The sequence below is a fragment of the Dietzia sp. 111N12-1 genome (assembly GCF_001658045.1).
Taxonomy (GTDB): domain Bacteria; phylum Actinomycetota; class Actinomycetes; order Mycobacteriales; family Mycobacteriaceae; genus Dietzia; species Dietzia kunjamensis.
This window is the reverse complement of sequence record NZ_LSSV01000028.1, coordinates 1-57671: the sequence shown is the minus strand read 5'-3', so window position 1 is coordinate 57671 and position 57671 is coordinate 1. Positions and strand designations below refer to the sequence as shown.

52 protein-coding genes and 4 pseudogenes (1 of these 56 running past the window's edge) are annotated in these 57671 nt (G+C 65.3%); 46 read left to right on the top strand and 10 right to left on the bottom strand.

The window, feature by feature from the left end; genetic code table 11:
* From AYO52_RS07275 to AYO52_RS07195, 17 genes are all read left to right on the top strand, one after another.
* A protein-coding gene (locus tag AYO52_RS07275) for a hypothetical protein (RefSeq protein WP_156523556.1) crosses the window boundary here: on the top strand, positions 1 to 472 show its 3' portion. 269 nt of this gene lie to the left of the window's left edge; only the last 472 of its 741 coding nucleotides appear in the window; its start codon lies beyond the left edge, outside the window; the stop codon is at positions 470 to 472.
* Between the two features lie 176 nt (positions 473 to 648).
* Positions 649 to 2148: a cutinase family protein gene (locus tag AYO52_RS07270; protein ID WP_067715257.1), complete on the top strand. Its 1500-nt coding sequence runs from the start codon at positions 649 to 651 to the stop codon at positions 2146 to 2148.
* A gap of 119 nt (positions 2149 to 2267) precedes the next feature.
* Positions 2268 to 2822, top strand: coding sequence for a DUF6668 family protein (locus tag AYO52_RS07265; protein ID WP_067715254.1), 555 nt, complete (start codon positions 2268 to 2270; stop codon positions 2820 to 2822).
* A gap of 42 nt (positions 2823 to 2864) precedes the next feature.
* Positions 2865 to 3164: a hypothetical protein gene (locus AYO52_RS07260; RefSeq protein ID WP_067715252.1), complete on the top strand. Its 300-nt coding sequence runs from the start codon at positions 2865 to 2867 to the stop codon at positions 3162 to 3164.
* 5 nt (positions 3165 to 3169) lie between these two features.
* Positions 3170 to 3466, top strand: a complete 297-nt coding sequence (locus tag AYO52_RS07255) for a hypothetical protein (RefSeq protein ID WP_067715249.1) — start codon at positions 3170 to 3172, stop codon at positions 3464 to 3466.
* A 48-nt stretch (positions 3467 to 3514) separates the two neighbouring features.
* A complete protein-coding gene (locus AYO52_RS07250) occupies positions 3515 to 4114 on the top strand; it encodes a hypothetical protein (RefSeq protein ID WP_156523555.1) in 600 nt (199 codons plus the stop codon).
* A complete protein-coding gene (locus tag AYO52_RS07245) occupies positions 4111 to 4932 on the top strand; it encodes a hypothetical protein (RefSeq protein WP_067715243.1) in 822 nt (273 codons plus the stop codon). The genes AYO52_RS07250 and AYO52_RS07245 overlap by 4 nt, the downstream gene beginning before the upstream one ends.
* On the top strand, positions 4914 to 6524 hold the full coding sequence (locus AYO52_RS07240; RefSeq protein ID WP_156523554.1) for a hypothetical protein: 1611 nt from the start codon (positions 4914 to 4916) through the stop codon (positions 6522 to 6524). Before AYO52_RS07245 ends, AYO52_RS07240 begins: the two co-directional genes overlap by 19 nt.
* 17 nt (positions 6525 to 6541) lie before the next feature.
* Positions 6542 to 8038 carry an SCO6880 family protein gene (locus tag AYO52_RS07235; RefSeq protein ID WP_082923841.1) on the top strand — a complete coding sequence of 499 codons (1497 nt, stop codon included), beginning with the start codon at positions 6542 to 6544 and terminating at the stop codon, positions 8036 to 8038.
* Positions 8038 to 9810: an ATP/GTP-binding protein gene (locus AYO52_RS07230; RefSeq protein WP_067715234.1), complete on the top strand. Its 1773-nt coding sequence runs from the start codon at positions 8038 to 8040 to the stop codon at positions 9808 to 9810. Before AYO52_RS07235 ends, AYO52_RS07230 begins: the two co-directional genes overlap by 1 nt.
* Complete coding sequence (locus AYO52_RS07225) at positions 9807 to 10049, top strand: transposase (protein WP_063935020.1); 243 nt, start codon at positions 9807 to 9809, stop codon at positions 10047 to 10049. The genes AYO52_RS07230 and AYO52_RS07225 overlap by 4 nt, the downstream gene beginning before the upstream one ends.
* Positions 10050 to 10053: 4 nt before the next feature.
* Entirely contained in the window at positions 10054 to 11664 is a 1611-nt protein-coding gene (locus AYO52_RS07220; protein WP_067715232.1) for a peptidoglycan DD-metalloendopeptidase family protein, read from the top strand.
* A 26-nt stretch (positions 11665 to 11690) separates the two neighbouring features.
* On the top strand, positions 11691 to 12230 hold the full coding sequence (locus AYO52_RS07215) for a hypothetical protein (RefSeq protein WP_253701968.1): 540 nt from the start codon (positions 11691 to 11693) through the stop codon (positions 12228 to 12230).
* A gap of 28 nt (positions 12231 to 12258) precedes the next feature.
* Positions 12259 to 13992, top strand: a complete 1734-nt coding sequence (locus AYO52_RS07210) for a type IV secretory system conjugative DNA transfer family protein (protein WP_067715229.1) — start codon at positions 12259 to 12261, stop codon at positions 13990 to 13992.
* Positions 13989 to 14495 (top strand): DUF4913 domain-containing protein, encoded by a 507-nt coding sequence (locus AYO52_RS07205; RefSeq protein WP_067715226.1) that lies wholly within the window; start codon positions 13989 to 13991, stop codon positions 14493 to 14495. The genes AYO52_RS07210 and AYO52_RS07205 overlap by 4 nt, the downstream gene beginning before the upstream one ends.
* A gap of 137 nt (positions 14496 to 14632) precedes the next feature.
* Positions 14633 to 15184 (top strand): hypothetical protein, encoded by a 552-nt coding sequence (locus AYO52_RS07200; RefSeq protein ID WP_156523553.1) that lies wholly within the window; start codon positions 14633 to 14635, stop codon positions 15182 to 15184.
* Positions 15181 to 15903, top strand: a complete 723-nt coding sequence (locus AYO52_RS07195) for a hypothetical protein (protein ID WP_067715221.1) — start codon at positions 15181 to 15183, stop codon at positions 15901 to 15903. Before AYO52_RS07200 ends, AYO52_RS07195 begins: the two co-directional genes overlap by 4 nt.
* A 13-nt stretch (positions 15904 to 15916) precedes the next feature.
* Here the strand turns inward: AYO52_RS07195 and AYO52_RS18215 are convergent.
* Together AYO52_RS18215 and AYO52_RS07190 are read right to left on the bottom strand one after the other, a co-directional pair.
* A pseudogene (locus tag AYO52_RS18215) lies at positions 15917 to 16088 on the bottom strand (integrase core domain-containing protein); the annotation flags it as partial.
* 42 nt (positions 16089 to 16130) lie between these two features.
* The gene (locus AYO52_RS07190; protein ID WP_067715218.1) at positions 16131 to 17636 is read right to left on the bottom strand and encodes a malate:quinone oxidoreductase; all 1506 of its coding nucleotides are present in this window, start codon (positions 17634 to 17636) and stop codon (positions 16131 to 16133) included.
* Between the two features lie 95 nt (positions 17637 to 17731).
* On the opposite strand from AYO52_RS07190, the gene AYO52_RS17635 reads away from it, so the two are divergent.
* The gene (locus tag AYO52_RS17635; protein WP_082923840.1) at positions 17732 to 18661 is read left to right on the top strand and encodes a LysR family transcriptional regulator; all 930 of its coding nucleotides are present in this window, start codon (positions 17732 to 17734) and stop codon (positions 18659 to 18661) included.
* A 60-nt stretch (positions 18662 to 18721) separates the two neighbouring features.
* On the opposite strand, the gene mobF is transcribed toward AYO52_RS17635, so the two are convergent.
* A complete protein-coding gene (gene mobF / locus AYO52_RS07175; protein WP_067715210.1) occupies positions 18722 to 22228 on the bottom strand; it encodes a MobF family relaxase in 3507 nt (1168 codons plus the stop codon).
* Between the two features lie 254 nt (positions 22229 to 22482).
* On the opposite strand from mobF, the gene AYO52_RS07170 reads away from it, so the two are divergent.
* Together AYO52_RS07170 and AYO52_RS07165 are read left to right on the top strand one after the other, a co-directional pair.
* Positions 22483 to 22851: a hypothetical protein gene (locus tag AYO52_RS07170; protein ID WP_253701965.1), complete on the top strand. Its 369-nt coding sequence runs from the start codon at positions 22483 to 22485 to the stop codon at positions 22849 to 22851.
* The gene (locus AYO52_RS07165) at positions 22835 to 23407 is read left to right on the top strand and encodes a hypothetical protein (RefSeq protein ID WP_067715204.1); all 573 of its coding nucleotides are present in this window, start codon (positions 22835 to 22837) and stop codon (positions 23405 to 23407) included. Before AYO52_RS07170 ends, AYO52_RS07165 begins: the two co-directional genes overlap by 17 nt.
* A gap of 106 nt (positions 23408 to 23513) precedes the next feature.
* Here AYO52_RS07165 and AYO52_RS18210 read toward each other — a convergent pair whose 3' ends face one another.
* The 3 genes from AYO52_RS18210 to AYO52_RS07155 all read right to left on the bottom strand — a co-directional run bounded on the left by AYO52_RS18210 (position 23514) and on the right by AYO52_RS07155 (position 25143).
* Entirely contained in the window at positions 23514 to 23855 is a 342-nt protein-coding gene (locus tag AYO52_RS18210; RefSeq protein ID WP_156523552.1) for a hypothetical protein, read from the bottom strand.
* A 263-nt stretch (positions 23856 to 24118) separates the two neighbouring features.
* The gene (locus AYO52_RS07160) at positions 24119 to 24442 is read right to left on the bottom strand and encodes a hypothetical protein (protein WP_067715201.1); all 324 of its coding nucleotides are present in this window, start codon (positions 24440 to 24442) and stop codon (positions 24119 to 24121) included.
* A gap of 140 nt (positions 24443 to 24582) precedes the next feature.
* On the bottom strand, positions 24583 to 25143 hold the full coding sequence (locus AYO52_RS07155) for a hypothetical protein (RefSeq protein WP_067715198.1): 561 nt from the start codon (positions 25141 to 25143) through the stop codon (positions 24583 to 24585).
* Between the two features lie 167 nt (positions 25144 to 25310).
* Between AYO52_RS07155 and AYO52_RS07150 the strand changes: the two genes are divergently transcribed.
* The 8 genes from AYO52_RS07150 (at position 25311) to AYO52_RS07115 (ending at position 34802) form a co-directional block, all read left to right on the top strand.
* Positions 25311 to 25646 (top strand): hypothetical protein, encoded by a 336-nt coding sequence (locus AYO52_RS07150; protein WP_253701963.1) that lies wholly within the window; start codon positions 25311 to 25313, stop codon positions 25644 to 25646.
* Between the two features lie 104 nt (positions 25647 to 25750).
* Positions 25751 to 26797 carry a YhcG family protein gene (locus AYO52_RS07145; RefSeq protein ID WP_067715195.1) on the top strand — a complete coding sequence of 349 codons (1047 nt, stop codon included), beginning with the start codon at positions 25751 to 25753 and terminating at the stop codon, positions 26795 to 26797.
* Positions 26798 to 27206: 409 nt separating this feature from the next.
* Entirely contained in the window at positions 27207 to 28337 is a 1131-nt protein-coding gene (locus tag AYO52_RS07140; RefSeq protein ID WP_172812128.1) for a CdaR family transcriptional regulator, read from the top strand.
* Between the two features lie 237 nt (positions 28338 to 28574).
* On the top strand, positions 28575 to 29792 hold the full coding sequence (locus AYO52_RS07135) for an MFS transporter (RefSeq protein WP_244971999.1): 1218 nt from the start codon (positions 28575 to 28577) through the stop codon (positions 29790 to 29792).
* A gap of 52 nt (positions 29793 to 29844) precedes the next feature.
* On the top strand, positions 29845 to 31074 hold the full coding sequence (locus tag AYO52_RS07130; protein WP_067715187.1) for a thiolase family protein: 1230 nt from the start codon (positions 29845 to 29847) through the stop codon (positions 31072 to 31074).
* A gap of 2 nt (positions 31075 to 31076) precedes the next feature.
* Complete coding sequence (locus AYO52_RS07125; RefSeq protein WP_067715184.1) at positions 31077 to 32636, top strand: class I adenylate-forming enzyme family protein; 1560 nt, start codon at positions 31077 to 31079, stop codon at positions 32634 to 32636.
* Positions 32637 to 32661: 25 nt separating this feature from the next.
* Positions 32662 to 33474 (top strand): SDR family NAD(P)-dependent oxidoreductase, encoded by an 813-nt coding sequence (locus tag AYO52_RS07120; RefSeq protein WP_156523551.1) that lies wholly within the window; start codon positions 32662 to 32664, stop codon positions 33472 to 33474.
* A gap of 158 nt (positions 33475 to 33632) precedes the next feature.
* Positions 33633 to 34802, top strand: coding sequence for an acyl-CoA dehydrogenase family protein (locus AYO52_RS07115; protein WP_067715179.1), 1170 nt, complete (start codon positions 33633 to 33635; stop codon positions 34800 to 34802).
* A gap of 724 nt (positions 34803 to 35526) precedes the next feature.
* Here AYO52_RS07115 and AYO52_RS07110 read toward each other — a convergent pair.
* Together AYO52_RS07110 and AYO52_RS07105 are read right to left on the bottom strand one after the other, a co-directional pair.
* On the bottom strand, positions 35527 to 37062 hold the full coding sequence (locus AYO52_RS07110) for a long-chain fatty acid--CoA ligase (protein ID WP_008382189.1): 1536 nt from the start codon (positions 37060 to 37062) through the stop codon (positions 35527 to 35529).
* A 115-nt stretch (positions 37063 to 37177) separates the two neighbouring features.
* Positions 37178 to 37816, bottom strand: coding sequence for a TetR/AcrR family transcriptional regulator (locus tag AYO52_RS07105; protein ID WP_067715176.1), 639 nt, complete (start codon positions 37814 to 37816; stop codon positions 37178 to 37180).
* A 98-nt stretch (positions 37817 to 37914) separates the two neighbouring features.
* Here AYO52_RS07105 and AYO52_RS07100 point away from each other — a divergent pair, with 98 nt between their 5' ends.
* The 6 genes from AYO52_RS07100 to AYO52_RS07075 are packed head-to-tail and all read left to right on the top strand — an operon-like array spanning position 37915 to position 44220.
* Positions 37915 to 38802: a CoA transferase gene (locus AYO52_RS07100; protein WP_008382193.1), complete on the top strand. Its 888-nt coding sequence runs from the start codon at positions 37915 to 37917 to the stop codon at positions 38800 to 38802.
* Positions 38803 to 38825: 23 nt separating this feature from the next.
* Complete coding sequence (locus AYO52_RS07095; RefSeq protein ID WP_006897083.1) at positions 38826 to 40031, top strand: thiolase family protein; 1206 nt, start codon at positions 38826 to 38828, stop codon at positions 40029 to 40031.
* Between the two features lie 52 nt (positions 40032 to 40083).
* Positions 40084 to 41757, top strand: a complete 1674-nt coding sequence (locus AYO52_RS07090; protein WP_067715173.1) for a long-chain-fatty-acid--CoA ligase — start codon at positions 40084 to 40086, stop codon at positions 41755 to 41757.
* A complete protein-coding gene (locus tag AYO52_RS07085; RefSeq protein ID WP_008382197.1) occupies positions 41754 to 42551 on the top strand; it encodes an enoyl-CoA hydratase/isomerase family protein in 798 nt (265 codons plus the stop codon). Before AYO52_RS07090 ends, AYO52_RS07085 begins: the two co-directional genes overlap by 4 nt.
* A gap of 23 nt (positions 42552 to 42574) precedes the next feature.
* Entirely contained in the window at positions 42575 to 43738 is a 1164-nt protein-coding gene (locus tag AYO52_RS07080) for an acyl-CoA dehydrogenase family protein (RefSeq protein ID WP_008382198.1), read from the top strand.
* Positions 43735 to 44220 (top strand): MaoC/PaaZ C-terminal domain-containing protein, encoded by a 486-nt coding sequence (locus AYO52_RS07075; protein WP_006898348.1) that lies wholly within the window; start codon positions 43735 to 43737, stop codon positions 44218 to 44220. The genes AYO52_RS07080 and AYO52_RS07075 overlap by 4 nt, the downstream gene beginning before the upstream one ends.
* 389 nt (positions 44221 to 44609) lie before the next feature.
* On the opposite strand, the gene AYO52_RS18205 is transcribed toward AYO52_RS07075, so the two are convergent.
* Positions 44610 to 44753, bottom strand: coding sequence for a hypothetical protein (locus tag AYO52_RS18205; protein ID WP_156523550.1), 144 nt, complete (start codon positions 44751 to 44753; stop codon positions 44610 to 44612).
* 567 nt (positions 44754 to 45320) lie between these two features.
* Between AYO52_RS18205 and AYO52_RS19120 the strand changes: the two are divergent.
* From AYO52_RS19120 to AYO52_RS07060, 4 genes and pseudogenes are all read left to right on the top strand, one after another.
* Positions 45321 to 45443, top strand: a pseudogene (locus AYO52_RS19120) (acyl-CoA dehydrogenase family protein); the annotation flags it as partial.
* Between the two features lie 32 nt (positions 45444 to 45475).
* Positions 45476 to 46609: a CaiB/BaiF CoA-transferase family protein gene (locus tag AYO52_RS07070; RefSeq protein ID WP_067715170.1), complete on the top strand. Its 1134-nt coding sequence runs from the start codon at positions 45476 to 45478 to the stop codon at positions 46607 to 46609.
* A 45-nt stretch (positions 46610 to 46654) separates the two neighbouring features.
* Positions 46655 to 47485 (top strand): SDR family NAD(P)-dependent oxidoreductase, encoded by an 831-nt coding sequence (locus tag AYO52_RS07065; protein WP_067715167.1) that lies wholly within the window; start codon positions 46655 to 46657, stop codon positions 47483 to 47485.
* A gap of 14 nt (positions 47486 to 47499) precedes the next feature.
* Positions 47500 to 49017, top strand: coding sequence for a class I adenylate-forming enzyme family protein (locus AYO52_RS07060; protein WP_067715164.1), 1518 nt, complete (start codon positions 47500 to 47502; stop codon positions 49015 to 49017).
* A gap of 22 nt (positions 49018 to 49039) precedes the next feature.
* On the opposite strand, the gene AYO52_RS07055 is transcribed toward AYO52_RS07060, so the two are convergent.
* Positions 49040 to 50056, bottom strand: coding sequence for an AraC family transcriptional regulator (locus tag AYO52_RS07055; protein WP_067715161.1), 1017 nt, complete (start codon positions 50054 to 50056; stop codon positions 49040 to 49042).
* A 181-nt stretch (positions 50057 to 50237) separates the two neighbouring features.
* Here AYO52_RS07055 and AYO52_RS07050 point away from each other — a divergent pair, with 181 nt between their 5' ends.
* From AYO52_RS07050 to AYO52_RS07015, 8 genes and pseudogenes are all read left to right on the top strand, one after another.
* Positions 50238 to 51035 carry a MaoC/PaaZ C-terminal domain-containing protein gene (locus AYO52_RS07050; protein WP_216635312.1) on the top strand — a complete coding sequence of 266 codons (798 nt, stop codon included), beginning with the start codon at positions 50238 to 50240 and terminating at the stop codon, positions 51033 to 51035.
* Between the two features lie 42 nt (positions 51036 to 51077).
* On the top strand, positions 51078 to 52277 hold the full coding sequence (locus tag AYO52_RS07045) for a lipid-transfer protein (protein WP_067715158.1): 1200 nt from the start codon (positions 51078 to 51080) through the stop codon (positions 52275 to 52277).
* A gap of 373 nt (positions 52278 to 52650) precedes the next feature.
* A pseudogene (locus tag AYO52_RS07040) lies at positions 52651 to 53199 on the top strand (NAD(P)H-dependent flavin oxidoreductase); the annotation flags it as partial.
* Positions 53196 to 53979 (top strand): annotated as a pseudogene (locus AYO52_RS07035) (enoyl-CoA hydratase-related protein). The pseudogenes AYO52_RS07040 and AYO52_RS07035, both read left to right, overlap by 4 nt.
* A 1457-nt stretch (positions 53980 to 55436) precedes the next feature.
* The gene (locus AYO52_RS07030) at positions 55437 to 55697 is read left to right on the top strand and encodes a hypothetical protein (RefSeq protein WP_067715155.1); all 261 of its coding nucleotides are present in this window, start codon (positions 55437 to 55439) and stop codon (positions 55695 to 55697) included.
* A gap of 138 nt (positions 55698 to 55835) precedes the next feature.
* Complete coding sequence (locus tag AYO52_RS07025; RefSeq protein ID WP_067715152.1) at positions 55836 to 56321, top strand: TIR domain-containing protein; 486 nt, start codon at positions 55836 to 55838, stop codon at positions 56319 to 56321.
* The gene (locus AYO52_RS07020) at positions 56302 to 56751 is read left to right on the top strand and encodes an HIT family protein (protein ID WP_082923837.1); all 450 of its coding nucleotides are present in this window, start codon (positions 56302 to 56304) and stop codon (positions 56749 to 56751) included. The genes AYO52_RS07025 and AYO52_RS07020 overlap by 20 nt, the downstream gene beginning before the upstream one ends.
* Positions 56744 to 57232, top strand: a complete 489-nt coding sequence (locus AYO52_RS07015) for a hypothetical protein (protein ID WP_067715149.1) — start codon at positions 56744 to 56746, stop codon at positions 57230 to 57232. The genes AYO52_RS07020 and AYO52_RS07015 overlap by 8 nt, the downstream gene beginning before the upstream one ends.
* Positions 57233 to 57671 lie beyond the last annotated feature (439 nt).

Sequence of the window (57671 nt, the reverse complement as noted above, 5' to 3'; positions counted from 1 at the left end):
CTCCCTGCTGTCGGGCCCGGAGACGTCGGCATCTCCGACGTTGAAGCTTCCGCCGACAGCGGCGGCAGACGAGGGCGGTGCGGTGGCCGAGTCGGAGTGTGAGACCTCCGAGTCGGCCACCGCCGTCTCGGGCAACGGCAAAGGCGATCAAGAGTCGGTTGCCGGTGTCGTACTGGCCTTCCAACACGCCTACTACGTCGCGAGAGACGTCGACGAGATGAAGCCGCTGTTGGCGAAGGACTCCCAGATCACCAATCTCGATGCTCTTCAGGAGGGCATCGACTCAGTGGCCCGTGGAACAACGCACTGCCTGCATATCGAGCGCGACGGCGCCGACGCCGTGGTCGAGCTGACCGAGACCGCTCCTGACGGCAGCGAAACGACCTACTACCAGCGCGTGACGACCACCCGTGAGAACGGGGAGGTCCGGATCGTCTCGATCGAAGAGAACTCTGAAGGAGCCAGCGAATGAAGCCGGGGAACGTGGCAAGGATCGGCGCTGTCATCACGGCATCATCGTTGGCAGTGGTGGCCCAAGCGGGAGGGGTCCAGGCGCAAACCACGGCTAGCGCTACACCCTCCGCCACCACGGCTCGACCTTTGACCTCAACCGCTACGGTCCCGACCTCGTCTCGAGGGACCTCCGAGGTGGCGTTGCCCGAGGGCGATGAGTGCCCGCTGGTGCAGCTCGTGGCGATCAACGGCACGACGGAGTCAACGAGAAACTCCAAGACCGACGCGGACACGGGATGGATGGCTCGCGTGGTGAGTCCCGCCGTCAGAGCGGCTAACGCCGATGGCCAGGCGCGTATGAGCCGCACCTATGTGCCGTACCCGGCATCATTCGGAGGCTTCGTCCCCTCAGAGGACCAGTCGAGTTATGCCGAGAGCGTCACCGTCGGCATAGAGAACGGGCGAAAGCTCATCGCCGAGACGGTCGAGCGATGCCCGGAGACCAAGATCTTCGTCTCCGGCTACAGCCAGGGCGCCCAGGTCGCCTCGGCGCTGGCTCGAGAGATCGGCGCCGGCTCCGGGCCGGTCACTCCCGAGCAGTTCGCCGGTGCGGCGCTGATGAGTGATCCCACCCGTGCTCAGGGCGCTCCGATCTTCCAGGAAGGCTCGTCCCGGACGACTCCGGGGGCGGTGCCGGGCACGGAGGGCGCCGCGGTGGCGGCGATCGACGTGGGTGAAGGTGCCCCGCGGCCGGAGGGGCGCGGAATCTCCCCGAACACGTCGGCCCCGGATTTTGGTGCGGTGGCCGATCGAGTCGCCTCGTTCTGCGTCCCCGGAGACCTGGCGTGCGACACCCCGCCCGACTCCGATCTGTTCCAGGTCGTAGCCAACATCGCCGGACAGAGCGAGACCGGGGGAGACCCGATCCGTGCGCTGGTCAACGTCGCCACCGTGGCGGGGCAGTCGGTGCTGTTCACGGCCGCAGAGACCATCGCCGAAGACGTGGAGTACTCCGACGGAAGTGGGTTCACCATCGCCCCGGCCAGCCGGGGCAACACCACGCTGTCGCGGATGGCGCGCTACTCCGATCCGACCCAGGTGCAGAACCCGACCGATCCGACCGCACTGCTGGTGGAGGCCGGGACCAAGCTGGCCGGGATGGCGCTCGGAGCGTCGATCACCGTGGCGAAGAAGACCCTGACGCCGGAGAACATCGCGCAGATCGCGGTGGCCGGCGCAGCGAGCCCGGCAGCGGCGGCAGCGGTGCTGGTGGGCCAGCTCGCTGTTGCGGCGTCTGAGGTCATTACTCCCGCAACCGTGGACTCCGGTCTGCAGCGGGTGATCGGCGAGATCGAGCACACGGTGTCCGACACGACGGGCCTGGTCGACCTGGCGACCCAGACTCAGACCTGGAACGCGATCGACGCCCACGGCATGTACGACCGCACCCCATTTACGGCATCAGGGCAGTCCCCGGCGGCGATCACCCAGCAGTGGGCGCTGGCCGCGGCCAACGACCTCGCCGTTGCCCGGGGGATGGAGCCGGTCAGTCAGATCAGCCAGTCCACGGATGCCGACCGCATGGCCCTGATCCGGTCGGGAGCCGGGGACGACCAGCTGTCCAAGCTCCCGGCGAAGTCGCAGACCGCCGACATCGCCGGACTCTCCGAGGCCCTGGCCTCGGTGACCGCGTGACGCCCGCAAGGGACAAGACGAAGGAGGCGAGCATGACCAGCGCCCACAAACTCCCACGCCCATCATCTAAGGCTGTGCCCGGGTGGCTGGCTGTGCCAGCCGAAGGGGACCGCGCACCGGTGTGGGACACACCCGTCCCGCGCCCCGCCGACAGCCAGACCCCGGTGATCTGGTTGCTCGGCGCCCACGGCGGTGCCGGGGTGTCGACGTTGGAATCCATGTGGGCGCCGGCCGCAGACAGTCAGCGAGGCTGGCCGTCCGCCGAGAAAGCGCCGTTCGTCGTCGTCGTCGCACGAATGCACACGGTCGGCCTCAATGCAGCGCACCGGCTGTGCCTTCAGCACCAAGCAGGAGAAGTCGGTGGCTGCTCGCTGCTGGGCCTGGTCACCGTCGCCGCAGCCCCCGGCAAACCGGACCTGACACTGTCCCGCCGACGCGAGCTCGTCGCCGCCGCTGCCGGGGCGAGCTGGCACATCGACTGGGTTCCCGAGCTGCTGACCTCGGAGCCAACCGAACTGGCGCAGTGGACCCCGGACTACACCCCGCCACCGGCTAAGCGGTTCGCCCGTCCGCTAGCGCCCACCGACGCGGTCCCGGAATCGGTCGCCACCGCTGCCGCGGAGGTCTTCGCCGCGGCAGGCGAGCAGTGGCGAAACCGCCCCGGCAAGCCCTAACTCCATCTTCAACCGCATCACTTCACCACAAGGAGCACCACCATGATTGTCGAGACGATTCACGCCGCCGCCCCGGTGGCCGATCAGGTCATCGCCGTCGGAGAGAACCTGTCCCCGATGGAGATCCCCGGTGCTGGCGAGAAGGTCGACACCGCCCTGGCGTACTTCATGTGGGGCTGCATCGCGCTCGGCGTTATGGGCGTGATGGCCGCCGGGGCCTACTTCATCATGGCTCGCCGGTCCGGCAACGGTGATGAGGTCCAAAGCACGGTCGCACGGATCATCGGCGGTTGCCTGCTGATCATGCTGGCCGGCCCCATCGTCAACGCCCTGGTCTCCTAACCGCCGTGCTCACCGACGTGGTGACCGTTCTGGCGCAGGACCCGGCGGTAGTGCTGCCTCCGACCAGCCCTGTCGGTCCTCCAGCCGAGGCGATGACCCGATTCACCCAGGCGGTCGGCTGGGTCAAATGGGGAGCCACCGCCGTCGTAGTCGCCGGAGTAATGGCAATCGGGGCGCTGCTGACGATCGACAACCGCCTAGTCGACCAGTACGGCCCTTCGATCCAGGCCATCACGATCAAGGTCATCCTCGGCTGCGTGATCGTGGCCTCCGCCGGGCACATTGCCGACGTATTCACCTAGAGGGAGTTCCTGTTGTCCAAGATGCGACGCGCTTTCACCGCTGCAGCGGTGACGCTGCTGCTGACGGCGAGCACCGCCTGCTCAAACGATGAGCAGGTCGAGCAGCCGCCAGTTGTGGACACCGCTTCTGCCCCGGCCGATCTGACGTGGCGGAGCGTAGCCGGGCTCAAGGTGCCGACCTCCCGCGCCGACGGGCCGGCGCGAACGTCTCCGCCCCAGGGGTACAGCCATACCCCGCAAGGCGCGGCTCTGGCGGCGGCGAACGGGCAGGCGGCTTTGGCCACGGCGTCCGATTCCACGTGGCCCGAAGTGGTGCGCACGGTCACCGCTCCCGGCCCCGGCCGGGATCAGTGGGCGCAAGCCCGCGTGCTGATGAGCGTGTCGGGTGCAGTCGATCCGTCGGTTGCCGCCACCTTCACCGCGTTCAAGGTCACCGACTATTCGCCCGAGAAGGCGATTGTCTTGCTGGCTACATCGACCCCGCCGGCGCCGGGAGAACAGGAGCCCCTGCTGGCGGCCTATCCGGTGCAGTTGGCGTGGACAGGGGCGGACTGGAAGCTCGTGCTTCCGACACAGCAGGACGACATCGACGCGGCCGAGATTCAAGCACTCGACGGCTTCACGACCTGGGATGAGGACAGCAAATGACGAAGAAGGCATGGATCAGCGGCGCAGCGGTGCTGATCGTCGCTCTGATGGTGCTGGTCCTGGTCATCGCCATGAGCGGAAGCGATGAGCAGAGCGGCCAGGCGGCACCTGCGCCGGCCCCGCCCACTGCGACGGCGAGCCCGGCGCCTGCGGAGCAGCCAGGGCGGGTGGTCAGCGACCTCGTGGGCCGGCAAGTGACGGTCGTGGACGCTCCCGAAGGTGAGCCTGTTGCACAGACCGGCCAGGCGGGCGCGTTTCCCGGCGGGACCGAGCCGGTCGCGGCGCCGACGGGTCTCGCGCTTCAGCGTGTCCCGAGCGGGACCACGTTAATGGTCTCGTCCTCGGATGGCCCGACCGCGGTGGAGCGAGGCGTGATGACCGGGTACGCCCGTTCTCCCGTTGGCGCGGCTCTGCTCACGGCCAACTACATCGGTCTGGGGCTGGAGATGGGGCCGGTCTACGCCGACTTCATGCAGCGATACGCGCCTGATCTGGTCGCGGAAGATCCGGAGCTGCTCGAGGAGCTGCGCGCACGTGGCGCGGCCACCCAGGGGCGGGCGATGCAGGCAGCCGAGGGGTTTCAGGCGCCACGGTGGTTCCGCTTCAGTCACTGCTCGCCCGACTTCTGCACGGTTGAGGCGGCGATGCCGTCGGTGTCTGAGGCTGTCGGCCAGGTCGACACCATCGACGTCAGCGCGACAGAGCACCCGATGATGCGCGTGTCCCTGTCGTGGACTGGCGAGCAGTGGGAGATCGTCTCCGGGCGCTCGCTGCCGCCCGTGGAGGAGCTGGATCGGTCGTGGGTGCTGTGGATCTGACACGCCTCAAGCAACTCGCGATTGCGCTTCTGGCCGCGGTCCTGGCCTCGGTTGCCTTCGCGGCACCGGCTGCTGCTCAGGACACGGATCAGAATGAGTTTCAGTCGTTCTACGAGGACTGCCGCAACGGCGATCTCGACGGTGAAGGGTTCGACGGCGGATTGTTGGCCGGCACCGGAGCCCATGAGTGGCTGAGGGAGTCGGCTCAGGCCGGCGGACTGCGTGAAACGCTCACCGCGCCCGCGCGCGGCGTCGTCTCTGGCGCATGCAACACCGCCGGTGCAGCCCTTCATCCGACCGATGCGATCGAGGCAGTGACGTCCGGCTTCTGGGGCGACCCGATCGGAGACTTCGTTAAGTCCCTGCTGGAGGGTAATGCTCAGGCGTTGTCGCTGATCATGACGATGTGGATTAAGGAGTCACCCTTCTCGGGAGCAGACTTCGAGTCGTCAGTGGCGGGCGTATTCAACCTGACGCTGTGGGCGCAGGTACTGCTGTTCGTGGTGTCGCTGATCATTGCGGGGGCACGGATGGCGGTCGCCCGGAACCGCGGATTGGGTGATGGGTTCGAGGACGTCGGGCAGCTAGTTTTCAACTTCATCCTTGCCGGGGCCGCGCTGCCGGCGGTGATCATGTCGCTGCACATGGCCACCGACCTGGTCTCGACGCAGTGGCTCACCGACGGTCTGGGCGGGGATCCAGAGGCCAGGATCAACGCGGTCGCGCTCATCGACGAGGAGACCGGACTCGGGCCGGCCGCGGTGTTGATCCTGGTGGTGTTCGCGCTGCTGGGTGCCCTGGCGCAGATGCTGGCGCTGGTGATCCGCGAGGGCCTGCTGGTGGTGGTGGTGGGACTGTTGCCGTTGGCGGCAGCGTCGTTCGCGCTGAGCACCGGCAAGCAGGCCTTCAAGTCGATGATCGGGTTCGTCGTCGCGGCGCTGCTGTTCAAGCCGGTGGCAACACTGCTGTACCTGGTGGCGTTCTGGCTCAGCTCGGGAACTGACCAGCCCTCGGTCATGGAGGCGGTCTCGGCGATGCTGCTGCTGGCCGCGGCCGGTCTCGTGCTGCCCGCGCTGATGCGCGTCGTCGCCCCGGCGGTGTCTGCCTCGGTGGCCGGTGGCAGCGCCGCAGGCATCGGCGCCGCCGCTGCCGGAGCCACGGGCGCTGTCGCCGGCGCCGCCGGGGCTGCGCTGGGTAACGCCCAGCAGAGCCTTGGCGGCGCAGCGTCGTCGTCCGGCTCGGGAAACCAGAGTGCCGCGAACGGCGCGGCCTATCTCGGCCCGCACTCCTCGGCAGGCTCGTCGTCACCGCCGGCGGCCAGCCCATCAGGACCGACTCCGTCGGCACCCTCGGGGGGCGGCACACCAGCCGGAGGCACCAGCTCCCCAGGCACGGGCACCAGCTCGTCGGGCGGTGTCGGCGGGGCAGTGGCAAGTGCGGCCCGCGGCGCAGGCACCGTAGCGGGCTTCGCCGCCGCTGGCGTGGGCGCGGTGGCGACGGCAGCTCAGACGACGGCTCGAGCGACACAGACGACCGAGCAGATGATCGACGGTGCGCTGGCAGCTCACCCGACACCCCACCACTACCGCTGACGGCAAGGAGATAGCTGGTGTCTGCATCAGGTGAGCAGGCGGACCTTCGGCTCTACACGTTGGGTGAGAAGTCGCAGCGCACCGGCATGTTCGGCTTGCCGCTGCGGGCCACGATCATCGCCGGGATCGCCTTCATCGTGGCGATGTTGGTGCTGATGCAGGGCGGACTAGGCGCGGGAGCGCTCATTGCGGTGTTGGCGGTGGCGTACCTGGCCCCGGCAGTGCTGCGTATCGGTAATCGAACTCTCTACGAGGTGGCTCAAATGCGTTGGCAATTCTGGCGGGCACAGGCCGCTGGTTCCACGGTGTACCGGTCCGGGCCCAACTCGCGGGTACCGGGAGGCCGATACCGGCTGCCCGGAGCCCTGGCCAAGACCGAGCTGCACGTCGGCCGCGACGTGGCCGGCAACGATTTCGCGCTCATCCGCGACCGTGCGCTCAACCAGTACACCGTCCTGTTGGACGCGGCCTCACGTGGCCAGGAGCCGCTGACGGTGGCCGACCGCAACGACATGACCGCCGAGTGGGGCGCCTGGCTCGCCGAGCTGTCGCTCAACGACGACGTCGTGGCGGCCACGGTGACCGTCGAGTCGTACCCGACGACCGGGCAGGATCTCATCGCCGCGGTGAAGGACTCGGTCAGCGAGTCCACCCCGGAAATCGCCCGCCGCATCCAGGCGGAATCGGCGGTGGAGTTCGCTCGCGGCAAGCTCGTCACGCGGTCGTGGATCGCGGTCACCTTCAAGGCCGCCACCGCGATGCAGCGCAAGGACCCCGAGGCGATGGCCACCGATCTGGGTTTCCGGCTGCCCGGGCTGTACCAGCGGCTCGAGTACGCGGGAGTGTCTGCCACACCGATGAACCCGGAGGACGCGATCGGGCTGGCGTTGCGTTGCTACCGCCCCGACCTGGAGGAGACCATCAACAGCGCTCGCCTGTCTGGCGAGCCGCTCGGAGTGGACTGGGACGACGCCGGCCCGGCCGAGGCTGTGGCGAAGTGGAATCACTACCGCCACGAAGACTGGGTGTCCCGCTCGTTCGAGATGGCCGCCCCGCCGGCCGCCGCGTTCCCGGACCACGTCCTGCGGCCCCTGTTGGAGCCGAAGTCAGACATTCCCCGCAAGCGCGTGACGCTGATCTACCGCCCGATCGCCGCCGGTGACGGGGTGAGGCAGGTCGAGAAGGAGCACACCGACGCGGTCAACGCTGCGAACAAGACCCGCTCGATCGGCAAGGCCTCTGCCGGCCTGCGCCTGGAGCGCACCGAGGCCGCGCGGCAGGCGCTGGCCCGAGGCGGCCAGCTCGGCGAGTACTCGCTGCTGGTGACGCTCACTCTGCGCGATCCTGAGCTGCTCGACCAGGGCTCGGCGATCATCGGCCAGCTCGGCAACCGGTCTCAGCTTCGGCTGCACGCTACCAACGGCCAGCAGGATGCGGCGTTCGCCGCCGGGCTGGGTCTGGGCGTGTTGCTCGATCAGAAGTCCACGATTTCCTCGTTTGCGAAGGCGGAGTGATGGCCAGGCGCACCAAGACCCCCGTCGGGCCGGCAGAGCTGGAAGAGCTGCACGCCCGTATCACCGCAGGCGATCAGCTCCCTCCCTGGCCGCACACACGAACCGGCCGTGCGTACAAGCGGTGGTGCGACGAGCACCCCGAGCGGGCCGAGCAGGCGCGCACCGCTCGCCAGGCACCGCAGCTCCGCTACGGAAAGCCCCGGTTCACTAATCGCTACGCCTCCCTCGACGGCCGCGGCTTCAAGGGCGCGTTCTCGGGGCGGATGGCAGTGGTCTCCGCCCCGGCCGCCACCCAGACCTCCACCAACTACGGCTGTGGTTTCAACCCGTGGGTGGTCGGGGCGACCGCCCCGGCGGTCGGCGTCCCTCTGGGGGTTCACGCACAGACCGGCCAGGACGTTTCCGGCGACGTGTTGTCGTGGTTCCGGGCCGGCATCATCGGCAACCCGTCGGCGTTCGTGCTCTCCTTGCCCGGGCTGGGCAAGTCCACGATCATCCGCAAGCAGTTCATCGGCGCGGTCGCCCAGGGCCATGTGCCGATCGTGGCCGGGGACATTAAAGGCGAGTACGTGGCGGTGACCGATGCGATGGTCACCCCGGCCGGAAAGCGCGGGCAGGTGATCCGTCTCGGACATGGGCACGGGCACCTGAACCCGCTGGCCGCCGGCGCTCTGGGCGAGGCGATCCCGGTGATGCAGGCCCATCTGGACGAGCTCCGCGCCCGGGGCGAGGACAGCACACGCCTTGCCGAGGCCATCACCGAAACCGAGGAGTCAGTGCACTCGCGGCAGGTCACGATGGTCGTGGCACTGGCCGAGCTGATCCGCGGTCGGCCGCTGGCTGACTTCGAGGGTCTGGTCATCTCCACCTCGTTGCGGGAGATGCGCCAGGGCGGCAGGTTCTCCTTCGCCTCACCGCCGCTACTGCGAGACCTGATCGACTACATCCGATCCGGAAACGCCGACCTGCGGCGAGCGCTGTTCGTCGCCGACGAAACGGAGTACCGGCGCACGGTCCGGACCCTCGTCCAGACGCTGGAGTCGCTGACCGACGGCGTCATGGGCCAGGTGTTCGCCGAGCACACCACCACCAAGATCGACCTCGACGCCCCGGCGATCTGCATCGACGTCTCGGCGATCGCTCGAGGAGACCAGTCGCTCAAGGCGGGCGTGCTCCTGGCCTGCTGGTCCGATGCCTATGGAGCGATGGAGGCCGCGCACGTGCTGGCCGACTGCGGTCTGGCGCCGCAGCGCTACTTCCTGGCGATTCTCGATGAGATGTGGGCGACCCTGGGCGCCGGGGCGGGGATGGTGCAGCGCGTCGACGAGCTCACGCGCCTGAACCGCACCGACGGCACCGGATTGCTGATGATCACCCACACGGGCCGAGACCTGGAGACGCTGCCCAACGAGGTCGACGTCAAGACCGCGATGGGCTTCATCGAGCGGGCCGGCATGGTCATCTGCGGCGGTCTTCCCGCCGGCGAGCTGGAGCGGCTCAAGGGCGTTCTCCAGTTCACCGATGCTGAGGCAGCGATGATCACCGCCTGGTCCAAGGGCGCGCCGATCGAGCGCACCGAAGCCCGCGAGCGTAAGAAGCCACCCCTGGGGCGAGGCAAGTTCATGCTCAAGTCGTCCAAGGACGGCACCGCCGGGATCCCGGTGCAGGTTCTGCTGACCGCGACCGAGCGGGAGACCAACATCCACGACACGAACGTGCGCTTTCGCGAGCTGCTCGATGGCGTGCCCTCCGGGCAGGCGGTGTCGGCATGAGCTCAACTGCGTACGACGCCGATTTCCGCGACCAGGTGGTCGCGCGGCTGGCAGAGCTCGAGCCCCAGTTCCCCTCGACCTCAGCCGCCGCCGAGGTCGTCGCCCGCGAGTTCGGCATCAGCCGCGACTCGGTGCGCCGCTGGTCGGTCGCCGCGGGGACGTGGCAGGCCCACAACTCGTCCACCCTGCGGGCGCTGCAAGCCGAGAACGCGGCCCTTCGAGCGCAGCTAGGGCTGTAGACGGATGCGGTCGGCCAAGCTCGTCGTCGGCATCGTCATCGGGATCATCGTGCTGTCGCTGGTGGTCGTGGTGATCCTCGGAGACGGCAGCGACGATCGGTGCCGCCCGAACGGGGCCATAACCGGCGGCGGGGGAGTGCCCGCCGGCGAGCTGAGCCTGCCGATCGCCGAAGGCGATTACGTCGTGTCCTCGACCTACAAGAGCGCAGACCGGCCCGGCCACCGAGGCATCGACCTGGCCGCCGCCGACGGCACGCCCATGTACGCGATGGCCCCAGGCGTGGTGACCGCCGCCGGCCCCGCGAGCGGGTTCGGCAACTGGATCGTCATCGACCACACCATCGACGGTCAGCCCTACTCGACCGTCTACGGCCATATGTGGGACGACGGAGTGGCCGTGCAGGTGGGCGACACCGTTGCCGCAGGACAGCACATCGGTGAGGTCGGAAACAACGGCCAGTCCACCGGCGCCCACCTGCATTTGGAGGTGTGGCAGGGCGGGCGCCTGACCGGTGGGAGCGAGACCGATCCGCAGCCGTGGCTCGACCGGGCCGCGAACCCGGGCTCGGGAGGCAGTGAGCCGCCCCCCGACGAGTCAACGACCTCCCGTCAGCCGTCTCCGCCCTCGAGTGGGGAGATGCCCGATTCGGACAAGATCGCCTCCAAGGAGAACTTGCAGGTCGACTCGATCCGGGTGGCCCGTGCCGTGGCGCAGCGCTTTCCCGACGTGAAGACCATCGGCGGGTGGCGGCCTGTTGATGCCTACCCCGATCACCCGTCGGGCCGCGCCGTGGACATCATGATCCCGGACTACTCCTCGAGCGAGGGCCGCGAGCTGGGCAATCGCATCACGAACTACCTGCTGACGCACCGCGAGTTCTTCAACATCGAGTACCTGATCTGGCGGCAGCAGTACATCCCCGCCACCGGGCAGCCCAACCAGAGGGAGGACCGGGGCGACCCGACCCAGAACCATTTCGACCACGTGCACGTCACCGTCGCCGGCGGCGGAAAGCCCACCCCGGACCAGCGCTACGGCGCCGCCCCCACCGACGGTGCCGACGACTCCTCGGAGACCACCGGCGCCGCCGGGGGCGACGACTGCGCCCCGGACTTCGGGCATCGCAGCCTGAACGCGGGCGAGATCCCCGCCGAACTGCGCAAGTGGATCGACCTGGGAGGCCAGGTCTGCCGCGAGGTCGACTCTCCGCTGCTGGCCGGGCTGCTGTACCACGAATCGGCCGGCTTCCAGGCCACGGCGGTCTCGACGGCCGGAGCGCAAGGGTACGGGCAGTTCATGCCCGGCACATGGGCGGCCAAGGGCGCCAAGGTCGACGACAACGGCCAGATCGCCGGACCTCCCGGCTCGGGCTCTCCGTCGGACCCGGCGGACGCGACGATGGCCGCCGCCCGCTACCTGTGCGAGATCGCCGAGGGCCAGCGAGAGGGCATCGCCTCGGGCGAGCTCAGTGGCGACCCGCAGGCGTTGATGCTGGCCGGCTATAACGCCGGACCCGGCGCCGTGCAGCAGTTCGGCGGGGTACCTCCATATGCCGAGACGCAAAAGTACGTGGTCATCGTGCCGCAAGAGGCCGCAAGGTTCGCCGCCGCATGAACACCGCCGACGAGTAGGAGACAGCGATGAACACCAAAGGCGTAGCCGTGGTCGCCGCGGCGGTGGTGGCGGTAGTGGTCGCCGCCGTCGCGATGGCTCTGACGCTTGGACGCGATGATGAACCGGGAACCGATGCGCACGTACACATCGACCCGATCACGACCGCCGATGAAGTGGCGGTGGCGGTGATGGCAGGGATTCACACGTGGACCCCCGCGCAGCAGCAGTCCCCGTGGGATGCGATGCACGCGATCTCCGACCAGCTCACCGGCCAGATGGCGGACGCGGCCACCACCCGCCCGGACCCAGATCCTGCCCCTGGGCAGTGGCCGGCATGGGCGCGCTCGGGTGACCGCGTGATCGGCGCCGCAAGCCTGGCCGGAGATCAAGACCCCGTCCCGCAGGACGCGAACCAAGCTCGGCGCCTGGTCACGGTGCAGCAGAAAGTGCTGCACCCCGACGGAGCAACGACCCCGCTCGAGCGCATCACCGCGACCGTCGAGCTCAAGCGCACCGGCGAGACGTGGAAGGTCGCCAGCTACCAATACCGATCTGTGGGCGAGTAACCGCGCACATCACACCAGGGAGGCAACAATGGCAGGCAAAGACCTGGCACGAACGTCCCAGACCCGCGAGCCCGGACCCACGATCGCGCTGGTCATGATGGGCGTGGTGGCGGCCGCGGTGATTGCGGTGTGGGGCAGTATCGCCCTCGGCGAATCCATCGCCCCCACCGGTCAACAGGTTCCCGGTAACCCCGCGGTGGCGGTGATCGACCTGGCCCAGGGGCAGGTGCAGTGGACCACCGGCGCCACGGTCGTCGCCGTGGCCCTGGTGGTGATCGCCGTTGTGATCGTGGCCGTGGTGGCGGCGCTCGTCGGGCGCCGGCAGGGCCGCAGGACCCGCGTCGATGGGATCACCAAGCACCTGGCGGGCCGCGCTGACGTGAAGTCACTGTCGGCCAAGAGCGTGGTCCGCGCCAACCGCGAGCGAGGCGACACCACCCAGATCCCGGGGGTGTACATCGGCAAGGAGGTCGCTTCCGGCCAAGATCTCTGGGGCGGGTGGGAAGACCTGCATCTGGATCTGTGGGGTCCCCGCCAGGGCAAGACCTCCAGCCGCATCATCCCGATGATCCGCCGCGCCCCGGGCATCTGCATCTCCACCTCGTGCAAGCGCGACGTCATCGAGGCCACGATGCCGTTCCGTCAGCTCCTCGGCCGTGTCTGGGTGCTCGACCCGCAGGACAAGGCGGTCGGGCTGGACACCTCCAAGTGGTACTTCGATCCGCTGGACTTCGTGCGCCGCGACCAGTGGTGGGACGGCAACGCCGAGGAGCTCGCCGAGATCTTCAACGCCGCCACCGCCCGCGGGGAGGCCGGCAGCGACCCCAACGCGTACTTCTACTCCCAGGCCGTGGACCTGCTCGCCTCGCTGTTCCTGGCAGCGGCGATGAAGAACCGTCCCATCACCGATGTCTACGGATGGGTCTCCAATCTCGAGGACGCCACCCCGGTCGACATCCTGGCCGACAGTCAGTGGAAGCCGCAGGCTGCGGACCTGGCCAGCAAGTACAACGCCGAGCCCCGTACCCGCTCCAACGTGTTCTCCGCGGCCAAGAACATGATCTCCTGCCTGGGACGCAGGCAGATCGTGCGGTGGCTGACCCCCCAGGCCGGTGCCCAGCGTTTCGACCCGGTCGCCTTCGCAAACTCCGAGGCCGACACGCTGTATCTGGTCTCGGATGAGGAGAACCCGATCGGCCGGCCGGTGACGTCCATCCTGACCGTCGCGGTGTTCAAGGCCCTGGTCGACCGGGCCGACACCTGCCCCGGTTCGCGCCTGCCGGTGCCGGTGACCGCCGCCCTGGACGAGATCGCCAACATCGTGCGGTGGCCCAGGCTTCCCGACTACTACTCGACCTTCGGCTCCCGAGGCATCATCTGCTCGACCGTGCTCCAGTCCTACGCCCAGGGCGTGGAAGTGTGGGGCGAGCAGGGCATGAAGAAGCTGTGGTCTGCCGCCGCGATCGTCGTCATCGGCCCCGGCCACAAGGACTACCGATTCCTCGACGAGCTGGCCCATCTCATCGGCACCCACACCGAACAGCAACGCTCCATCTCCAGCGGCGGCAGCGATCGCGGACGGTCCGTGTCGACCCAGACGGTCGAGAAGCAGACCATCACCGCCGCCGAGCTGGCCGCTCTACCGTTCGGGCGGATGATCGTCCTGGCCACCGGCCGGCGCCCCATCCTGGCCCGGATGGTCCGGTGGGACCACCAGGACCTTCCCTCCGCCCCCGAGAAGACCGAAGAGGCCGCAGCGTGAGCCACCTGTTCGACAAGAAGATCGTCGAGGCGTTCGGTGAGACCCTCGCGGCGGTGGCCAAAGAGTCGCTACCTGCTGCTGTAGAGGATGTTCTGGCAACACCCGGCCTCACCGACCACCTTGCCCGCACCGTGGAGAGGGAGGTCCAGCGGTTCGCCGAGACTGAGCTCGGCGTGCCGCCCATCCTGCGGTTCACCGACGAGTTCGCCTTCTTCGACGACTACCTGCGACTGGCCTACGAGTCGACGGGCATGAGCCAGAAGTGGTGCTCGCGCTGGTGGGCGCACCGCTCTGTCCGATTCCGCATCCGTTCGATGTGGCTCGCGTACGAGTCACTGGCCCGCCGGGACCCGGCCACCTGCGATGAGGTGTTCCTCCGCACGATCGGCGACCACCACATGCCACTCCTGACGGGAGAGCGCTCGCCAATGGTCGCCTGCACGTCCGGTCACCAACCGGGCAAGCCCTTGAAATCGGACCCCATTGAGGAAGGCACGCTATGAGCTCGCATCCCAGCGACCCGGTGGTCGCCGATCTGATCCGTCACGCCCGCGTGGGCGCAGCAGCTAATCCGTACCCGCCGCGGACTCGCTCGCTCGGCGAGCACTCCGCCCGCCAACACTCGGTCGGATCGCTCGTTGTGGAGACCGCTCGCGCAGATGCCGGCGTATCCGAAGAGGTCGCTCAGGCGCGGCGAGAAGTGATCGCCGCCGAGCTGGAGCGAAGGCGGCTGGTGAAGGCAGCGGAGGAAGCGCGCCGGCAGGCAGAGCTCGATCGGACCCAGGCCGAGCAAGAGCGCGATGAGGCCGTTCGCCGCGCACGCGAGCGCTCAGGACCGGACCCGGACTTCTGGACCCTGGCGGTGATCGCAGCGGTGACCCTGGAGATCACCGAGTACGAGCTGGCCGGCGTGTTCGATGCGGCGATCACCGACACCCCCGGCCTCTCGGCGGCCGATACCGCCGACCTCGCAGGCGAGCGCAGGGTCGGCCTCACCGAGGAGCTGCTGCACACCGAGGTGGCCGCCGTCGGCGGCTCGCCGGCAGTCGCGGACGTCATCGACACCGGCGTAGGAACGCAGACACCGTCCCAGCTCATCGCCCAGTCCGATCAGGAAGCTCAGCCCGCCGCTGCCACCTTCGACAGCGCTGCGGTGTCCGTCGATACAGCCCCGGAGGTCGAAGAGCTATGAGCGCACAGGCGTTTGGCAACGACCAGATGAGGACCTACCTCGCCGATGCCCTGGCGGCGGCCGACTCCCCGTTGACGGTCATGCCGCACGACCCCGAGGACCCCTGGGGTGTCCTCTTCCGCGACACACGGTTCCACTACTCGTTCATGAGTGTCAGGCAGGACCGCTTGATGGGCCTGCTCGACACCAGGACTCCCGAAGCCGTCGCCAGGGGGCTCGAGTACCGGTCCGCGGTCAGTGAGATCGCAGTGGACCTCAACAACTACGGCGAGCCCGATCAAATGGGGTTCGATCAGTGGAAAGCCCTGGATGATGCCATGTACTCCGGCGTATTCAGCGTGTACTTGCACTCTTCCGAGATAAAGATCGACGTTCCGATTGAGCACATCCGACTCGACGATCCTGATCTTCTTGGCGAGCGTGCACTTGGCGTGATCGCAAAGCGGCTCAATCGGGTTACTGGCACCACGAGAGACGATCGCTACGCTCTGATGCAGCCTGTTGGGGATGCGATCAAAAGTGGCACGCTTGCCCCGCCGGCCTCCTGGTCTCCCACGAACGCTCCCGCACCTGATTCTGGGTCATCTGCCATCGCCAGCCAGTTCACCGAGTCGTACCTGAGCCACCGAACTGACGCAAGGAACGACGATCCCGGTCCTGGCTTCGCCTCGCCGCCAAATTTGGCGAACCAGTCTTTTCGCGTTGGGCCTGAAATGTAGAGGCTATCCAGCGCTAACTGGATGAGGCCATGACGTTGGTGACACCGGTCCGGAGTCGGGTCGCTGGTAGTTGTAGGTGATGTTCCAGGCCTTGAGAGCCGCGGATCGCTGGGGGCTTCTGACGTCCATTCGCGGGCGTAGAGGAAGTCCTCGGCGAGGATCCGGTTATAGCGTTCGACCTTGCCGTAGGTGGCGGCCTTCGATGGTGGGCGGGGCGTTGGAATGCGTCATCGGCCGTGGTTCCTCGTCTCGAGTTGCAGTGCGGAAGCAGTTGTCGTGGCCGACTCAGTGACGGTGCGGGCGCCCCAGTCCATGTCAGGCTCATGCCCGGGGACCGCCTCGTTCACAACGGCGCTCCAGGATGCCTGCCACTGGACCGGGAAGCACCGTTGAAGCAGGTCGAGCATGATCGGAACTGCGGTCGATGCCCCAGGGGAGGCGCCGAGGAGACCCGCGATGGTGCCGTCGTCGGCGACAACGAGTTCGGTTCCCTGTTGAAGCACTCCGATGCGGCGGTGGTCGGGTGTGACCAGTTGCGCGCGCTGCCCGGCGGGTATGAGTTCCCATTGGCGGATGTCTGCTCTCGGGTAGAAGCGCTGCAGCTTGGCGAACTTCTTTCGGGGCCGGGCAGCGAGTTCGCCGAGAAGGTAGCGCATCAATGACAGGTTCTGGATGAGTGCTGCCGCGATGACGTGCAGGTTGTGCCAGCGCAACGTGGTGAAGAAGTCGGTGAGTCGACCCTCCTTGAGCAGCTTGGTGCTGAAGGTCGCGTAGGGCCCGAACATCAGGTGCCCGGTCCCATCGACGAAACGCCGGTCAAGATGGGGCACGGACATCGGTGGCGCTCCGATCGCGGCTTGGCCGTAGACCTTGGCTTCGTGGCGGGCGACGACGTCCGGTGCCGAGCAGCGGAAGAAGGCGGCCCCGACGGGAAGCACGGCGTACCCGCGAATCTCGGGAAGACGAGCGCGCTGCAGCAGACGCAGCGCCATTCCGCCTGCCCCGACGAACACCCGTCGCCCACGTACTTCGAACCTGCCGCCACGAGTGCGCCCGCCGACAACCCAGGCTCCATCCGGGGACCGGCGCAGCGAGCGCACCTCGTGCTCGAGCAGTATCTGCCCGCCGGCGTCGGTGACGATACGTGTCAACCCTTCCGTCAGCGCGCCGAAGTCGACGTCGGTTCCGCCAGGATGGCGAGTGGCTGCCATTGGCTCGTCACCGGTGCGTCCCTCCATCACCAACGGAGCCCACTCGCTGATAGTGGCGGGATCCTCGGTGTAGGCCATCCCGTCGAACAGCGGATCGGTCGTCAATGTCTCGAACCGCTGCCGCAGGTAGGCGATGTCGCGGCGACCGAAGACGACGTCCATGTGCGGGGTGGCGTGTATGAAGGCGTCTGGAGACAACAGTCCCTTGTGCACTAGATGGGCCCACCACTGGCGGCTGAGGTGGAATTGCTGCGCGACCGTCGACGCCTTACGGCCGTCTGCGGGGTCGGGCATGTAGTTGAGTTCGCAGAACCCGGAGTGTCCGGTACCAGCGTTGTTCCAGGGCCCGCTGCTCTCGGTGGCCAACCCAGTTGCCCTCTCCAGCACAATGATCCGCCAGTCGGGCTGCAAAACCGCCAACATCGATCCCAGTGTTGCGGACATAATGCCGCCGCCGATCAAGACGACGTCGGCATCGAGCTCCTCGCAAGAGCCCGGCCCGGCGTTCAAGACTTTCCCCATGTGACACACGCTCCCGAAGTAGAGGATCAGTGCGTCCAGATTCGCCCGAAACGGTCATTCCGTCCAATGAATGAATGCGCCATTACAATCCGATTATGGATCAATGGACAAATCGGCTGGCTCCGCAGCTGCGGGCACTGGTGGAACTGGCCGCCTGCAACGGCCACATGACCCAGGCCGCCGCCGCACTCGGCGTCCCTCAGTCATCAATGAGCCGTCGCATTCACGCCTTGGAAGTGGAACTGCACGTTCCGCTCCTCATCCACGACGGAAGGATCGTCCGCCTCACCGCGGCCGCCGAGCGACTGGCACAGCAAGTGCGTGAGCCACTGCGCCAACTGGACCTGGCAATCGATGACGTGACCGGAGAAGCCGACCCCGATCAAGGGACCGTGCGGTTCGGGTTCCCTCTGACAATGGGGTCAGGACGCGTTCCCGACCTACTTGCCGAATTCCGGCACCACCATCCCGGCATCAAGGTTCTCCTCAAGCAGGCACACGGATCGGCGCTGAGCGCGGATCTTCTCGCGGGTGATCTCGACCTGGCAGTCGTCATCCCCGCGCCCGAACGGCTCAGGCACGTGCGCATCGGCACCCAGCAGATCCACGTCGCGGTCCCCGATGATCACCCCCTCGCAGCGCTGAAACACGTCCGGCTCGCAGACCTGAAGAACGAAACGTTCATCGCCAACCCACCCAGCTACAACCTCCGCCAACTGACCGAGACCTGGTGCCGAGAAGCGGGCTACACGCCTGACATCGCATTCGAGGTAACCGAGTTCGCCACTATCCGTGAACTGGTTAGCCGCGGCCTCGGGATCGCTCTGCTCCCTCACGACGAACGGATACCTCCGGGACTGTCCGAACTGCCACTGACCGGGTCCCGATACCACCGAGACATCACCCTTGCCTGGGGCGCCACAACCGAAGCACCCTCCACCCGTCGCCTCAGCAGCTTCCTACTCCACCGCCTCGGCTCACGCGACGTCCCCGCATCTACCGCATACAGCCGAGCCGGCCGCTGATCGGTTCAGCCGCTGTCACCAACCTCATGACCGGCAACGGCTAACCCAGGGCAGTGGTTGTCACCACATGTCGGGGGATGAGTCGATACTGGAACTCCAGTTCCACGACGGCCCGGATGCATCTGCGTCCGGGTCGTTGTCGTGTTCGGCGTCCCGGTGCTCAAGGTAGGACTCCACGAACAGATTCCTGTCCGGTGCTTCTGTTGGCGGGTCGGTCAGTGTGGCTCGGGTGTCGGTGAGCCACCTGGTCAGTTCGGTGTCGGTGCCGAGGATGTTGGGGGCCGCGGCGGGCAGTTCGTCGGCGTTGCCGGCTTCTCGGGTCACGTGACGGAGTCGGTGGGCTATGACTGCGGCGGGCGATTTCGCGTCCTCGAGGTTGTTGGTGGCTTCGGCCCATAGCTCGCGCGGGTCCAGGCCGGCAAGGACGGCTTCGGTCCAGGCGTGGGCGATCTCGTCCTGGAGCTCGTCGGTGGGGGAGAAGGCGCGGGGCAGGGCGTCGAGGTAGTCGGGCAGCGTTTGGGCGGTGAAGGCCTTGGCGGCGAGCTCGGCCCCGTGGCGGTAGAGCGCTTCCACACGGTCGGGGTCGGTGGCTTGGTCGTACTCGGTGCGCAGGGTCTGGATCGCTGAAATCTGGCGGGTGTCGCGGGCCAGAACGGTGTGCAGAACCTCGGAGGCGGTGGGTGCTTCGCGATCGCCGGCCGAGTGCATGTGACCGTCCTCAGCGGCCACATCGAGGTCGGGTTCACACACCGCGTAGACGCGGTTTTCCTTCTTTCCTCGGGTCATGGCCACGTACAGTCCGGCACGGTCCACGCTGGTGTCGATGACGGCGTGGGTGGTGTCCACGGTCGCGCCTTGACAGCGGTGGATGGTGGCCGCATACCCGAGGTGGATGTTCTTTCCCGCGTAGTCGGCCGGGATGAGCATGTCGGACCCGGTGTTCTGGTCTTTGACCATCAGGGAGCCGTCTTCGGCCAGTCCGGTGACGGTGAACAGCTGCCCGTTGATCACCCGCCCGAGGTACTTACTGTCTTCGGTGAACAGCTTCTGGTTCTGGCGGGCAATCACGATGTCTCCAACACCGACGGTGTCCCCGCGGGACACGCCTCTGGTGTGGGTGTCATCGACAATGCCTTCTGCGATCCTGCCTGCCCGGATAACTTCGTTGAGGGTGTCGACGTCCTCATTTCGGGAGGCGATGATCAGTGAGCTTCGCCCGGAATCGAGGTCGGTGAGGTAGGCCTGGACGGCGTCGGTGAGCATGGACTCCCGGTGGCCCCCGGTCACCCATCCGCGACCGTCATACAGATCCAGAGCCGCAGTCTCTCCCAGCCGCAGTCCCAGCGTTGCTTCGGCCTGCTCGGTGTCTGCGCCCATGCGCATCACCTGCTCCAGTTCGACCGTGCCGGGGGTCCGGGCAACGTCGGCGAACAGGCCACCAGAGGTCACAGCGGACAGCTGGTAGGGGTCGCCAATCAGGCGCAGAACCGCCCCGGATTGGTGGGCGATCTCGGTCAGCGCGGCGAGGTTTTCGGTGCTGGCCATTCCGGCTTCATCGACCAGCAGCATGTCGCCGGGTTTGATGTCCACGGGCAGGGCCGACAGCGTCTTGCCGGGGGCGTTGGGGTTGAGCCCGCGCCAGGTGAAGGTCAACAGGTCGATGGTGTGTGCGGGGGCGTCAATGTCCTCGGCCAGCACACTCGCCGCCGCAGCTGAGGGGGCCAGGCCGATGATGTTGCGGCCCGTAGATTGCCAGGTTTTGGCGACGACCTTCATGGATGCGGTCTTGCCGGTTCCGGCCGGACCGACCCCTGCCGCAACCAGTGTCCCGACGCCCACCAAGTGCTTGGCAAGGGCCTTCTGGCCGGGGTTGAGCGACCACCCTTCGCGCTTCTCGTGGGCGGCCAGGACGTTGTCTACTGCGGCCTCGGTGGCGATGACAGCGACCGGGGTTCGGGCCGCTTCCAGCACCGCCGTCTCGGCGTGCAGAACTGCGTCGGTGGTGTACTTCTCGGAGTTGGCGTGCCGGTCGACTCCCCTACCGCGTTCGGTCATCAGAGCAGGCGGAAGAAGCAGTGGTTCCGGGGGAGTCAGCGGCACGACGAGGGTGTTCATGGCGTGGTCCATCACCGCCTGGTGCGCGGCTTCCAGCTCGTCCTCAGAAGCAAAACGGTAGCCCTTGAGAGCGGTCGAGATGGCGGTGTCCAGGTGCGAGGCGCGGAAGTGGGCGCGGGCGTCGGTGACCCTGGCGATGGCGAGCTCGGCCACCTTCTCGGTGTGCTGCTCCGGGTCGAACCTCTCGCGGCTCGCCTCGGTGTCAGCGGCGGTAGAAGCGGCCACGAGCTGCTCGACCACCTCGGCACCAACACGGTCGACGGCAGCCGCTTTCCATGCTGCTCGGTGCTCATCTAGCGACTGCGCGGGCTTCTTGGCATCGCGGGTGTCGAGGATCGCTTTCTGCCACAGGGCGTAGCTGGCACGCTGCGAGGGCTGCCGGCCATTGGTGGCGACGTACTCGGCCACGAGCTGCTCGTAGACGGGGCGGGCCAGCGTGCGCCGGGAGGAGAACATCGCGATCAATCTGCGGTCGATTCCGGCAATCTCCCAGATCGGGGCCTTCCCGGGCTGAGGGTGATGGGCGGTGAACTCCACGCCCATACGGCGGGTCATTTTGTCGTGCAGGATCGCGTCATACCGCGCCGAGATCGCTTGGTGCATCTGGAAAATCGCACGTCCATCCAGTGATAGCCAGCGCCCGTCCGGGCCTTGCACTTTGTTGGCCAACAGAACGTGCGAGTGCAGGTCCGGGTCCCCACCACGGGTATCGAAGTGAGTGAACTCGGAGGCGATAACTCCGCGAGTCTTGACCTGCTCGATGCCCTGCTTGCCGACCCGTGTGTAGACGGCATTGTCCTCGGCCCAAGCCAGCGCTTCGGCGACGGCCTCGTGGTGCAACGCGGCGATCTTCGCCGACGTTTGCTCGTCGGCCAGCGCCCACAGAACGCTGACACTTTTCACCGGAGAGAACGTGAAATCGAAGCCCGCCACCGCTTGCTTGACCTGGTCTCGTTCGCGGTTGACCCAGGCGATGACGTCCTTGCCGGAAGCGTGTTCGTATCCGAACTTCTCGGTGTAGAACGGCCTGCCGATCTGCTCGGCGATCTCGCTCCGCTCGAGCGTGGTCGGGCGGCGATTCTCAGTCCTGAGGAAGTCCCGCTCGGCCGCGGCGATTGCGTCTAGGACATCGACGCCGCCGGTATAGAGGGGGAATGATCGGCCGAGTTTGCAATGCTTCAACGCGGTCCCGGTGAGCATCTTTTCGTCGGTGTCCGGGTGCAGACCCTCGCCGTATAGGGCAGCCATCTGAGCTTCGGTGACGACTGCCCCTGCGGTGGCTGATTCCGATCTCAGACCGTCTAGTCCTGAGCCGATCCACCGCCCGGGTGGGGTGCCCTTGGCGGCGTAGTAGTCCGACAAAGACTTCCCCTGCGGGTCGGCGTCGTGGGTGGCCACCGAGCGCAGCAGGTACTGGTATCCAGTGCCCGCGTGTACTGCTCGGAGGGTCATCACACCTGCCAGCGTATGCGCCCCAACTGGGCGCGTCTACGCGCCGAGCGCCGCAGGCCTGTGACCAGGTGTTACCCGTCTCTCACTAGAAGTGCATACTGTGTGAGACTGTCTAAGCGAGCGACAGCGAGGATGATTAAGCACGGCCGGTGCTAGATGTGGTGCGGCGATCGGGGACCAGGACGGCGCGACGATGACGGCGGCATGGTGGTTGGGCATTGCGGCACGATGGGTGGGGCAATAGGGTCGATTACATGGCGGCTACCAAGACTGATTCACGTTCACAGACCGCGCGGGCCAGGGCTCGTCAGGCGATGGCCGACGAGCTGGAGCGGGCACGCAAGCGTGAGGCCAAGTTGGTCGCGGTGTTCTCGGCGATCGATGCCCGCGATGACGCGCAGATCGCCCTCGGTCAGGCGCTGGTCGAGCTTCGGGACCTGGGCGTGGTGCAGGCCGATCTGGCGGAGATGACCGGCCTGTCCGCCCGCGAGGTCGGGGCGGCGATCCGCGCCGCCAAGGACAACACCACCGACACCGACGACACGGTCAACGATGCCGACAGCGGTGACACGCCAGCGGCGGATCAGACCTCGGCGGACACCAACGGTGACCAACAGCACTGAGCCCGTCTCCGGCGGATGGTTCGAGGACATCCCGCTGCCGGGAATGGACGCCCGTCCCCGGCCCCGGCCTGCCGCGAGGCGGTCCAGGCCGTACGACTCATCACTGCCTCCGACCGAAGCAGCGATCGCCGCGTTTGAGTCCCGTGTCGTGCGCGCCCCGGGCAATGGATGCCACATCTGGACCGGCGCCATCTCCGACGGGTACGGACGGATCACCTGGCGACAAGGCGGCGTCAGCAGAACCGAGTACGCGCACCGCTTCGCCCTCCTAGTCGCCGGCCAACTGACCGCCGAGGCGATCGGTGAGCACCGCTGCAACGAACCCTTGTGCGTGCGCGTAGACCCGGACCATCTCATCGCCTCAACCCAATCGGCGAACCTGCTCTACGCGGTCGCCTGCGGACGCACCGGCATCATCCGCAACACCACCGAACGCCACGACCGGCACGCCCGCTCCCTCGCCGTCCGCGACGCGGTCACCGGCGGCTGGAACCCGTACGCTTACGCCCGCGCCTGCGGCAACACCTCACCACTAGACGAGCCACCACTGTTCTGAAACCAGCTACAGTCAACGCAAGCGAAGGCCCCCGCCATGTGGCGGGGGCCTTCACGCTTCTGGGGATTCGGGATGTGTCAGCGGTTCGCCACTCGACGCGCGCGTTCTAAACCTCACCGCTGCATCCGTGGCAGTCCAACTGCATGGGCCATTCGGCTGCCCTTACGGCATCCGTGGCAACCACTGCCATTGCATCTCGTAGATCGCCAATCCAGTTGATCCACAGTCCGGTGCCGGCGGAGTTGGCGATGGGGACGCCGCACCTGACTGCCAACCGGATCAAGACCGTCTCGATGTCCGGGATGGTCCACTCGTCTTCACTTCGTGCCCGCTCGCGTAGGCGGTCGTAGTACGCGCCTTCTAACCCGTTGATCGTCTCCAGCAACGTCGCCGGATCGAAGCCGTCCTTTCGTCCTGGCACAGGTTCAACGGCGATCGGGATCGACACTGCCCGATTGCGACGGGCGATGTTCGCGAACCCTCCGTAGACCTCTTCCGCAGAGTGCGGGTCAAGAGCCGACCACCGTGTCTCATTGGAGACTCGGTCCGTAGATTCCGACTTACCGATGTAGACAACATCGCCAGGCGCACCGTTAGATTTCGTGGTGCACCAGACGTACAACTGCGCCCGGCCCCCAGACTGGACTTGCGAGAGTCGAAATCCGACACTCTGCGCGAGTTTTATCAGGCAGCACAGCGGAAGATTCGCAGTCACTGGACCCCCTGGTTCCTCGCTTGCGCACGCAACTGCCAGTAGCGCGGAATCGTCCATTTCAGCGGCGTCTTGTCGATAACGATGCGCCCGAGGTTAGTTCGGTAGACCACATCGTGACGGACCGCGAACGACCAGTGCCCGACGAACCACGCCACCAGACCCAACGCCATCACCGTCGGCGCCCAGGAGCTCGACTGCACCACCCCACAGAACCCGATCACCGCACAGATGCCCCCGATGCCGCGTGCCAGCGGCGGCATCAGAAGTGATGCCACAGCGACCACCGCCCCGGCCTGTATTGCGGTCTGTAGATCCCACATGACGTCCTCCCGGGTTGGTGTTCCGGCTGTCATGGCCCGAACTCACCTAGCGAAGCTCCGAGCCGGTTACTCATTGCCTGTCCTGCTCTGACAGTGTGCTCACCCGGTCCGACACGAAAAGGCCACCACGGAGCGGATCGCTACGTGTCATCGTCGGCCTGTCCGGAGGAACGAAACGCATCCAACAGTTCACGCAAGGTGTCCGACGTGGCCTCGGCCCGCACCCGGGCGCGGTCGGCCTCCTCGGCCTGGACGCGCGCCTGCTCTGCCTCACGCTGCACCTCATCCAGCTGTTGGCGAACATGGGCCAGCTCGGCGCGCAACTGCTCGGCGTCCCGGACCGCCTCATCCCTGGCCGCGTCGGCGTCTGCTCGCTGCGCCGTAGCCGTCTCCGCCGCCGCGAGAGCGTCGGCCTCGCCCGCGCGCGCCGCATCCAGCGCCACCGCGGTGGCCTCATCCGCCTGCTCCGCCGCCCGCTTCCACGCCGCCGCCCACACCGACGCCACCATCGCCGACATCGGCTCAGACAAGTCCGGGGCCTCCGGCACGTCTCCCGCTGCGCCCGCGGCGTGCTCGCGCATCCACGCCGCCACCTCGCCGATGCGTACCCCCGCCTGTTTCTGCACCGCCCGCACGGTGACCTTGTCCCCACGCGCGACGAGCACGCCGTACGCGTGCGCGATCTTCTCCGACGACGACATGGCAGCCTCTCCACATTCAGTATTGGGTAACAGGTAACAAGTAACAGTTCCTGTTTCCATCGTTACCCATTCTAGAGGACGCCCGCACCCATGTCGAGGATCAAGCGCTGACCGCTACTTAGACGCCAGGCGTCTGGCGGCGAACAAAACGGGGCGTCACGAGTCGTGTGGACAATCCCACGTGCCAACTACTGAACGGGGAGAAGATCGTGGATCCAACAATTGCCGAGCTCACGCTGAGCGTGTACGCGCACTGCGCGATCACGGTGACCGTGGTGGTCGCTACGCTTGCCGCTCGCGGACATCACATTGGCCTGCCGGGGCAGTTCGTCGGCATCGCGTCCGGCGTGACCGGCCTGGGACTGTCCGGAGTCGCTGTTCTGGCGTCGTCGGCGACCCTGCCGATAGTGGCCGGAGGTGCCATCGGTGCCGGCCTCATCGGCGGCGGCCTCGGCTGGGTCCTGAGCGAGACGGTGAAGGCTCTTCCAGCTGGCAATGATTGAGATCAGGGGTGTCCCGGCCACTGCGACCGGGCCATCCCTTCCATCGTCAGCCTCTTACCGACCAGCTTGCTGGGTCTCAGGGCTGGGCCTGTCAGGATGGGCGGGTGAACTCCCGGGACCTGGACCTGCCACCCAACTATGGGCGCCTCGTCGAGGATCTCAAGGACAGGGTCCGACGAGCACAGGTCACGGCGCAGCGACGGGTCAACACCCAGCTGATCGAGTTGTACTGGTCCCTCGGGCAGGCTGTGCGCAAGGAGAGTGCCCGGCACGGGTGGGGCAGCGGTGTGATTCGCAGGCTCGCCGAGGATCTTCGGGCCGAGTTCCCCCAGATGAAGGGCTTTTCTGCCCGGAACCTGCAGTACATGGCGACCTTCGCCGGCGCCTGGCCCGCCGGGCCAATCACGCAACACCCTGTTGCGTACTTGCCCTGGGGGCACGTGACTGTCCTGCTGGACAAGCTCAGCGCCCAGGACGATCGGGACAAGTACGCCGCCGCGGCCGTCGAGCACGGCTGGTCGCGCAACGTGCTGGCCAACATGATCGCCAGCAGCGCCCTCGAACGCACCGGGGCGGCTCCGTCGAACTTTGCGCAACAGCTTGTTGCGCACGATTCCGAGCTGGCCCAGCAGATCGCCAAGGACCCGCTGATCCTTGATTTTCTGGATCTGTCCGGCGAGGTCGCCGAACGGGAACTCGAGGAGTCCCTGACCGACCGGATCGTCGATACGCTGCGCGAGCTCGGGCCGGGATTCGCCTTCGTGGGAAGGCAAGTGCACTTCGACGTCGGGGGCGAGGACTTCTATGCCGACCTGCTGTTCTTCCACGTCGAGCAATTGCGGTACGTCGTCATCGAGCTCAAGACCGGAAAGTTCAAGCCAGAACACGCCGGGCAGCTGCAGTTCTACGTCGCTCTCGTCGAGGATCGCCTGCGCCGCGCCGCGCATGCCCCGACTGTCGGAATCCTGGTCTGCGGCAGCCGCAACGATCGCGTCGTCCGTTACGCGCTGAACCAGGCCGGTGCACCGCTGGCCGTCTCGACCTTCAGCTACGCGAGCCTGCCCGCCGCAGAGCAGGAAGCACTCCCCAGCGAGGACGACCTCACCGCAGCCCTGGACCAGATCACCGAGGACGACCAGGACCACCCGTAAACACAGCTGGAGCACACCGTGGCCCCAATAGGTCTTCCACCTGCCCCTATGTGAACGCCGATAACTTATATTATGTAAACTAGTAGTCTGCGTATTGCGTCGGATGAATCATTCGCCGAGCCTCCAGCGGTCCCCTCGGGCGCAATTCGAGATACAGCCCCCCCAAGGGGCAGACCGCCTCGGACGACCTGACCACTCGGGTTCGGCACGGACGCCGGGGTACAGCTGGCCTAACCGTTCATCCTGCATAAATCATCACTCCGTCCCTTCGCCCTGCCTCTGACCAGCACTCTCAACCCGAACAGTCGGCTCTCATCCAAGCCCCACGACAGACGAGGGCTCCATCCTGGAGAAACACCTGCCCAGTCGTTATCGACGTCAGTAACGACCGGCCAGTAGTCTCGCCATGGTGGGAGCTACCGACCCGGAACGTATAGGTGCCTTTATTCGTTCGCTTGAGCTCGACGAGACGATGATCGGCCCTACCATCGAGAGGGTTCGGCAAGAGCTCGAATCTTATCGGGCCACCGCCGATACCGAACTTGAGGACAGCGTTCGACGAAATCTTCGGCTGTCCGTGCAGACGCTACGCAAACGCGAGGTCCCCTCGCCTGGCGATATATGGGAGGCCGAAACGGCTACCTTGCAGAGACTTCAGGCCGGGTTGCCGATCGAAGATATCTTGGCAGGGTTTCGCGTCTCCATGACGGGGATCCTCGATAGGGCTGTTGTGCTCGCTGAGGAGTGCGGCCTTCCAGAGCGGGACATCGTGTGGATGACTGGTCTGTTGTGGAAGCTGAGCGATGCATTCTCTGCACGAGCGGCAGTTGCCTATCGCACCCATGGTCTCGAGGTGGCCCTCGCCGAGCGGCGACGGCGAGACTCGTGGCTTCACGACCTTCTAACTGGGAGCCTGTCGGCTGCGCAGATCGACCAGGGCGCAGTCATGTATCACCTGCCCCGCGACATGACCTATCGAGCTTTTTGCACCTCTGCACACCCAGTGCACGAACTCGAAGCAATTCGCAGCCGACTTGCCAGTGACCGCGAGGAGTTGATCTTGCCGTCCGAAGGCCGGCTCATCGGCCTTCTTCGCGAAGCACCCACCGACTTTCCCCTCGGAACGCTGGCATTAGGGCCTCCCCGCGCACTAAGCGAGGCAATGAAGTCTTTCACTGTGGCCGAGGACGTTCTTGCTGCCGCTGAGGGGACTATCGAGAGCGGCGTGGTCACTGTTGACTCACTCGGGTGGCGGATGGCCGTATCCCGCATTCCAGCCACCCTGGAAGTTCTGCGAGAGCGGTATCTCGAACCCCTCGATGTGTCGGGAGCTCTCAAAGAGCTGATTCCCGAGGCCCTTGAGGCCTACCTCGCTCACGGTCGCAGCATTCCTAAGGCAGCTGAATCGCTGTACATCCACGTCAACACCTTGCGGTACCGACTGTCCAGGTTCGAGGAAGTGACGGGCTGTTCGTTGGAATCTACGGATACCATCGTCGAGCTCGCGCTCCTACTCTACCGCAAGCCCAGGCTTTCGTAGCTGGATACGAGATCCGTAGAGCGCGGTTGGTACTGCACACGTAGCTTTCGTGTGATTTGAGTCTCAGACTTGTGGCATCCCGCGACGTTTTCCCTCCGGGGACCGTCTGCCTATGAGATTGGAGCCGCTGTGTCAACTGTTCAAGGTCGGCAGGCGCACCCACCTACCGATCCAGGATCTCCGGCCAAGGGGCCGGACGCAAGAAGGTTCCACTTCAGGCAGCTTCTCGCTGCTTCGGTGGGGCACACGCTGGAGTGGTTCGACTGGTACGTGTACGCGATGCTCGTGGTGTACTTTTCACCGCAGTTCTTCCCTGAGACCGACAACACCCTCGTACCTCTGCTTGGCGCGATGGCGATCTTCGCCGTGGGCTTCTTTGCACGCCCAATGGGCGGACTGGTGATCGGCATGCTGGCCGACAGGTTCGGTCGAAAAGCAACGCTCAGCGCAACGATCATTGGAATGGGTGTGGGCAGCCTCATGATCGGCCTTGCGCCCACTTATGCCCAGGTGGGAGTCCTCGCTCCGGCCATACTGGTCATTGCCCGACTCCTGCAGGGCGCCTCGGCCGGCGGTGAGTACGCTGCTGGATCGGCATTTCTTATCGAATCCGCACCGCAGGGGCGGCGTGGGTTCTTTTCCAGCTTCTTCTACATTGCTGCCACCGTCGCCAATCTCACTGCGATCGTGGTCGCCGCAGTCCTTGCCAACACTCTGTCGACCGAGGACATGGAGAGCTGGGGCTGGCGACTCCCGTTTATCGCCGGAGCCCTTGCCACGATCGGTGGCTACCTGATCCGGCGCCACGCCTCCGAGACGTTGGAGGAAGCTCCAGCGGGAGAGACCCGCAAGAAGGTCGGGATGTTTGACTTCTTCCGCGAGCACCCGAAACAAGCGCTCCAGGTCTTTGGCCTTACTGCCGCCCCGGCACTTGTGTTCTATATCTGGAGCTCTTTCCTGCCCACGTACGCCAGCATCACCGTCGATCTCGACGTGAAGATCGGGCTGGTCACCGGCTCCATCTCTCTGGCCGTGTTCCTGGTGCTCCAACCATTGTTTGGGCTGTTGTCTGACAAGGTCGGCCGCAAACCCCTGCTCATCGTGTTCGGCCTATTCTTCGTCTTCGGCACCGTGCCGCTGCTCAACAGCCTGACGGGAAGCTTCACAAGCCTGCTGATCGTCCAAATGACCGGACTAGTGTTCATCGCCTTGTGGTCCAGCATCTCGTCGGCTATCGCCTCCGAGCTCTTCCCCGCTCGATTGAGGGGCTCGGGCATCGGGTTCCCGTATGCCCTAGCCGTTGCTCTCTTTGGTGGCACCGGACCGTACATCGCCACTTGGCTGGTCGATATCAACCGGATCGAACTGTTCGGCTGGTACGTCACCGTCGTTGCTGTCATCAGCACGGTCGTGTTCCTCCGGCTGCCCGAAACTGCCCACAAGCCACTGCAGTGACCGATCGGCACCCCGTCTTGACATCACATAGCGACATGCCCTGGAGGGCCCCATGAGCAATAACGTCTGGATAGTCGGAATCGGTATGACCACCTTCGGCAAGCACACTGACTCGAGCGTTCACGACCTCGCTGGCAGCGCCATCACCGACGCCCTCGACGACGCCGGGCTGGGCCCGTGCGCAGTCGATGCCGCCTTCTACGGCACCGCCACCCACGGCCCCCTCGAAGGCCAGGCCATGATCTCCGGCGAGATCGCCCTGCGTGAACTGGGAATTCAACGGATTCCGGTGTTCAACGTCGAGAACGCCTGCGCCACAGGCGCCTCTGCCTTCGCTCTCGCCACCGCGTACATCAAAGCTGGAGAAGCCGATGTAGTACTCGCTGCAGGGGCTGAAAAGATGAATGTCGGGGATCCCGAGCTCACGATGTCCGTGTTCGACATGGGCTACGACGTGGCCAGACCCAAAGCTCTTCAGACAACCCTCGATGCGCTGGGTGGGGAAATCGACGAACCCGACCTCGGCAAGCGCTCCATTTTCATGGACATCTACGCCGCAATGGCGCGTAGTCACATGCGCCAACACGGAACCACACAAGAACAAATCGCCGCCGTTGCCGCTAAGAACCACGCTCATTCCATAGAAAATGAGCGTGCTCACTATCGCAAGGCTCTGACCGTGGACGAGGTGCTCCAAGCGCGACCGCTGTCCTTTCCTCTGACCGTGCCCATGTGCGCTCCTGTGACCGATGGGGCCGCCGCGGTCATTGTCTGCAGCGACGCAGGACTGTCGAAACTGTCCGACGCACGGCCGGTTCAGGTGTTGGCCTCAGTTGTGGGCACCGGTTCAGACCGTGACATCACCACATTCGACGGCCATCTCAGCCAGGGCATCGCGGATCTTGCCTACAAGCGTGCAAGGATCACTCCCGACCAGGTGGACGTCGCGGAGGTGCACGACGCTACCGCCTTTGCAGAGATCCTCCAGACCGAGATGCTCGGGCTGGTAGCACCGGGTGAAGGCGGGGCGGCAGCAGCCAACGGGGAGACCACCCTCGGAGGACGAATACCGGTCAATCCATCCGGTGGACTGGAATCCAAGGGCCATCCCATTGGGGCCAGCGGCCTGGCTCAGATCTTTGAACTCACCCAGCAACTGCGCGGTGAGTGCGGGCCCCGCCAGGTGGCCGGAGCCCGCATTGCCTTGGCTGAGAACGGCGGGGGTTTCCATCGTGGCGAGGAAGCAGTCACGGCAATCACGATCCTCAAGGGAGCTCAGTAGCGATGGCGGCAATCGACTTCTTCGACCGCGGCTGGTCAATTAGTCCTTCGAAGGTCGCCTACCGCAGCGCAGACGAAGTGTGGACCTATGAGGATGCGGGCCGACTCTCCTGCCGTATCGCCAACAGGCTGCTCGCTGAGCCCGGTGAGGGTAAGACCACGGTGGCGATTCTTTCGCCCAACTCGCCTAAGGCGTGGATCTGCGTGCTTGGTACGTGGCGAGCGGACTGCCCCTGGGTCCCCTTAAATCCCGGGAACCCTCCCGCGGAGAACGCCGCACTGATTACGCGTTTCGGCGTGGATGTCCTCATCTACCATCCCCAGCTGGCAGGCATGGTCGATGAGATCAAGGAGATCAGCGGCTGCGTCGCTCCGCGGATGATCGGGTTGGGGCCCGGCGCCACGGATCCCGACTTGGATGCGTGGACCGCAGACGCCCCGGACTCCGTCCCGGATCTCATCCATGACCCCGAAGCTGTGGTGATGCTTTCTCCCACAGGAGGGACCACTGGCGAGCCGAAGGGGGTGATGAACACCAACCGGAACATCGGCGTGATGGTCGCCCACCAGATGATGGCTCTGCAATACGAGCGCGAGGGGGAGGCGATCAATCTCGCCGCAGCACCTATGACGCACACCGCCGGCATGTTCAGTCTGCAAACCACTGCCCGTGGTGGCACCGTGGTCGTTGTAGACCGAGCGACGCCTGACGTCATTCTGCCGGCGATCCAGGATGACCGGATCACTGAGCTATTCCTGCCGCCCACCGTGGTTTATCGCCTGCTCGAGGTGCTCGCCCAGAAACACTTCGATACCTCCTCGCTGCGCTATCTGATGTACGCTGCCGCGCCCATGTCGGTGGAGAAACTCAAAGAGGGGATCGACCGATTGGGCCCGGTGTTTATCGAGTGCTATGGACAGATGGAAGCCCCGGCAGCCATCTCGTTCCTGCGCCCGATAGAACACATGGATGGAGATCAGCCGGCTACCGATGCCAGGCTCGCGTCGTGCGGTCGCCCGTACCCCCTCGTCCAAGTCCAGATCAAGGATCCAGCAAGTGGGGCGACGCTGAAGCCAGGGGAAACAGGCGAAATCTGCGTATCGGGCGATCTGCTCATGAAGGGCTATTTCAAGGACCCCGACAAGACAGCAGAGACAATCGTCGACGGCTGGCTACACACCGGCGACTTAGGGCATATCGACGATCAGGGATACCTCTATCTCACCGATCGCAAAAAAGACCTCATCATCAGTGGCGGCTTCAATGTCTATCCAGGAGAGGTCGAGCAGGTCGTTTGGGGGCATCCGTCCGTGTCGGACTGCGCGGTGGTGGGCGCCCCCGACCCCGATTGGGGCGAGAGAGTAACCGCAGTCGTTGAGCTTAAGCCAGGATACGACGTCACCTCAGCAGAACTGCGCGAGCTCTGCCGCACAAAACTGGGCCCAGTCCGCGCCCCGAAAGATTTCGTCTTCGTGGATCATCTGCCGCGCAGCGCGAACGGGAAGGTGCTCAAAAAGGACGTCCGAGAAGCATTCTGGACAGACACCGCTCAGAGAATTTAGAACCTAGGGATAGAGAGGGAAACCTTTGCGAGAGCTTGAGCATCAAATTGCACTTGTAGTGGGCGCTGGCACCGACGGCGACGGTATGGGACTGGGTCGCGCTACCGCGATCACCTTCGCCCGCGAAGGTGCGCATGTTGTGTGCGCAGACGTATCAGCCGAGTCAGCAGAACGAACAGCCGAGATGATCCGCGCCGAAGGTCACCGCGCAGAGTCAGTGCGCCTCGACGTAACCGACGAACAGCAAGTCAAGTCGGTGATCGACACCGCGGTCCGGACCCATGGCCGAGTGGACGTCCTGCACAACAACGTGGGGATCGCTGCAGCGGGCGGTGTCACTGACCTCGCCGTTGCCGACTGGGCGAAAGGTCTCGAACTCAATTTGACCGGCGCCTTTCTATCCATGCGGCACGCGATCCCCCACATGGTGGCAGCCGGCGGTGGCTCGATCATCAACATTTCGTCCGCCGCGGCAGCAGGCTGGAGCGGCGTTCCCTATGCGGCCTACTACGCGGGGAAGGCGGGTCTTGAGCATCTATCCCGAACAACCGCAGTGGAGTTCGCTACACGAGGTGTGAGAGTCAACGTCGTGCAGCCCGGGCTCATCAAGACACCCATGGTCGCTCGCTCAGCCGGTATCGCCGACGCTTACTCGGACGGAGACGTCGAGGCGATGTGGGCCAAGCGTGATGCGCAGACCCCAATGGGACATATGGGAGAGGCGTGGGACGTAGCAAATGCCTCGCTGTTTCTCGCCAGCGATCGCGCGAAGTACATCTCCGGCGCAGTTCTGCCAGTTGACGGTGCTCTGACTGCCAGCTTCGTCTCGCCGAGCTGACCGCACAAGCGCAAATCCGGCCACCACCGCTATCTCTTTCGCCCCCTGTGGCGGCGCAGTTGATCAAGTTTCGCGGCACCCACGCGACAAGCGGAAGAAGATCACAAACCCCTCCCCTGGCCCGCACTTGGCGGCCAGTCACAACACTGGAGCGATTGATGTCCTGTAACCCCGATTTCGAGCTGTACCGCCCGGCGGAGGAGCACGAGGAGTTCCGCGCCGCGATCCGCGCACTGTCGGGAAAGGAGATCGAGCCCCACGCCGCGGACGTGGACGAGAACGAGCGGTTCCCGCAGGAGGCGCTCGACGCCCTCAACGCCTCGGGCTTCAACGCGGTTCACATCCCCGAGGAGTACGGCGGTCAGGGCGCGGACTCGGTCGCGGCCTGCATCGTGATCGAGGAGGTCGCCCGTGTCTGTGGCTCGTCCTCGCTGATCCCGGCGGTCAACAAGCTCGGCACCATGGGCCTGATCCTGGCCGGTGGCGAGGAGCTCAAGCGCAAGGTGCTGCCCGAGATCGCCGCCGGCAAGATGGCCTCCTACGCGCTGTCCGAGCGCGAGGCCGGCTCCGATGCCGCGTCGATGCGCACCCGCGCCAAGGCCGACGGTGACGACTGGATCCTCAACGGCTCCAAGGCGTGGATCACCAACGGCGGCAAGTCCACCTGGTACACCGTCATGGCCGTCACCGACCCCGAGAAGGGCGCCGGCGGGATCTCGGCGTTCATGGTCCACGCGGACGATGAGGGCTTCGGGGTGTCCAAGACCGAGAAGAAGCTCGGCATCAAGGGCTCGCCCACCGCCGAGTTGTACTTCGAGAACGTCCGGATCCCGGGTGACCGGATCATCGGCGAGCCGGGCACCGGTTTCAAGACCGCCCTGCAGACGCTGGACCACACCCGTCCGACCATCGGCGCGCAGGCGGTGGGTATCGCTCAGGGCGCCCTGGACGCGGCGATCGCCTACACCAAGGAGCGCAAGCAGTTCGGCCGGGCGATCTCGGATTTCCAGAACACCCAGTTCATGCTGGCCGAGATGGCCATGAAGGTGCAGGCCGCGCGTCTGATGGTCTACACCGCCGCCGCCAACGCCGAGCGCGGCAGCGCGCCCGGTGGCGAGAAGCTGGGCTTCATGGCCGCCGCGTCCAAGACTTTCGCCTCGGACGTGGCGATGGAGGTCACCACCAACGCGGTGCAGCTGTTCGGCGGTGCCGGCTACACGCGTGACTTCCCGGTCGAGCGCATGATGCGCGACGCCAAGATCACCCAGATCTACGAGGGCACCAACCAGATCAACCGCATGGTCATGGCGCGTCAGATCCTCGGCTGAGCTGACCGCGAGGCCAACACAATAACGTCAACAGAAAGGAGGCTCAACGATGACGAGGACTGGAAGATCGTTAACCCGGTCAATCGTGACAATGTCAATGACGTTGTTTGTCACCGCAGTAGTCCTACACAACGCCTGCTCTGCGACTGACACCTCCAATACTAGTGCCGCACTCTCCCCGAATTCAGGAGAGCTCTCCAGCCACTCGATTGCGGTGGATTGAGTTCCAGGCTTGCAGGGCGATACCGATAACCAGGCGTTATGACAAGTAAACCGTGTTGAGTTGTCGATCGCGCGAACTCGACCACTCCCCGAGTTGCACACACGTCGTCCGACTTCGGACCGTACGTGACCTGCGCGTGGGCGGGCATCGAGTCGTTGCTTCGCCAACTACCGAACGTTGAACGCAGGTCGATGACGGAACGGCGGATACTGCTGCTACCTGCGGCCCTTTGTCGAAATTTGCGTTGTTCGCGATACTTTCGCACATACCGCGAGTCGCTAGACGATCGTGCGGAATGCGCAGCCGGGTCTTCTTCCAGGGCTGGCGCAGGTGAACTGGCCGCATCTGCGCCCCATAACCCGGCCCGCTCTGGAAACTCGACACCTCAGAACCCGGCATCTGATCAGTAGGCGATGCCGAGTATCCCGCGAACTCGACCTCTCCCAGAGCGGGCCAAATGGCAGGTGGCTTGGTAGAGGAGCCTAACGAGCTATCCGATTGTTAGCTGGTGGCGACTGTGCCTTCCGTGATTGCATCACGCAGCACGTGCTTGAGAATCTTCCCCGAGGGGTTACGGGGAATGGGCCGGGTGATGAGCTCGCGCGGAAGCTTGTAACCCGCAATGAACTGGGATCCGTACTCGCGGAGCGACTCCAAGGTGACCTCGCGGCCCTCGACCGGGGTGACGACGGCGATGAGGCTCTCCCCGAACATCTCGTCCGGCCGCCCGACGACCGCCACATCGGCCACGTCCGGGTGGCCGGCGAGGGCCTGTTCGACCTCCACCGAGTACACGTTGCGCCCGCCCGTGATGATCATGTCCTTCATCCGATCAACGATCGTGATAAACCCGTCGGCGTCCCGGACCGCCACGTCGCCGCTGTGCAGCCAGCCGTCGCGGAGCGCATCGGCGGTGGCCTCGGGCTTGTTCCAGTAGCCCTTCATGATGGTCTCGCCTCGGTAAATGATCTCCCCGGGCTCGCCGACCGCGGTGTCGTTGCCCTCGTCGTCGACGATCCGCGTCTCGGCGTTAGTGATGGACGCCCGTCCGGTGGCATCTGGGCGGGCGCGTACTTCGTCCGGAGTGAGGAAGATGCCGGTCGGGCCGCCTTCGGTTTGGCCGCACAGCTGGAAGAACTGCACGTGCGGCAGGGTGGCGAGCAAGCTGGTCGCCGCGCTCGGCGGCATTGGTGCGGCGCCGAAGAAGCCCAGCCGCCACGCGGACAGATCGCGCGTGCCGAGCTCGGGGTGCTGCAGCAGCATCTGGTACATGGTGGGCACGCCCAGGAACACGGTGATGCGGTGCTTCTCCAGCGCATCCAGGACCGCCTTGGGCTCGAACGCTGGCAGCACCACGTGAGTGGTGCCCAGGCTGAACCCTGACATAACGAACAGGACCAGCTCCGCGCAGTGGTACATCGGCGCGACGTGCAGATTCCGGTCGAAGATATTCATACCGAGTGCGGAAACCGAGTTCCCCACCCACAGCATGCGGTGATGGTCGAACAACGCTCCCTTGGGACGCCCGGTCGTGCCCGAGGTGTAGAGGATAATGCAGTCGTCGTCCTCGATGACCTCCACTTCCGGCGCGGTGGTCGGCATGGTGTCTGCGAGCCGCGCGATGCCCTGCGCGGCGGGCTCGTCCAGCACCAGACTTTGCGGCGCGGACGGCAGCGGATCGAGTTCGTCGAGGCCGGCCACCACCACCGCGAGCCCCTCGGAGTACAGCAGCACCGTCGCACCGGAGTCCTCGAGCAGGTAGCGAAGTTCGCGGGCCGGCACGCGAGGGTTGAGAGGCACGGCAATGGCCCCCAGTCGGAACGCTCCGTACAGGCCCAGGATGTACGCGTCGGAGTTCGGGCTCAGCAGTGCCACCCTGTCGCCCTTGCCGACTCCGAGCGACGCCAACGCGTGCGCATACTGATTGATCCGGGCCGCGAGCTGCTCGTACGAGTAGGTGCTCTCGCCGAAGATCAGTGCGGTCTTGTCCGGGTGCCGGCGGGCATTGAGCGCGAGGGCGCCTCCGAGAGTGGCCATGGTGACTCCTGAGGTGTCGATGACTCCGGGATCGGATATGTGACCCCGGACACAGCAGGGACAGTAACCGCCAGCGTGATGCTTGTACAGATGTTCAGTGAAAGTGAAACTCGAGTCAGGTGGCTGACCCGTGGGAACGATCGACAGCTCCTCCCCCGGACACGCTCACGCCGAGTTCGGGCTTGCTGCGCCCCTCGGTGTGGGTAAAGGTCCCGAGGTGGGTCCAGACGGCATCCACCAGCGGCTGCAGGAACAGCCGGCCCATCTGGTTGATGATCACGTCGACCACCTGGACGGAGTCGGCGCGACCTCGCGACGCCGCGCCGGTCTCGCGCATCGCAACGACCTCCCGGTGGGTGAGTTCGGTGAGCCGCTCCAGCAGTTGCCCCCGCTGACCACCGGGTTCGAGTAGCGCCCGGCGGAGGTAGTTGACCACCTCCGGGTTTCTGACCAGCATTTCCGAGACAGCCTCGTTCCGCACGCGAGCGATTTGTTCGCCGGACTCTTCGGTCGGCGCCGAAGCAAGAGCCGACGCGAAACGTTCCACGACGATCTGCTCCACGGCCTCGCGGAGGCCGTCTTTGGACCCGTAGTGATGGACCACCAGCCCGACAGTCACCCCGGCGGCGGCCGCGACCGCCCGCATCGGTGTGCGGTCCTCGCCGTTGGCCGCGTAAAGCTCGAGAGCGGCGTTGCGGATTCGCGCTTTGGCGGTGAGATCTTGGTCGCCGGAGTGCTGGGCGGGGCGGTCCACGCGGTCTCCCTTCGGTCGACAAACGAGTCTACGGGGACGCGCCAATCGCTAAAGCTATACAGTGGCTAAGTTTACTGACTACTTGTATAGTCGCTGAAATGAGTCCCAGATCGCTCCGACCCCTGGCCGGCATACAGGTCGTCTCTTTGGCTACCAACCTGCCCGGTCCGCTGGCCGTGGCAGGCCTTCGTGACCTCGGCGCAGCGGTGATCAAAGTGGAGCCGCCGGTGGGTGACGCCTTGGCCGTGGCCGCGCCCTCCTGGTACGCAGAACTGACACAGGGAGTGGAGGTTCGTCGGGCCGACCTCAAAAGTCGTAGCGGCCTGGAGGAGCTGACCAGGCTGCTCGATACGGCGGACGTGTTGGTGACCGCCATGCGCCCGTCAGCGTTCTGCCGACTCGGCCTCGGCGATCTCAGCGACCGCTACCCGCGGTTGTGCCATGTGGAGATCGTGGGCTACGACGGCGCCGACGAGGAGGTCGCGGGCCACGACCTGACCTATCAGGCGAGATACGGCACCATCCGGCCGCCGCACCTGCCGCTGGTCCCGGTCGCCGACACCGTCGGTGGGGAGCGGGCCATCTCGGCCGCCCTGGCCCTGCTGCTGGCCCGGGGACAGCACGACTCCGGCGGACATCAACGCATCACTCTCGACGCGGCCGCGTACGACTCCGCGGCTGCCCTCCGGCACGGCCTGTTTGGCAATGGAGCACCACTGGGCGGGGCTCTGCCCTCCTACAACATCTATGCCACCGCCGACGGCCACATCGCCCTGGGGGCACTCGAACCGCACTTCGAGGCCCGCACCAGAGAAGTACTCGATTGCGACGGCACATCCGCCGCCTACACCCGCGCCTTCGCCGCGCACACCACGGCCCACTGGGAGGATCTGGCCGCGCGCCACGACATCCCGCTCACCGCCGTTCGCGATGCCCACCCGGCCACAGCGCAGACCACTCACGCGCCCACGGCGCCCACCACCTGACCACCTTGAGGAAGGGCCCAGTCATGACCGACTCCCCCCAGCCCCGTAGTTCCCGAGCCACCCGCGAGGCCGTGATCGTCGATGCCGTCCGGACCCCGGTCGGCAAGCGCGGCGGGGCGCTGGCCGCCTGGCATCCCGCCGATCTGCTGGGGGCCACCCTCAGTGAACTGGTTCGCCGCAGTGATGTGGCGCCGGAGAAAATCGACGACGTGATCGCTGGCTGTGTGATGACGCACGACCAGCAGAGCTCCAACATCGCTCGCCATGCGGTGCTCTCCTCCGGCCTGCCCGATTCGGTGCCGGCCGTGACCGTGGACCGACAGTGCGGCTCGGGGCAGCAAGCTGTCGCATTTGCCGCCCACGGTGTGGAGGCGGGGTCCTACGACCTCGCCATCGCATGCGGCGTGGAGTCGATGTCACAGGTGGCGCTGCCATCCTCATTACAACCCGGCGCCCCGCTAGGCCCGCAATACTCCCCCCGCGAACTGGCCCGCTACGACGGCGGACTGCTGGTTCAAGGCCCGTCCAGTGAGCTGATGAACACCCGCTTCGACCTCAGCCGGGAGGAACTCGACGCCTTCAGCCGCCGGAGCCACGAGCGGGCGCTGGCTGCCACCCGCGACGGCCGCTTCGAGACCCAGCTGGTTCCGCTGCGCCGCGACCCGCTCGATGACTCCAGCGAGCCCGTGACCGCGGATGAGGGGATCCGGGCCGAGCTCGACCCAGAGAAGATGGCGTCCCTGCGGGCGGTGTTCGCCGAAGACGGCAAGACCACCGCAGCCAACTCCTCCCAGCTCAGCGACGGCGCCGCCGCACTACTCATCGCCGACCGCGAGTTCGCCGAGGCCCACGGGCTCACCCCCCGCGCCCGCTTCGTGGTCCACGCGGTCGCCGCGGCCGATCCGATCATCCAGTTCACCGCAATCCTCGAGTCCACCCGCAAGGCCCTGGACCGGTCGGGGCTCACGGTGGACGATATCGACCTGTTCGAGGTCAACGAAGCGTTCGCGGGAGTACCGCTGATGTTCCAAAAAGAGTTCGGCGTCCCCGACGACAAACTCAACGTCAACGGCGGCTCGGTGGCTGTCGGCCACCCCCTCGGATCCACCGGCGCCCGCATGATGACGGACCTGCTGACCGAACTCGAACGCACCGGCAGCCGATACGGGCTACAGACCATCTGCGAAGCCCACGGCACCGCTAACACCACCATCATCGAACGCCTCTGACGAGCCCCCTCCGTCCCAGCCACCGTCCCAACCCCACTTCAGGAGCACCAACATGACGTCCCACCCCATCGTCACCGGTCTGCCGTCGACACACGGTGACAGCTACCAGCTCAACACCACCACCCTGCTGCGGCACTCCGCCCGGACCTACCCCGAGCAGGAGATCGTATTCCGCACCATCGACGGGGGCTGGGACCGCTACACCTACGCAGACATGTTCGAGCGGGTCGGCAAGTCGGCCCACGCGCTCTCCGGGCTGGGGGCCGGCCCCGGAACGGTGGTGGGAATCCTGGATTGGAACTCCAAACGCCATATGGAGCTGTACTGGGCGATTCCCGGTATCGCATCGGTGATGCTGCAGATGAACCTGCGGCTCGCCCCGGTGGACCTGGCCTATGTCGCCGACCACGCCGAAACCTCGATCGTGCTGGTCGACGAGTCCCTGCTGCCCGTGGCCGAGGCGCTGGTCGAGCAGGGCGTCGGGGTGAAGACCTGGGTGGTCATGACGGACAAGCCACTCTCGGAGATCTCCACCACCCTGCCCGGGGTCGTCCACTGGGAAGACGCGCTGACGGCCGCGGAATCGACCTTCGACTGGCCGATGATCGACGAAACCTCGGCGTACAGCGCGTGCTACACCACCGGCACCACCGGCCGCCCCAAGGGCGTGTACTACTCCCATCGCGGAATCTACCTCCACACTCTTGCCGAGGCAGCGCAGTTGAAGATGGGCGACGACGACACCGTCATGGTCATCACCCCGATGTTCCACGGCCAGGGCTGGGGACTGCCGCAGTCGGCCATCTACTCGGCCGCCAAGGTCGTGCTGCCCGGACGGTATACGGCCGAGGACACCTCTGTGCTGGTTGACGCGATGATCTCCGAGTCCGTCACCGTAGCCAACGGTGCCCCCGCGATCTTCGAGCCGATGCTCGACTACATCCGCACACTCAAGACGCGCCCGGACTTCAGCCGCGCCCGTCTGCTGTCCGGGGCGACCGAACCGTCGCTGACGCTCATGCGCGGCTTCCATGACCTCACCGGCGCCGACATCATCCACGCCTACGGCGCCACGGAGACCACTCCGCTGGTCACCGTCAACGCAGGCCTGAAGCACACGCTGCGGGACGTGCTCAGTGAGAAGGAGAAGTGGGATCTCAAGCGGGCCCAGGGTCTGCTGGTCAACGGGATCGACATCAAGGTCGTCGGACCGGACGGAACCGAACTACCCCACGACGGTGTCTCCCAAGGCGAGGTGCTCATGCGCGGCCCGTGGATCATCGAGCGCTACCACAAGATGGAAGACAAAGGCGGCGCGTTCGCCGATGGGTGGTGGCGCAGCGGCGATGCCGGCACGATCCGCCCCGACGGCTACCTCAAGCTGACCGACCGCATCAAGGACGTGGTCAAAAGCGGCGGCGAATGGATCTCCTCGATCGACATGGAAAACGCGATCGTCGCCCACCCACAGGTCCGCGAAGCCGCCGTGGTTGGGATCGAGCATCCCAAGTGGCAAGAGCGCCCGGTTGCGATCGTCGTCCAAGAAGACGGTGCCGATCTTGACGTCGACGACATCCACGCCGTGTTGGAAGACAAGTTCGCCAAGTGGCAACTGCCCGACATCGTCATCTTCGCCGACGCGCTGCCGCGCACCAGCGTCGGCAAGTTGGACAAAAAGACGCTACGCACCGACCACGCCGATCTCTACCGGGGAGCCGAGGAATGAACAACCGGAGCGGACACGATGATGTGGTGCGCAGCGAACGACGCGGAGCCGTCGCGATCCTGCGCATCAACCGACCCGAGGCCCGGAATGCACTGAACGCCGCGGTGTTCGCAGCCTTGAACGGGCACCTAGCCGAGCTGCGGACCGATGACTCCGTGCGCGCCATAGTTTTGGCCGGCGCGAGCGGCGTGTTCTGCGCTGGAGCAGACATCACCGCGTTCGACGCCCTGCGGGCCGATCCGTTGATCGGGCAGCGGCGGGCCTCCGGGGGGACTCTATGGGCCGACCTGGAGAACTTCCCCAAACCGGTGATCGCAGCCGTCGAGGGCCTGGCCCTGGGGGGCGGGCTCGAACTCGTCCTGGCCTGCGACACCAGCATCGTCGGCCAGGGTGCCCGCCTTGGATTACCCGAGGTCAAGCTCGGCGTCATCCCCGGCGGCGGCGGCACCCAACGACTCATCCGGGCGCTCGGCAAACCTCGCGCCATGGCACTGCTGCTCAGCGGCGACCTGGTCACCGGGACCGAGGCCGCCACCCTCGGCCTGGTGGGAAAGGTGGTCGACGACGACGAGGTCGTCGAACAGGCGATCGCCCTGGCGCAGCGGATCTCGGCTAATTCCCCGCTGGCCGTGGCCCTGGCCAAAGACGCCGCCCTGGCCGCGCAGACCGGGTCGATAGCCGCAGGGCTCGAGCACGAAAAGCGCAACTTCGTCTATTCACTCGCCTCAGACGACAGCCACGAGGGCCAGGCCGCCTTCGTGGCCAAGCGTTCGCCGAACTTCACCGGCCGCTGACCCGGCCCGACAAGGACAAGATCATGACCACCACCCTGTTCCCCGACCACCGCCCCACCTGGCAAACCGAGTCCCACGAGTTGCTACGGGACCACGCCCGCGCCTTCTTCGCCAGAGAAGTCACCCCCCGCCAGGCGGACTGGGCCCGGCAGGGCCACGTCGACCGCGAACTCTGGAACAGAGCCGGAGCGGCAGGCCTACTGCTCACCGACATCGCCGAAAAGGACGGCGGCGGGGGAGGCGACTTCGGCCACGAGGCTGTAGTGGCCCAGGAACTGGCGTACGCGCACGACAGCGCGTTCGGCTTCACCGTGCACTCCACGATCGTCAGCCACTACATCAACGCCTACGGGACCGAGGAGCAAAAGCGCCGCTGGCTACCCGGGCTCGCCTCCGGCGAGAAAGTGGTGGCCGTCGCCATGACCGAGCCTGGTACCGGCTCAGACCTGCAGAACGTCAAGACCACAGCGATCCGCGACGGCGACCACTACGTGGTCAACGGCGCCAAGACCTTCATCTCCAACGGCACCCACTGCGACTTGGTTGTCATCGTGGCCAAGACCGATCCAGCGGCCGGCGGCAAGGGCATCTCCCTACTAGTCGCCGAGGTCGACAATAACGTCGCGGGCTTCTCCCGCGGCGCCGTCCTCGAGAAGATCGGCATGCACGGATGGGACACCCGCGAACTCTTCTTTGACGACATGCGGGTACCGGTGGAGAACATCCTTGGCGAGGAGGGCTCCGGCTTCGCCGAACTCATGACCCAGTTGCCGCGGGAGCGACTCATCATCGGAGTCGCCGGCGTGGCAGTGGCCGAGGCCGCGGTGATCGAGACCATCCGGTACGTCAAAGAGCGCGATGCGTTCGGCAAGAAACTCCTGGACTTCCAGAACACCCAGTTCGTACTAGCCGAGTGCAAGGCCGACGTCTACGCCGGCAAGGCGCTGATCGACGACGGCATCCGCCGCCAGATCGACGGCACCCTCGACGCCGCCGGCGCCTCGATGATCAAGCTGTGGGCCACCGACATGCAGTGCCGCGTGGTGGACAAGTGCCTACAGCTGTTCGGTGGCTACGGCTACATGATGGAGTACCCCATCGCCCAGATGTACACCGCCTCCCGCGTGCAGCGGATCTACGGCGGCACCAACGAGATCATGAAGCTGCTCGTAGCCAGGTCGCTGTGAACGCCACTCCCCCAAGTCCGTCCGTCTACGCCGAAGACTTCACCCCGGGCCAGATTCACAAACTGGGCGATCACACCGTCTCCAAGGCCGAACTGGTCGATTTCGCCACCCGCTGGGACGCACAGTGGTTTCACATCGATGAGGACGCCGCCAACCAGGGTCACTTCCGCGGACTCATCGCCAGCGGGGTACACACCATTGCCATCGCTCAACGGCTGCTCACACAAACAATGCTCAACCAATGGGCAGTGATCGCCGGGCTCGGATTCGACAAGGTACGGTTCCCGGCGCCCGTCCGACCCGGCAACGTTCTCACCGGAACCGCCCAAATTGCCGAGATCACTCTCGACGGAACACGCGGACGAGTGAAGATAGAAATGCGGCTGACCGATCAGGACGACCACACCGTCCTCTACGCCGAACTGACCATCGTCATGTGGCAAAGAGAGCAGGCCACGACACCGTCCGGAGGCTTCAACTGACACACGGCAGGACGTCACCAGAAAGAGCAACGGTCCCGCCCTACATCGACGAAGCGACCTTCATCTCGTATCCGCAAGTCAGCGTGGGACGTGTGACGACCCCACCTCACGACGGTGGCTGCAAGGTAGTCAAACCCCCGTCCGAGCGCGTCCGCTAGCGGTCGATTTTGGGACGCTCCCAGAGGCAACGTGTTTCGCTAGGCCACCAATGTCTGAAAACCCGTGTCGACTCCTATCGGCACCTCGACGCCGCGCCAACCACCAATGAAGCGGCGTCCGAGACTTACGACCAACCACGATAGTTGCAAAAGCCCCTTGAGCCAGGTGCAGGGACGGGCCCGGCGAGGCCGTTGTCCCATCAATTACCTTCATCGAACCAAATCAAACCCTTAGGTTTTCGCCGACATTGCCTCCGACAGATCCGGAGCCTCCGGAACGTCCCCGGCACCGCCGGTGGCGTGCTCGCGCATCCACGCCGCGACCTCGCCGATGAGCACCCCATAGGCCCTGGCGATCGTCTCCCACGTCGACATAGCAGTCCCTCCACAAACGCGGTAACGGATAGTCGGTAACGTTTCTTGTTACCCAGGTAGCCCGACTGGCGTCCGGCGGGATGGTGCTCGCCCGAATATCGTCGGCGGGCGTGCGCGGCGGGCGGTTCGTCGGCGCGTAGGACCCCGGCCGACGACCCGAGGGCGATTCCGCCCAACGGCTCGGTATGCGCCAAGATTTCCGCGTCTGCGACAGCCATCTCGCCACCGTGCCCCTTCTCATACGGGTCCAAAGACATCAATCCGTGAGGCGTCCGAACGTCCACCGCCCGTCCCTTTCAGGTACTAATTTGCCACCTGTATGCAGCCGCTCTACCTCCAGTGGTGCACCCCGATGAGGTGAGAACCGAGTGTGCTCGCGAGGAATGGGCGAACTTCTCGACGTTCGCGATACCCCTGAGTCGCTGCAGAAGATCGTCTAGCGAAGATCGATGCCCTTCAAGACCGGTCACGGTATGCGCGCGTCTGGGTCATGGAGGGCGCGTCCCGCCGTCCGTAGCGTGAGCCGCATCACCTCACCCCGGATCGAGGGGACGCCCACCGTGAGGATGTCTGCAGCTTTTCGGCGGTTACGGATATATGGACGAGTACCCGATCTCGAAGATTGTTGCCGACTCTCGAATCCAGAAAATATACGGCGGCACCTACGAAATCATCTCGTGCTCGTTGTAAGACTGCGAAGAATCAAGTGATTGGGAGATGCGATGGGGCCACTTGACGGAATTCGTGTTGTTGAGATTGCCAGCCTTGCTCCCGCACCATTCGGGTGCATGGTGCTGGCCGACCTGGGGGCGGAGGTTATTCGGGTGGACCGCCTGGGGAGTAGCGCGGCGATCACGCCCCCGGAGGGCCCGCTCGATCGGGGACGCAGCACTATCGCGGTGAACCTGAAGACCACGGAGGGCGTCCAGGTGGTACACCGACTGGTCGCTGGCGCGGACGTCTTTGTCGAGGGGTTTCGACCTGGTGTGGCCGAGCGTCTGGGAGTAGGGCCAGAGGCGCTTATCGGCGCGAACCCACGGTTGGTGTACGCCAGAATGACGGGCTGGGGCCAGGACGGCCCGCTCCGGGACAGGGCCGGCCACGACATCAACTACCTCGCGCTGGCCGGGCTACTCGAGCCACTGGCCAGGAGCGGGGAACGTCCCTCGGCGCCGATGAACCTGCTCGCCGACTTCGCCGGCGGCGGGATGGTCATGGCTCTCGGCATAGTGTCCGCCCTCGTCGAAAGGCAGCGATCGGGCCGCGGACAGGTGATCGATGCGGCCATGGTTGACGGCGCGTCGCTGTATTCGTCGTTCATGCGCGGGATGCACGCCCACGGGATGTGGAACGAGGAACCAGGCACCAACATGCTCGACGGTGCCGCTCCGTTCTACGACACCTACCGCTGCTTGGATGGCCGGTTCGTCGCCGTGGGTTGCGTCGAGCCCCAGTTCTTCTCCGAACTTGTCTCGATTCTCGATATCGAATCGGAGCACCTCCCGGATCAACATGACCCCACAGGGTGGGGCGTGTGGCGGCACCTGCTGGAAGAGACGTTCGCCAGTAGGAGCCGTGATGAGTGGGCCGAGCTGTTCGCTGACTCCGACGCCTGCGTGACACCAGTCCTCTCCCCGTGGGAAGCGCCAGCTCATCCACACCATCAAGCCCGCGGGTCGTTCCTTGAGCTCGATGCAGTCGTGCAACCTGCCCCAGCGCCACGTTTTAGTCGATCCGAAAGCGCCGCCCCGGTGGCCGCGGATGACTCGGGGCGAAACGTGGCCCGGACTCTGCAGCGGTGGGGGTTCTCCGAGCCCGAGGCCGCCTTCCTCATCCAATCCGCAACCGTCGCCTGACGGTAACGGGACCCGTTTACTCACCACAGAACAGGATTGACTCACATGGGAACTCTGGACGGTAAGACCGCCATCGTCTCCGGCTCCGGCCGCGGGATCGGACGAGAGATCGCGATGAAGCTGGCTTCCGAAGGGGCCGGCGTCGTGGTCAATGACCTGGATGAAGGCCCGGCTCACGAGACGGTCGCCGCCATCAACGATGCGGGCGGACGGGCAGTGGCGTGCGTTGGCAGCGTGACCGACGAAGGATTCGCGGAACGGTTTGTCAGCACTGCTGTCGACGAGCTCGGTGGACTGGACATCATCGTCAACAACGCCGGGTACACCTGGGACAGCGTCATCCAGAAGATGTCCGACGAACAGTGGGACGCGATCCTCGACGTCCACCTCAAGGCGCCGTTCCGGATCCTTCGGGCTGCCCAGCCGGTCATCGCGGCGTCGGCCAAGGCGGCCCGCGAACAGGGCGAGCCGGTCCCGTGCCGCAAGGTCGTCAACATCTCCTCCGTCGCCGGCCTGGGCGGCAACGCCGGACAGGCCAACTACGCCGCGGCCAAGGCCGGCATCACCGGCCTGACCAAGACCTTGGCCAAGGAGTGGGGCCGCTACAACGTCACTGTGAACACCGTGGCCTTCGGCATGATCACAACCCGCCTGACCGAGATCCCGGCCGATGGAGACGGAACCATCGACGTCGCCGGCCGCGAGATCAAAGTGGGAGTGAACCCGAACCTGCTGGCAGCGATGGAGTCGATGATCCCCCTCGGCCGCAGTGGAACCCCCGAGGAAGCCGCGGGAGCGGTCTACATGTTCTGCACCCCCGACTCGAACTACGTCAGCGCGCAGACCCTGGTCTGCGGCGGCGGGTTCATGATCTGACGAGGACGACCGTTATGAAGACCATCCCAGGAGCGCTCCGCGCCACCGCCCGACGCGTCCCGGACACCGTCGCGATCAAGTTCGCGGACTTCGAATGCACCTATGCCGAGTTCGACGCAGAAGTCGACCGCACCGCCCATGCATTGGCAGGGTTGGGGCTGGGCCGAGGTGATCGATTCGCGCTCATGGGCACCAACTCCGACCGATTCATCGTGGCCTTCTATGCCGCCTCTCGAGTCGGGGCCATCGTAGTCCCGATCAACCCGGCCTCGGCCCCGCCTGAGCTGCAATATCTTCTGGAAGACTCCGGTGCCAAAGTGCTGGCGTACGACCTTTCCTTGGCGTCCTCAGTCGATGGCGCCAGGCCGCACTTTCCCTCCACGACCGAGCACGTAGTGTCCCTGACGCACGGGGGAGCAGATCCCTCGCTTGTAGAGCTGTCCAGCCAGGCCGCCGGCGACCCTTTCGAGGATGTGCCGACCGAAACTGACGACTCGCTGATCCTCTATACCTCGGGCACCACCGGTAAGCCCAAGGGAGCGTTGTTCGATCACCATCGCACCATCTGGGTGGGTATGGGATGCGTGGGTTCCACCGGCATGAAAGCGGGGGACCGGTTCCTGCACGTTGCTCCCCTCTATCATTCGGCCGAGCTGTGCATCATGCTCGTGCCCGGGACGCTGCTCGGGGCAACCCATGTCGTCCTACCCGGTTTCGATCCCGGCCCGGTCCTCGATGCGCTGGAGACCGAGAACATCACCATGATGTTCGGGGTTCCCACGATGTTCCAGTTCTTAATGCTCTCCGGCATGGGAGATCGTGACCTGCCGGCCCTGCGCACTGCGCTTTTCGGAGCCGCCCCGATGCCGGCCAGTGCGGTGGAGTCGCTGACCCGCGCGCTGCCGCACGTGGATCTGATGCAGCTGTGCGGTCAGACCGAGGGCGGTCCGGGCGGCATCTATTCCACCTGCGAGCAGGTCAGGGCCCGACCCAGTGCGAGCGGTCGCCAGGCGACGATGTTCCTCGAAGCTAAGGTCGTCGACCCGGACGGTGACCCCGTGCCGGCTGGCGGAGTGGGGGAGCTGATCCTCCGAGGCGAGAGCATCATGAAGGGCTACTGGAATAAGCCCCAGCAGACCGCCGACACCGTCCGTGACGGGTGGCTACACACCGGGGACCTGGCCCAGGGCGACGCGGACGGGTACATGACGTTGGTCGACAGGCTCAAAGACCTCATCATCACCGGCGGGCGGAACGTCTACTCGGTGGAAGTCGAATCAGTGGTCGCTGCCCATCCCGACATCGCTGACGTCGCTGTCGTTGGTCGCCCGCACGAGACGTACGGTGAGAGCATCATCGCTCAAGTCACACTGCGGGAGGGGTCGACGCTGACCCTTGCCGAGCTTCAAGAGTTCTGCACCGACAAAATCTCTCACTACAAGATTCCCCACGATCTAATCGTCGGTGAGATCCCACGTAATGCCTCCGGCAAGATCCTCAAGCACAAGCTGCGTGCTGCCCTCGGTTCATGACTTGCTAGCCGGCTTCCGGCTCCTACTTGTCCGCTTCGCCAGATCCCGGGCGGTAGGAGCCGGGGGCATTTCCGGTCCATCGTTTGAATGCCCTGTAGAAAGCCGACGGTTCGGAGAATCCGAGGCGGGTCGACAGCGCCGTGATGGACTCGTCTCCTCGAACCAGGCTGGCGATCGCGGCATCTCGCAGCAGCTCCTCTTTGAGCGTCGATATCGAAGTGCCTTCGTCGCGCAGTACCCGCCGTAGGTGTTGGGTGCTCATCGCCAGTCTGCTGGCGACTGCGTCGGCGTCCATCCAGTCGCCACGCAGTCCCCGCTCGAGAAGGTGTCGGACTTGGCCTGCCACGGTCAGGTCATGCTCTCGAGAGTTGAGCAGGTCTTGCGGCGCCTGCCGTAACCACTGCTCGACGGCCTTCTCGTCACGCACGGTCGGCAAACCAAGTATCTGGGTCCGAATCACGAAAGCAGCAGTTGGCTGGTCGAACGCGACGTTGGGGCCGAAGATGATCTCGTAATCCTGTGGATGCTCTGGCGTGGGGTAGGGCAGCAGTACCTGGTCGACAAGTAGCCGCCTGCCGATCAGCCAGCCCAAGAATCGCACTGTCACCGCGAGGCTGATATCGACCATGAAGTGAGTCGGATCGCGCTCAGGGTCGATAGCGACCTCCACACGGACACAGTCGTCGTTCTTGTGCACTGTTATCACAGGCAGGCCAGTGACAACCCGGCTGAACTGGCTCCACCTGTCCAGCACCGCCCCCAGATCAGGAGCGCTCAGCACCGCCAGGCTCAACATCCGGAAAGTACCTCTGGGCGCCTTCGACGGCCCGAGTCCGAACAGTTCGTCATCGGTGAGGGCCCAGAGCTCCCGGATCATCGCCGAAGCCTGGTCGACTGTGATCCGGGACCGGTCGTCGAACAGAAGGCGCGAATCTACACCCAATCTACGGAGCCAGGAGTCTAGGTCGTACCCGCGCAGCTCGACGGTCTCGGAGGCAGCGCGCAAGAACCTCACCGGCAACGTGCGGGGCGTGGCCACTACACCTCCTGCCCTCAAACCATTTCGGTCAGTGTTTACGCGAACTGAGGTCATTCGCACCGCATCGCATCCTACGTAGCGTCCCTTGAGTACAGCGTGCACAGTCCAAGCGAGAGGCCCTGTGGTGACCGATCCAGATCACGACTTTCAGTTCGACCTGCTCGAGCAGTGGAGCGACACGGTGGTCTTCCACGCCACACGCGAACACATCGCGGCATTCGCGGCAGCAACCAACGACGACCATCCCGTACACGCCTCAGGCGATTTCGCTCCCCCTGTGTACGCCGTGGTGCCGGTCTTCGCGACCATGGCGCGCACGACCATGGCAGTGGTCCCCAGCGAGCTTCAGATGAGAATTCTGCACGGCGAGCAGGAGATGCGCTACGCCCGCCAGATCGCCGCCGGCGACGAACTGCACTGCCGAGCCAAGGTGGTCGGCATTCATGGCCGCTCATCAGGCGCTGTGGTGACCACGTACGTCGAGACCACTGACCCTGCTGGAGCGCTGGTCAACGAACAGTACTTCTCGGGGTTCTTCCGCGGCGGCAAGCTCACCGACGGGCACGGCGTTGAAGCCCCGGGCCACCAGCTGGACCCGTCGCTTCGAGAACGCGACTTCGACAACGAGGTGGTCCAGAGCTTCGACGACGACCAGACCTACCGCTACGCCGACGCATCTGGCGATACGATGCCGATCCACACCGACCCGGAATTCGCCCAGTCTGTCGGTTTGCCCGGGATCATCATTCACGGGCTGTGCACGATGGCGTTCGTCTCCCGGGCGGCCGTTCAGACCGCCTGCCCCGAGGATCCGTTCCGCCTCAAGCGGCTCGCGGTGCGGTTCAGTGCCCCCGCCTTCCCCGGCAGCACGATCACCACCCGTCTGTGGAAGACCGACAAGGGCACCTACGCCTTCGAGACGACCTCCCAGGACGGGTCAGTGGTGATCAAAGACGGGGTCGTCCAGGTCAGCGACTGACCTTCCCCTTCGATTTTCCCTCCCCCAAGTAGAAGGAGCGCAATGAGTAACAAGGTTTATGTTGTCGGAGTCGGTCTGACTAAGTTCGAGAAGCCTGGCCGCCGCCTGGGTTGGGATTACCCCGACATGGCGCGTGAATCGGGGACCGCAGCTCTTCAGGACGCCGGGATCCGCTACGACCGCGTGCAACAGGCTTACGTCGGCTATTGCTTCGGGGATTCCTGTTCCGGCCACCGTGCGGTCTACGAGCTCGGACTGACCGGTGTGCCGGTGTTCAATGTCAACAGCAATTGTTCCACCGGGTCTTCGGCACTGTTCTTGGCCGCTCAAGCAATCCGCGGTGGGCTGGCCGACTGCACGCTCGCGCTGGGCTTCGAAAAAATGAAGTCGGGTTCGCTGTCTATGGGAGCCGATGACCGAGCAGCCCCCATGGGGCGCCATGTCGAGGCGATGGCCGAGCTTCGCGAGATGGCCTTCCCCCCCGCCCCGTGGATGTTCGGCGCCGCGGGCCTGGAGCACAACGACAGGTACGGCTCCTCGCCGGATCATTTCGTGAAGATCGCTGAGAAGAACCATCGTCACTCGGTGAACAACCCGTACGCCCAGTTCCAGGACGCCCTGAGCGTGGAGCAGATCCAAAACGACAAGATGATCTACGCCGAGGCCGGGTTGACTCGATCCCAGTGCTCCCCGACATCGGACGGTTCGGGCGCTGCCGTCCTGGCCAGCGAGCGCTTCGTCGATGAGCACTCCCTCGGCGATCAGGCCATCGAGATCATCGGGCAGTCGGTGGTCAGTGACCTACCGTCAACGTTCGCAGATCGCAGCATGATCAGTCTCGTGGGCGCCGACATGAGTCGGACCGCGGCCCGTGAGGTCTATGGACAAGCCGGCATCACCCCAGACGACATAGATGTCATCGAGCTCCATGACTGCTTCGCCCCCAACGAGCTGCTGACTTATGAGGCCCTCGGGCTTGCAGCCGAGGGCGAAGGGCACCACCTCGTCGACCGTGGTGAGACGACCTACGGTGGCCGCTGGGTGGTCAATCCTTCCGGAGGGCTCATCTCCAAGGGCCACCCCTTGGGGGCCACCGGGCTCGCTCAATGCGCGGAACTGACGTGGCAACTGCGCGGCACCGCCGACCGGAGGCAGGTCCAGGACGCTCGGATCGCACTTCAACACAACATCGGCCTGGGCGGCTCCGCAGTGGTCACCGCCTACCGCCCGGCCAACCGGTAGTAAACCGTTCGGCGGGAAATGTCCGCCACCGAGCAAGGCGAACCTGCAGGTCGGCTAAGAAAAAGTAGGAACTATGTCGTCTGCTTTCTCGGGCTCGGTGGCCGGCAGTAGGAGGACGGAACTCGATTCTTGCTCTCGGACCCGAGAGCACCTCGGTGATACCGGCGAGTACGCCGAGCAGACCAAATGCATCTCTAAACATTTGTGATCGAAGACGAGAGATTGGTCAGCGCTCAGCGACCGAGATCACTCACAGTTGGAAGGAACACTTCACGTGTCAGTGCCCGAGGCCTATATCTTCGACGCGGTGCGCACGCCCCGTGGCCGGGGGCAATCGAGCGGTTCGCTCCACAGCGTCGCCCCGATCGACCTCGCCGTCTCCATCGACGGCTTCGAGTGCCCGGGCCGTCCGGGGAAGGACGACGTGCCGGGTCTGGTGCTCATCCCCGCCGCGGCGGCGCGGCTGTCCATCCCGATGCTGGCCTCGGGCGGCATCGCCGATGCCCGCGGCCTCGTGGCCGCGCTGGCGCTCGGGGCGGACGGGGCCAACATGGGGACCCGGTTCATGTGCACGGCCGAGTCGCCCGTCCCGGAGCAGGTCAAGCAGCAGATCGTGACCAACTCCGAGCTCCACAACACCGCCCGGGTCGCGGCCAACGCGATCTCGGCGGAGGTCGTGGCCAAGGAGGCCGGCGGCGCAGAGTTCGCCGACATCCAGCACCTGGTCGCCGGCGCCCGGGGCCGCAAGGTCTTCGAGGACGGCGACCTGGACGCCGGGATCTGGTCCGCCGGTCAGTGCCAGGGGTTGATCGACGACGTGCCCACGGTGGCTGAACTGGTCGACCGCATGATGGCCGAGGCCGAGGCGATCATCTCCGATCGGCTGGCCGGGATGATGGCCGCCGTGGAGTCGGTCCGATGACCGCCACGGGGCGGGACGCCGTCAAGGTCGAGCGCGACGACCTGGGCGTGACCACAATCAGCATCAACCGGCCCGACCGGATGAACGCACTCGACTACGCCACGGTGACCGCATTGGTCGAGCTGATCACCGAACACGGCGCAGACCCGGAGACCCGCGTCATCGTGCTCGCCGGGGAGGGCGGGGCGTTCACCACCGGCGCCGACCTCCAGTCGATCAAGGAGCCGGGCGGCGACACGCCCAGCCCCGACGACACGATGAACAACGCCGCGGCCCTGGTCCGCGCGGTGCTGACCGCCCCGATCCCCGTGATCGCCGCGGTCAACGGGCCGGCGGCCGGGGTCGGGGTCTCGCTGGCGCTCGCGGCCGACCTCATGCTCATGGCAGAGGACGCCTACCTGCTCTTCGCGTTCATCAACATCGGGCTGATGCCCGACGGCGGGGCGAGCGTGCTGCTGCCCTCGGCGGTCGGTCGCCTCCCGGATGCTACTGCGCGGGGACGCCGTCTCGGCCGCCGAGTCGCTCGACGTGGGGCTGGCCCTGGACGTCCTGCCGGCGGCGGAACTCCGCGCCGCCGCTGCCAAGCTCGCCCGCCGACTGGCCCGCGGCCCGCGCCGCGCGCTGGAGCTGACCAAACGCGCCGTCACCGGCGCCACGCTGGCCGAACTCGACGCCGCACTGGGCCGCGAACACGAGGGACAGTGCGAACTCCTGGTATCCGACGACTTCGCCGAAGGGGTCTCCTCGATCCTCGAGAAACGCCGCCCCAATTTCGCCTGATTCAATTACCCCGTATTTCCCTGCTCCGCGGCCCCCCGTTCGCAATCCATCTCCGATCAGATCCAACCCCAGTTCCGGTGGCTGCTGCTCACCCTCGATAATCTGCAGCGCCTGGGCCAGAACCCCGTCTCACAATGAAGCGACTCATGCGTCTGCAAAACGATCGATATTGGGACACACTGTCCGAGCCACAGCATTTCGCCAGGCACCAGTGTCTGGAAACTTGTGTCGACCCGCTGTCCCAAAACCAAGGAACTGGAACCAGGCGCAGCGACGATGTGCTCCGGTCGACCACAACGCCCATCAGGAGCCCGGCGCGAACTGCCGCCAGCTTTTTCTTTCCGCCACCCGACAGCGATCGGCCTCGGTGAGCCGACAGTCCATTCCGGAGGCTGGAGGTCCACTCCGACCTGAGTTGGACCTCCTTAGTGCCCGACGACTCAGATCGACCTAGACAGATAATCGCAGCTCAACGCTTCAATTGGAGAACCACTGATTCCATCTCGTGGCGCCGAATCCGAAAACAGCCGAGAACTTTGATCATGGAACCTGCTGAGCTGGGCAAACGTAGAGCCCAGATTGGCTACGGATCTTCGTGAAGCGCGACCTGGAAGTCCGGAATCAGGCCGGGCTAGTGCCCCGATCACAGCGAGCACAACCTTGTGACCAGCAGATTCGAGCTTGCAGTTGACCAGAACGGGGTCAGGAGGTCCAACTCAGGTCCGATATCCGGACCTTATGTAAAGTCGAGTACTGCGTATTGCATCAGATGAATCAATCACCACCTCCCCGTGACCGCTGGTCCGTAGCATGCCCTGACCAGGACAAACTCCAGAGCGTCGACCTCCGAACCCGACCGTGAGGTCACGATCGACGGTCTGGTAGGACCTTCGACGTCCGACTGGCGGCGCGTGTTGGCCTGCACCTTTTGCCTTTGTGTCGCTGGCCAAACGTGGTCTCGCTACGTCGGAGACGGGAATTTAGACACCGACTGACACATTGCTCCGACGGTGACGGACCGTAGACCATCAGCACACTGCAGTGCACGCCCGCCCCGGACCGTGCTGAATAACACCGTTGTTATTAGCACCAACTAGACTCTTCCCAAGAGCACCGAAGCCCCGAACACTCGGGGTGGAGCGCTCAGGGCCTGGCGTCTAGTTGCGGAAACTAGGGCTCCGACTCTAGCGGTTCCATGCGTAGTGCTCGCAAGGGGGCCCACGGCCCAGAACGGAGGCGAGCCCCATGGCCCGCACCGCAAGTAGGAGCGCCCGGAGCGGACGCTTTGTTAAGGCCTCGACCGCACGTCGGAGTCCCCGGACCACCTCGACCGAGAAGACGGGTCGAGGAACGTCTAACAAGACGACTGTCCATCGCTCGACCATCACGGGGCGGTTCGTCAAGGCTGCAACAGTCCAGCGCCACCCCGACACGACGATCAGTCAGCGGGTCTGAGCGTGGCCGGTTTCAAGATGAATCCCGGATGGGAGAAAGAACTCGAGAAGGCCATCCGGCCCGCCATGAAGAACGTCGCCTCTGACTACCAGAAGATGTTCGACTCCCTCTCCCGTCGCTACAAGGGCCGGCCCGTCTCCGCAATCAAGCCCGTGCTCAAGCGCGAGTGGGCTCGGATCGGCGGGTCCATCTCCGATCCCGAGTTGACCGAGTACGCGACGCATATCAGCGACGGCACTCGGATCCAGATGGGGGTCAAGTAGGTCCGGTGGAGTGCGGCGGCGAGGGGAAGTGGCCGCCGCACTCCACATCCCGGAAGGGCAGGACTTGTCGGACTCGACTACTAAGCATCTATTACGCGCCGAGGTGGTCTCAGCACGCAGAACGAAAGGACGCCGACCATGGCTAAATCAGTGTTCTACTCCTTCCACTACGCCAACGACTGGTGGCGGGTCAATACCATCAAGAGCATGGGAGTCATCGAGGGACAACCAGTGCTCGATTCCCAAGACTGGGAGAGCGTCAAGAGGCAGGGCGACGACGCTATCCAGCGGTGGATCGAGCGCCAGATGGCTGGCAAGGACGCGGTGGTCGTCCTCGTGGGATCCGACACGGCGAACAGACCGTGGGTCCGCAAGGAGATCGCCTACGCATGGGACAACCACATCCCGCTCTGCGGGGTGCGAATCCATGGTCTGAAGGACCAAGACCAGCGCACAACCAGCGCCGGACCTGACCCTTTCGCCAAGGTCTCTCTGAAAAACGGCGGAACTATCGCGGACTACATCCAGCCATACAACCCGATCGGCAGGGATAGCCAAGCGGTGTATGCGAACATCAAGGCTTCCCTTCCCGGGCTGGTTCAGAATGCATACAAGCGATCCTGATTGCCCATTCTGCGAGATCGTCCAGCGGGACGATCCCGATGCTCGCGAGGTCTACCGCGACGAGCACGTCGTGGCCTTCTTCCCGACCGAGCCTGCCGTCCTTGGACACACCATGGTCGTGCCACGAGGGCATGTCCCGGACATCTGGTCCCTGCCCGAGGAGACGTCGGCGCATCTTGCCCGGGCCACCGTTCGCCTCGCGGCTGCCGTTCGCGGGGCCGTCGAGCCCGAGGGGCTGAACATCATCCAGTCCAACGGCGAGGCGGCGACACAGACTGTCTTCCACCTACACGTTCATCTTGTCCCCCGCTGGGCCAGCGATGCGATGGGACCAATCTGGCCGGAGGAGACCGACTACACCGAGCAGGCTAAGGACCAAATGCAAGATCGCGTTCGCCAAGCGTGTCGAGAGATGCATGAGAATGACTGATTTCTCGACGCCAACTCAGCACGATCCCGAGGACCGTCGCAAACACCTCGACTTCATTCAGTCCGTGGTCACACGCATGTCTGCCGCGTCCTCCAACGCCAAAGCGTGGCTCTTGCCCGTGGTCACTGCCGCCTACGGGTACGCCCTGACCCAGAGAGCCGATTCCGTTGCTCTGCTCGGCCTCGGCGCGACTCTGCTCTTCGCCTATCTTGACGCCAACTACCTGCGTCAGGAGAAACGCTTCCGGAGCCTTTACAAGGCCGTTGCCTCCGGGCGCTACAACATCGAGACCTTCTCGCTCCAGCCCGACGACCTACCTTCAAATATTCCAACAAAGGAGACAGGAGACTGGCCACCGGTCATGCCTCGCTGGGTTAATCGGATGCTGCCCGGGCCGAGCGTTTGGCTCTCCTGGTCGGTCGGCGCCTTCTACCTCCCCGTAGCCATTGTGGGCGTGGTGATCGCCTGTGTAGTCCACTAGACTTCGCTATTCCGTCGATCGCCCTATTCAACCGACCAGGCCGCGGCCGGAGGCACTTCTATGGGGTGTCGGCAGCGCTCAACCAGTGTCCGGCGGACCTTCCTGATTCCCTATTGAATGATGACTGAAAGCGCCCCGGCAGTACGCCCACTTCGAATACTCAAACTGTCCATTAGCTCTTTTTGAGTGGTCGGCAGCTGGCGCCGCCACTGAGGCGGAGCTACCGGCCGTGTCTGGCTTCAGTGGCGCTCTGGCCGTCGGGCCGCGTACCGTCTCGGCCAAGGTAGCCCCGCGCCCGATGGATTCGCCCATCGGTCCCTCTAGTGCGTGGGGCATGTATATGTATCCCGGCACCACCGGTCGCACGATGCCCGTGTTCGTTCCGAGCATCATCTTCCAGGACAATTCTCTTCCACCACTGCGTATCGGTGATGTCATC

Excerpts from the sequence above, each read along its gene's own strand:
- AYO52_RS07160 (WP_067715201.1), bottom strand. The coding sequence starts at position 24,442 with ATGTGGGATCTACAGACCGCAATACAGGCCGGGGCGGTGGTCGCTGTG.
- AYO52_RS07195 (WP_067715221.1), top strand. The coding sequence starts at position 15,181 with ATGAGCGCACAGGCGTTTGGCAACGACCAGATGAGGACCTACCTCGCC.
- AYO52_RS07100 (WP_008382193.1), top strand. The coding sequence starts at position 37,915 with ATGAGTCCCAGATCGCTCCGACCCCTGGCCGGCATACAGGTCGTCTCT.
- AYO52_RS07095 (WP_006897083.1), top strand. The coding sequence starts at position 38,826 with ATGACCGACTCCCCCCAGCCCCGTAGTTCCCGAGCCACCCGCGAGGCC.
- AYO52_RS07115 (WP_067715179.1), top strand. The coding sequence starts at position 33,633 with ATGTCCTGTAACCCCGATTTCGAGCTGTACCGCCCGGCGGAGGAGCAC.
- AYO52_RS07190 (WP_067715218.1), bottom strand. The coding sequence starts at position 17,636 with ATGGGGAAAGTCTTGAACGCCGGGCCGGGCTCTTGCGAGGAGCTCGAT.
- AYO52_RS07230 (WP_067715234.1), top strand. The coding sequence starts at position 8,038 with ATGGCCAGGCGCACCAAGACCCCCGTCGGGCCGGCAGAGCTGGAAGAG.
- AYO52_RS07130 (WP_067715187.1), top strand. The coding sequence starts at position 29,845 with ATGAGCAATAACGTCTGGATAGTCGGAATCGGTATGACCACCTTCGGC.
- AYO52_RS07080 (WP_008382198.1), top strand. The coding sequence starts at position 42,575 with ATGACCACCACCCTGTTCCCCGACCACCGCCCCACCTGGCAAACCGAG.
- mobF (WP_067715210.1), bottom strand. The coding sequence starts at position 22,228 with ATGACCCTCCGAGCAGTACACGCGGGCACTGGATACCAGTACCTGCTG.
- AYO52_RS07015 (WP_067715149.1), top strand. The coding sequence starts at position 56,744 with ATGACTGATTTCTCGACGCCAACTCAGCACGATCCCGAGGACCGTCGC.
- AYO52_RS07110 (WP_008382189.1), bottom strand. The coding sequence starts at position 37,062 with ATGGCCACTCTCGGAGGCGCCCTCGCGCTCAATGCCCGCCGGCACCCG.
- AYO52_RS07220 (WP_067715232.1), top strand. The coding sequence starts at position 10,054 with ATGCGGTCGGCCAAGCTCGTCGTCGGCATCGTCATCGGGATCATCGTG.
- AYO52_RS07045 (WP_067715158.1), top strand. The coding sequence starts at position 51,078 with ATGAGTAACAAGGTTTATGTTGTCGGAGTCGGTCTGACTAAGTTCGAG.
- AYO52_RS07245 (WP_067715243.1), top strand. The coding sequence starts at position 4,111 with ATGACGAAGAAGGCATGGATCAGCGGCGCAGCGGTGCTGATCGTCGCT.
- AYO52_RS07225 (WP_063935020.1), top strand. The coding sequence starts at position 9,807 with ATGAGCTCAACTGCGTACGACGCCGATTTCCGCGACCAGGTGGTCGCG.
- AYO52_RS07085 (WP_008382197.1), top strand. The coding sequence starts at position 41,754 with ATGAACAACCGGAGCGGACACGATGATGTGGTGCGCAGCGAACGACGC.
- AYO52_RS07070 (WP_067715170.1), top strand. The coding sequence starts at position 45,476 with ATGGGGCCACTTGACGGAATTCGTGTTGTTGAGATTGCCAGCCTTGCT.
- AYO52_RS07020 (WP_082923837.1), top strand. The coding sequence starts at position 56,302 with ATGCATACAAGCGATCCTGATTGCCCATTCTGCGAGATCGTCCAGCGG.
- AYO52_RS07065 (WP_067715167.1), top strand. The coding sequence starts at position 46,655 with ATGGGAACTCTGGACGGTAAGACCGCCATCGTCTCCGGCTCCGGCCGC.
- AYO52_RS07025 (WP_067715152.1), top strand. The coding sequence starts at position 55,836 with ATGGCTAAATCAGTGTTCTACTCCTTCCACTACGCCAACGACTGGTGG.
- AYO52_RS18205 (WP_156523550.1), bottom strand. The coding sequence starts at position 44,753 with ATGTCGACGTGGGAGACGATCGCCAGGGCCTATGGGGTGCTCATCGGC.
- AYO52_RS07090 (WP_067715173.1), top strand. The coding sequence starts at position 40,084 with ATGACGTCCCACCCCATCGTCACCGGTCTGCCGTCGACACACGGTGAC.
- AYO52_RS07215 (WP_253701968.1), top strand. The coding sequence starts at position 11,691 with ATGAACACCAAAGGCGTAGCCGTGGTCGCCGCGGCGGTGGTGGCGGTA.
- AYO52_RS07170 (WP_253701965.1), top strand. The coding sequence starts at position 22,483 with ATGGCGGCTACCAAGACTGATTCACGTTCACAGACCGCGCGGGCCAGG.
- AYO52_RS07260 (WP_067715252.1), top strand. The coding sequence starts at position 2,865 with ATGATTGTCGAGACGATTCACGCCGCCGCCCCGGTGGCCGATCAGGTC.
- AYO52_RS07060 (WP_067715164.1), top strand. The coding sequence starts at position 47,500 with ATGAAGACCATCCCAGGAGCGCTCCGCGCCACCGCCCGACGCGTCCCG.
- AYO52_RS07155 (WP_067715198.1), bottom strand. The coding sequence starts at position 25,143 with ATGTCGTCGTCGGAGAAGATCGCGCACGCGTACGGCGTGCTCGTCGCG.
- AYO52_RS07125 (WP_067715184.1), top strand. The coding sequence starts at position 31,077 with ATGGCGGCAATCGACTTCTTCGACCGCGGCTGGTCAATTAGTCCTTCG.
- AYO52_RS17635 (WP_082923840.1), top strand. The coding sequence starts at position 17,732 with ATGGATCAATGGACAAATCGGCTGGCTCCGCAGCTGCGGGCACTGGTG.
- AYO52_RS07210 (WP_067715229.1), top strand. The coding sequence starts at position 12,259 with ATGGCAGGCAAAGACCTGGCACGAACGTCCCAGACCCGCGAGCCCGGA.